Genomic DNA, 55,056 nt, shown 5'->3' on the forward strand with positions numbered 1-55,056 from the left:
CCGCTTCGACGCCCTCAAGGATTCCGGCCTCACCTTCATCGGCATGGGCGTTTCCGGCGGTGAGGAAGGCGCGCGCCACGGCCCGTCCATCATGGTCGGCGGCACGGAAGCCTCCTGGAAGCGCGTCGAAAAGGTGCTGACCTCGATCTCCGCCAAGTACAAGGACGAACCCTGCGTCGCCTGGCTCGGCGAGAACGGCGCCGGCCACTTCGTCAAGACCATCCACAACGGCATCGAATATGCCGACATGCAGATGATCGCCGAAATCTACGGCATCCTGCGCGATGGCCTGAAGATGAGCGCCGCCGAGATCGGCGAGGTCTTCGGCGCCTGGAACAAGGGCCGCCTGGAATCCTACCTCATCGAGATCACCGAGAAGGTGCTCGCCGCCAGAGACCCGATCGGCGGCGGTCCGATGGTCGACATGATCCTCGACAAGGCCGGCCAGAAGGGCACCGGCAAATGGTCGGCCATCGAGGCGCAGAACATGGGCGTGCCGGCAACCGGCATCGAGGCGGCCGTCGCCGCCCGCTCGATCTCCTCGTTCAAGAGCGAGCGCGAGGCGGCCGAAAAGATCCTCGGTCTGCCGGATGTTCCGGCCCTCGCGGTCGCCGACAAGGCCGCCTTCATCAAGGACCTCGAAAGCGCGCTGCTCGCCGGCAAGATCGGCGCCTATGCGCAGGGTTTCGCGGTGATGTCCGCGGCCTCGAAGGAATACAACTGGAACCTGCCGATGCCGACGATCGCCAAGATCTGGCGCGCCGGCTGCATCATCCGCTCGCAGTTCCTCGACGAGATCACCAGCGCCTTCACCAAGGCGCCGGATGCCGCCAACCTCATCGTCACCCCCGCCTTCGCCGCGATGGTGAAGGAAACCGACGGGGCGCTGCGCCGCGTCGTCTCGGCGGCGGCGCTGCACGGCTTGCCGGTTCCCGCGCTTGCCTCGGCGCTCGGCTATTTCGACAGCTATCGCCGCGGTCGCGGCACCGCGAATGTCATCCAGGCCCAGCGCGACTTCTTCGGCGCCCACGGCTTCGACCGCCTCGACGGCGCCGACAGCCATCATGGCCCGTGGGGCTCCGGCCTGAACGGCTGAAGCCTCTAGAAATGGAAATGAAGCGGCCCGGTTCATACCGGGCCGTTTGCTTTGGGGGCCTGGCCTATCCCGGCGGCGGAAAACGGCTGCTACGCATCCCCCGTCGGGATGGGATAGCTCAGCGTCTGCAGTTCCTCCGGCGGGCGGCCCTCGATGCGGGCGAGCACGGCCCTGGCCAGTTCCCGGCCGGCGAGGCGGATGTCCTCGCGCATGGTCACGACCTCCGGCCGCAGCCATTGCAGGAACATGTGCGGCTCCTTGGAGACCATGTCGACATCCCGCCCGAGCCTGCGGCCCTTCGCTTCTAGCGCCGCGATGAGCGCGACGGCGCCGGAGCCGCTGCCGGAGACGATGCCGTCGGGGGCGTCGGGGCCGCTGAACAGGGCCTCGGCCGCATTACGGATGTCGAGCAGACTGTTGTCGAGATTGACGGCGTTGAAGGGCAGGGCCGTTGCGCCGAAATCGCGGATGCCTTTCTCGAAACCGCCGCGCATGTGCAGGTAGAAGGTGAGATAGGGCGGCGGCTGGAGCAGTACCAGCCGCTTGCGGCCAAGCTCGACCAGCTTGCGCACGGCTTCATAGGCGAAGCGCTCGTTGTCGAAATCGTGATAGGGATGGGCAAGGCCCATTTCCGTGCGGCCATGCGTGACGAAGGGGAAGTTACGCTCGACCATCAACGCGACGCGCGGGTCCTTCGGCTCGGTGCGCGAGATGATCACGCCGTCCGCCGCGCCCGTCTCCAAGACGTAGCGCACCGGATCGAGCGCATTGCCCTGCGTGCGGTAGGGTGTCACGACGAGATGATATTGCGTGGCGGCGAGCACTTCGGAAATGCCGACGACCATCGGGCTCGTCAGGCCCATGATCTCCTCTTCCAGGCTGAGGATGAGGCTGATGACGTTGGTCTTGCCGGTTCGAAGGCGCACGCCCGCGCGGTTCGGCTGGTAGCCGATCTGGCGGGCGACGAGGCGCACGCGCTCCTTCGTTTCGCTGCTGATGTCGGGCGCATCCTTGAGCGCCCGTGAAACCGTCGTGATGCCGAGACCGGTCATGAAGGCGATCGTCTTCAGCGTCGGCCGCTCGCCGGAGGGCGGAAGCGCCCCCGCCTGGCCCTCGCTCATCTTCCTGTCCATGCCCTGCTTGCCCACCTCACCCTATTAGCAGCCGGTTATACATTTTTTGGACCCGGCTGCCACTCTCTCGCAAAATCGCTCCTAAATCTGTAACGATACAGATGTTTTGTCGAGGCGGAATTTGCGCGAATTTGCATGGCGCTGATCTCGGCAGCACCGTTGCGCCGCAAAACTGTAATTTATGCGCTTGCGAAGACTGGTAGGCGGAAGCGCTGTTTCTTTTTGGAAAAAGAATTGTAAATACAATTGTTTGTAAGGAGATGTCTGAGTGGGTGCAGCGACCTGTCGCCCCGGTTCCGACGAGGTGCTGCGGTCCGAAAGAAGCCCAAAATTCCCGTCGAAACAAAATCCAGTGGCGGGCGGTTGCGCGATTAAATCGATTGGGCTACGTTTTTACTGCAACGTTTCAGTGAGGGAGGAGACTCATGAAAACTCGTGTGATGGCTGCTGCATTGGCAGCGACCGTGGTCCTGCCGTTCGCCGTCGCTCATGCGACCGATCTGGAAGTGACCCATTGGTGGACGTCCGGCGGGGAGGCTGCGGCGGTCGCAGAACTGGCGAAGGCTTTCGACGCCACGGGCAACAAATGGATCGACGGCGCCATCGCCGGCGCGGGCGGCACGGCGCGCCCGATCATGGTCAGCCGCATCACCGGCGGCGACCCGATGGGCGCCACGCAGTTCAACCACGGCCGCCAGGCCGAGGAGCTGGTCGAGGCCGGGCTGATGCGCGACCTGACGGACGTCGCGACGCGGGAGAACTGGAAGGACGTCATTCGCCCGGCAAGCCTGCTCGATAGCTGCACCATCGACGGCAAGGTCTATTGCGCGCCGGTCAACATCCATTCCTGGCAGTGGCTCTGGCTTTCCAACGCCGCTTTCGAGAAGGCGGGTGTCGCCGTTCCGAAGACCTGGGACGAGTTCGTCGCCGCCGCGCCGGCGCTGGAAAAGGCCGGAATCGTGCCGCTCGCCGTCGGCGGGCAGGCCTGGCAGTCGGCCGGCGCCTTCGACGTGCTGCTGCTCGCCATCGGCGGCAAGGATACGTTCTACAAGGTGTTCAAGGACAAGGACGAGGCGGTTGCCGCCGGCCCCGACATCGCAAAGGTGTTCAAGGCGGCAGACGATGCGCGCCGCATGTCCAAGGGCACCAATGTGCAGGACTGGAACCAGGCCACCAACATGGTCATCACCGGCAAGGCCGGCGGGCAGATCATGGGCGACTGGGCGCAGGGCGAGTTCGCGCTGGCCGGGCAGGTCGCCGGCAAGGACTATACCTGCCTTCCGGGTCTCGGCGTGACCGACGTCATCGCGACCGGGGGCGATGCCTTCTATTTCCCGGTGCTCGAGGACGAGGCGAAGTCGAAGGCGCAGGAGGCGCTGGCCTCCACGCTCGTCAGCCCCGCCGCGCAGGTGGCCTTCAACCTCAAGAAGGGTTCCCTGCCGGTGCGCGGCGACGTCGATCTCGCCGCCGCCAACGACTGCATGAAGAAAGGCCTCGACATTCTTGCCAAGGGCAATGTGATCGACTGGACCGACCAGCTGCTGTCCGCCGACAGCCAGAAGCAGAAGGAAGACCTCTTCTCGGAATTCTTCGCCAATCCCTCGATGACGCCGGAAGACGCGCAGAAGCGTTTCGCCGAGATCATCGCTTCGGCGGAGTGACCGGCCGGCGGCCGGCGCGTGCTGCCGGCCGCTCCCCCTGATCGGGACCAAGGAGGAGTGACCCATGACGGGCCAGGTACAAACCGGTCGCCCCAGCAGGCTGTTGCGCAATATCAGCGCCAAGATCGCTTCCATTCCGATGGTGCTGACCGCCGTGGTCATCTTTCTCGGCGGCACGGTCTGGACGGTCGTCTATTCGTTCACCAATTCGAAGCTGCTGCCGCGGGCGAAATTCGTCGGCCTCGACCAGTACGAACGCCTGTGGGATGCGCCGCGCTGGATCGTCTCGATCCAGAATCTCGCCATCTACGGCGCCTTCACGCTCGTCTTCAGCCTCGTCATCGGTTTCCTGCTGGCAGCCCTGATGGACCAGAAGATCCGTTTCGAGAACACGTTCCGCACGATCTTCCTCTATCCCTTCGCGCTGTCCTTCATCGTCACCGGCCTCGTCTGGCAGTGGATCCTCAATCCGGAATTCGGCGTGCAGTCCGTCGTGCGTGCGCTGGGCTGGGAAAGCTTCACCTTCGATCCGCTCTACAATTCCGAGATCGTCATCTACGGCGTGCTGATCGCCGGGCTGTGGCAGGGCACGGGCCTCGTCATGTGCCTGCTGCTCGCCGGCCTTCGCGGCATCGACGAGGATATCTGGAAGGCGGCGCGCGTCGACGGCATTCCGATGTGGCGGACCTATCTCTTCATCGTCATCCCGATGATGCGGCCGGTCTTCATCACCACGCTCGTCATCATCGCCAGCGGCATCGTCAAGGTCTACGACCTCGTGGTGGCGCAGACGAGCGGCGGGCCGGGCATCTCGTCCGAAGTGCCGGCGAAATATGTCTACGACTACATGTTCCAGGCGCAGAATCTCGGCCAGGGCTTCGCCGCCTCCACCATGATGCTCGTCACCGTCGCCATCATCATCGTGCCCTGGGCCTATCTCGAGTTCGGAGGACGCAAGCGTGGCTGACACCCTCTCTTCCAGGACCGGCGCCGAGCCGTGGGGCGCAAAACCCCGCCGCACGCTCTCCGGCCGCAACATCATGCTCTACGGCACGCTGCTGGTGGCGGCGCTCTACTACCTGCTGCCGCTCTATGTGATGGTCGTCACCTCCATGAAGGGCATGCCGGAAATCCGCCTCGGCAACATCTTCTCCCCACCGCTCGAGATCACCTTCGCACCCTGGGCCAAGGCCTGGGCCAGCGCCTGCACGGGGCTCAACTGCGATGGCCTGTCGCGCGGCTTCTGGAATTCGGTGCGCATCACCATCCCCTCGACGCTGATCTCGATCCTCGTCGCCTCCGTCAACGGCTACGCTCTCGCCAACTGGAAGTTCAAGGGCGCGGACGTCTTCTTCACCATCCTCATCGTCGGCGCCTTCATCCCCTATCAGGTGATGATCTATCCGATCGTCATCGTGCTCAGGGAAATGGGCATCTACGGCACGCTGACCGGCCTCGTCATTGTGCACACCATCTTCGGCATGCCGATCCTGACGCTGCTGTTCCGCAACTATTTCTCCTCCCTGCCGGAGGAGCTGTTCAAGGCGGCGCGCATCGACGGGGCGGGGTTCTGGCAGATCTATCTCCGCATCATGCTGCCGATGTCGCTGCCGATCTTCGTCGTGGCGATGATCCTGCAGATCACCGGCATCTGGAACGACTTCCTCTTCGGCGTCGTCTTCACCCGGCCGGAATATTACCCGATGACCGTGCAGCTCAACAACATCGTCAACTCCGTCCAGGGGGTGAAGGAATACAACGTCAACATGGCCGCGACGCTGCTGACCGGCGCGGTTCCGCTCATCGTCTATTTCGTGTCGGGACGCCTCTTCGTCCGCGGCATCGCCGCCGGCGCAGTCAAGGGGTAAGCCATGCAGACATCCGTCTCCATCAAGGATCTTTCGCTCAGCTTCGGCGCGGTCAACGTGCTGGAAAACCTCAATCTCGATATCGGCGAGGGCGAGTTCCTCGTGCTGCTCGGCTCGTCTGGCTGCGGCAAGTCGACCCTGCTCAACTGCATCGCCGGCCTGCTGGAGCCGACCGGCGGGCAGATCTTCATCAAGAACAGGAACGTCACCTGGGAGGAGCCGAAGGACCGGGGCATCGGCATGGTCTTCCAGTCCTATGCGCTCTATCCGCAGATGACGGTGGAGAAGAACCTGTCCTTCGGCCTCACGGTGGCAGGCATGGCAAAGCCGGAGATCGACAAGCGCGTCGCCCGCGCCGCCGAGATCCTGCAGATCGGCCCGCTTCTCACCCGCAAGCCCTCGGCGCTCTCCGGTGGCCAGCGCCAGCGCGTGGCGATCGGCCGGGCGCTGGTGCGCGACGTCGATGTCTTCCTCTTCGACGAACCGCTCTCCAATCTCGATGCGAAGCTGCGCTCTGAGCTGCGTGTGGAAATCAAGCGGCTGCACCAGTCGCTGAAGAACACGATGATCTATGTCACCCACGACCAGATCGAGGCGCTGACGCTCGCCGACCGCATCGCCATCATGAAGAGCGGCGTCATCCAGCAGCTCGCCGATCCCAACACGATCTATAACGCGCCGAGGAACATGTTCGTCGCCGGTTTCATCGGCTCGCCCTCGATGAATTTCTTGCGCGGGGAGATCACCGAGCGCGGCGGCCGGCCGGTCTTCAGCACCAACGGCGTCGATTTTTCGCTCGACGGTTATGCCGCCGGCGAGGCGCTCCATCCCGGCCGCAAGGTCGTTCTCGGCGTGCGCCCGGAGCATGTGAAGGTCAACGAGGACATGCCCGGCATCGAAAGTCATCCGGCGACCGTCGATATCGAGGAGCCGATGGGCGCCGACAACCTGCTCTGGCTGAAGCATGCCGGCCATACGCTCTCCGTCCGCGTCGCCGGCGCGCGGCGCTTTGCGCCGGGCACGGCGGTGAAGCTCGCCTTCGACATGGGACTGGCCTCGCTGTTCGATGCGGAGACGGAGGAGCGGATCTGAGGTGATGCACAACCACGTTTCAGGGATCGACAGATGAACCGAGCAACCAGCACCGCCATCGACCTCTCCGGCACCTGGACCCTCGCCAGCACCGATGCCGCCCATAGCGCGCCGATGCGCGTGCCGGGCGACGTGCACAGCGCCCTGCTTGCCGCCGGTCTCATTCCCGACCCCTATGCCGGCCGCAACGAGCGTGACGTGCAATGGGTGGCCGAAAAGGACTGGGCGATCGAGCGCATGTTCGACCTCGCGCCGGAAATGCTGGAAGGCGACTGGTATCTCGATATCGACAGCATCGACACGGTCGCCTCCGTCTATGTGAACGGCGTGCTGGTTCAGGATACGGACAACTGCTTCCGCCGCTATCGGCCCGACGTCACCAACGCCCTGAAGGCCGGCGAGAATACGGTGCGCGTGCTGATCCATTCCAGTATCGCGGCCGGCGCCGTCAGGCAGGCGGAACAGCCCTTCTTCATCCCCTGGCATCCCGGCAACTCGCCGATCCCGAACGGCAACATGCTGCGCAAGCCCCAGTGCCATTTCGGCTGGGACTGGAACATCGCCCTTGCGCCGCTCGGCATCTATGGCGGCATCGCCCTGCGCAAGCTGGAGGTGGCGCGTGTCGAGCATGTCACGACCAGGCAATTCCATCATGCCGGCGGTGCCGTCGATCTCTATGTCACCGCCACCTTTTATGCGAAGGCGCCCGGCATCCTGCCGGTGCATTTCGCGCTCGGCGAGGAACGCGTGCGCTTCGACATCGGCATCGATGCCGGCGAGACGCAACTGACCCACATGTTCCGCATCGACAAGCCGGCGCTCTGGTGGCCGTCGGGCCATGGCGAGCAGGCAATCTATGCCGTGCGGGTGGAAACGCCCGCCGAGACCGCGGTGCGCCGCATCGGCCTTCGGCAGGTGGAGCTGTTGACCGACGTGGACGAGGCCGGCAGCCGCTTCGCGCTCAAGGTCAACGGCCGGGAAATCTTCTGCCGCGGCGCCAACTGGATTCCGGCCGACGCCTTGCCCGCGCGCATCACGCCGTCAGGCGTGCGCGACCTCCTGCAATCGGCCGTCGAGGCCAACATGAACATGCTGCGGGTCTGGGGCGGCGGCTTCTACGAGCCGGACTGGTTCTATGATCTCTGCGACGAACTCGGCCTGATGGTCTGGCAGGACTTCATGTTCGCCTGCAACCTCTATCCCTCGACCGTCGATTTCCTCGACAATGTCGCGGCCGAGGTGGAATACCAGGTCAAGCGTCTCGCCTCGCACCCCTCCATCGTCATGTGGTGCGGCGACAACGAGCTGGTCGGCGCGCTGACCTGGTTCGACGAAAGCCGCGCCAACCGCGATCGCTATCTCGTCTCCTACGACCGCCTCAACCGCACCGTCGAACTGGCGATGAAGAAGGCGGCGCCCGGCGCCATCTGGTGGCCCTCCAGCCCGGCCTCCGGCTATCTCGACTTCGGCGATGCCTGGCACGCGGACGGGTCCGGCGACATGCACTACTGGTCGGTCTGGCACGAGAACAAGTCCTTCGACAATTACCGCAGCGTGCGGCCGCGCTTCTGCTCGGAATTCGGCTTCCAGTCCTATACGTCCATGCCCGTAATGCAGACCTTCGCCGACCCGAAGGACATGAACATCGCCTCTCCGGTCATGGAGAGCCACCAGAAGAATGCCGGCGGCAACGAGCGCATCGCCGGCACCATGTTCCGCTACTTCCGCTTCCCGAAGGATTTTGCGAGTTTCGTCTATCTCAGCCAGATCCAGCAGGGCCTCGCCATCCGCACGGCCGTGGAATACTGGCGCTCGCTGAAGCCCCATTGCATGGGCACGCTCTACTGGCAGCTCAACGACACCTGGCCGGTCGCCTCCTGGTCGAGCCTCGACTATGGCGGAAGCTGGAAGGCCATGCACTATATGGTGCGCCGCTTCTTCCAGCCCGTGGCGGTCGCCGCCATTCCCTCAAAGGACGGCGAGACCATCGGCTTTTCCGTCGTCAACGACACGGCGGAAGCCGTTGCGGTGAAACTCGACACCTGGCTCGTTTCCCTCTCGGGCGAGCGGCGGGCCTACCGGAGTGCGGAGGGCGTCTGCGGGCCCGACAGGGCGGAGATGCTGTTCTCCGTCTTTTCCGCCGATCTTCCCGAGGACACGCTGCTCTTCTGGTCCTTCGAGGCCTCGAACGGCATGCGCGGCGAGGGGCACCACGTTGCGGTCAACTACAAGGCGCTCGATCTGGAAGCCTCCGGCCTGACGCTCGACGTTTCGCCGCGCGATGACGGCACCGTCGCCGTCACCGCCGCCGCCACCGGGCTGGCGCTGCATGTGATGCTCGAGGCGGAGTGCGCCGGCCGCTGGTCCGACAATGCCTTCGATCTTACCGCCGGCGCGCATCGCACGGTCATCTTCACGCCCGCGCAAGACGGTGCGGTTCCCAACATTCGCTGGCTCGATCTTCATTCCTGCCAGACGGCCATCTGAACGCACGAGGAGACATCCATGCAGACAGTCAGTTTCCAGCTCTACAGCGCCCGCAACTTCCAGCCCTTCGCCGAAGTCTTCCGCATCCTCGCCGATGCCGGCTACCGGCAGGTGGAAGGATACAGCGCCCTCTATGCCGCCCTCGACGACGCGGCGATCCAACAGGTGAAGGCCGATCTCGACCGGTACGGCCTGACCATGCCGTCGGCCCATTTCGGCCTCGACATGCTGGAAGACGAGCCGGAGCGGGTGCTCGCCATCTGCCGCACGCTCGGCATCGAGGCGGTCTATTGCCCCTATCTCCTGCCGGAGGACCGCCCGACGGACGCCGCCGGATGGCGGGCCTTCGGCGAGCGCCTGCAGAAGGCCGGCGCGCCGATCCGCGCGGCGGGCCTCGTCTTCGGCTGGCACAACCACGATTTCGAGTTCTTCACGCTGCCCGACGGCAGCGTGCCGCAGGACCATCTCTTCGCCGGCGGGCCGGATCTTTCCTGGGAAGCGGATATCGCCTGGATCGTGCGCGGCGGGGCCGATCCCTTCGCCTGGATCCAGACATACGGCGACCGCATCACCGCCGTGCATGTCAAGGACATCGCGCCGAAGGGCGAGAATACGGACGAGGACGGCTGGGCCGATGTCGGCCATGGCACGGTGCCGTGGGCCGATCTGGCCAAGGCGCTGGCCGGCACGCCGGCGCGATACTTCATCGTCGAGCATGACAATCCGAAGGACCTGACCCGGCTTGCCACCCGCTCGATCGCGACCGTCAAGGCTTTGTAAGGACTGACCATCATGAGCAAGGAATACGGAGTCGGCATCATCGGCTGCGGCAACATCTCGGGCGCCTATTTCAAGCTGATCCCGACCTTCCGGAACCTGAAGGTCGTGGCCTGCGCCGATATCAATCCCGCCGCGTCGCAGGCGCGCTCGGAGGAATTCGGCGTGCCGGCGCAGGAGATCGGCGAACTGCTCGCCAATCCCGAGGTCGATGTCGTCGTGAACCTGACGATCCCCGAGGCGCATTACCCGGTTTCGCGGCAGGCGCTGGAGGCCGGCAAGCACGTCTATTCGGAAAAACCCTTCGTGCTCTCGCTCGAACAGGGCGAGGACCTGCGGCGTATCGCCGATGCCAAGGGCCTGAAGGTCGGCTCGGCGCCGGATACCTATCTCGGCGGCGCGCACCAGTTCGTGCGCCATCTCATCGACAACGGCAGGCTGGGCAAGATCATGTCGGGCACGGCGCATGTGCTGGGGCCGGGCATGGAGAGCTGGCATCCGAACCCGGACTTTTTCTTCGCGCCGGGCGGCGGACCGATCCTCGACATGGGGCCCTATTACGTCAACAACCTCGTCAATCTCGTCGGTCCGGTGAAGCGCGTCGTGGCGCTCGCCAACCGGGCGCGGGAGGAGCGGGTGATCGGCAACGGCCCGCGCCTCGGCGAGACGGTGCCGGTGGTCGTCGCCACCAACATTCACGCGATCCTCGAATTCGTCAGCGGCGCGCAGGTGGCGCTGATGGCGAGCTGGGACGTCTGGGCGCATCGCCACCAGAACATGGAGCTCTACGGCACCGACGGCGCCGTCTTCGTGCCGGACCCGAACTTCTTCGGCGGCGTGGTGGAGCTTGCCGGAAACGATCGGGAGCCGAAGGCGGTGGAGGTCTGGGACCATCCGCTGACCGCAGAGAACTATGAATTCGACTGGGGCAGGCAAGCCAACTACCGGGGCATCGGCCTTGCCGACATGATGGAGGCGGTGACGACCGGCCGCGACTACCGGTGTTCGCTGGACCGCTCGCTGCATACGATCGACGTCTTGACGGCGATCCTGCGTTCCGCCGAGGAGGGCAGGGCGATCGACATCGTCACCACCTGCACCCAGCCGGCGGCGCTCGGCATCGAGGAGGCGCGGGCGCTCTTGCGATAAGCGTGTGCAACGACCGGCAAGGGGCTGAAATCCCTTGCCGGTCGCTATCCGGCGGGGCTACGACACAGCACCCGATTCAGCAAAGGAACGTGACCATGGCCTGGCAGCCGGCGGATACCCGTTACGACACGATGACCTACAACCGCGTGGGACGCTCCGGCCTGAAGCTGCCGGCGATCTCGCTCGGCCTCTGGCACAATTTCGGTGACGACACGCCGCATGACCGCAAGGTCGACATGTGCCGCACGGCCTTCGACCTCGGCATCACCCATTTCGACCTCGCCAACAACTACGGCCCGCCGGCCGGCACGGCGGAAACCGCCTTCGGCGAGATCCTGCGCACCGATTTCAAGCCGCTGCGCGACGAGCTGATCATTTCCTCCAAGGCCGGCTACGACATGTGGCCGGGTCCCTATGGCGAGTGGGGCAGCCGCAAGTATCTCATCGCTTCCTGCGACCAGAGCCTGAAGCGCATGGGTCTCGACTATGTCGACATCTTCTACTCCCACCGCTTCGATCCCGACACGCCGCTGGAGGAAACCTGCGGCGCGCTCGATCATATCGTGCGCTCCGGCCGCGCGCTCTATGTCGGCATCTCCTCCTACAATTCGCAGCGCACCCGCGAGGCCGCCGCGATCCTGAAGGACCTCGGCACGCCCTGCATCATCCACCAGCCGAGCTATTCCATGCTCAATCGCTGGATCGAGGATGACGGCCTCGTCGATACGCTTGACGACCTCGGCATCGGCTCCATCGTCTTCTCGCCGCTGGCGCAGGGCATGCTCACCACGAAATATCTCGGCGGCATTCCGGGCGACAGCCGCGCGGCGCTGAACCACTTCCTCAAGAAGGACTTCATCCGCCCCGAGATCATCGACAATATCCGCAAGCTCAACGCCATCGCCGAGCGGCGCGGCCAGACGCTGGCGCAGATGGCGCTCTCCTGGGTGCTGCGCGGCGGGCGCATCACCTCGGCGCTGATCGGCGCCAGCCGCTCCGCCCAGATCGTCGATTGCGTCAAGGCGCTGGAAAAGCCCGATTTCACGGCCGAGGAACTGGCCGAGATCGATGTCTATGCCCGGGAAGCCGACATCAACCTGTGGGCCAGCTCCGCCGAGCGCGACTGACGCCTCAGCTCGCCTGCCGGATCCACAGCGGAAAGGGGTCCGGCAGATTTGCCCAGCGGGCGGGCTCGAAACCGTCCGCCTCCACCAGGCAGGCGTCGAGCCGGCGACGGATATCGGCTTCATCCATCGGGTCCGCGCCGATGAAGACGAGTTCCTGCCGCCGGTCGCCCCAGACGGGGTCGGACATGCGGGCGATCGCCTCGCGCGCCGTCCGGTCCTCCGGCCAATGCTGTTGCGGTACGGAGGCCCACCAGAGGCCGAGCCGCCCGCTTCTGACCAGAGGGCCCGCCTGGCTCATCTCGCCGACATGGTGCGGGCGGGTGGCGAGCCAGAAGAAGCCCTTGGCGCGGATGACGCCCGGCCAGCTCTCGTCGAGAAATGCCTTGAAACGCGCCGGCTGGAACGGCTTTCGCGCCCGGTAGACGAAGGAGCGGATGCCGTATTCCTCGGTTTCCGGCACGTGATCCCGGAAGCCGTGCAGCTCCTTGAACCAGAGCGGATGTTCGCTTGCCCTGTCGAAATCGAACCGGTTCGTGCCGAGAATGTCGGCGAGATCGACGCGGCCGAAATCCGTCTCGATGACGTGGGCGCTGGCGTTGAGACCGCCGACGATCTGCCGGGCGGCAAGGAGATCGGCAGGGCTTGCGGCGCTGGCCTTGTTGAGCACCACCACATCGGCGAATTCGATCTGCTCGACCAGCAGTTCCACCAGCGTGCGCGTGTCGTTTTCCCCGGCCGTCTCGCCGCGCTGGGCGAGGAAATCCTGCGAGCCGTAGTCCTTCAGGAGGTTGGCGGCATCGACCACCGTCACCATCGTGTCGAGGCGCGCGACATCCGACAGGCTCCGTCCGTCCTCGTCGCGGAAGTCGAAGGTGGTGGCGACGGGCAGAGGCTCGGAAATGCCGCTCGATTCGATGAGCAGGTAATCGAAGCGGTTCATCTCGGCGAGGCGGCGCACCTCGGTGAGAAGGTCGTCGCGCAGGGTGCAGCAGATGCAGCCGTTCGTCATCTCGACCAGCTGTTCGCCGGTGCGCGAAAGGTCTGCCCCGCCGTCACGGACGAGCGCGGCGTCGATGTTCACCTCGCTCATGTCGTTGACGATGACGGCGACGCGCAGGCCGCTGCGATTGGTGAGAGCGTGGTTCAGAAGCGTCGTCTTGCCGGCACCGAGAAAGCCGGAAAGGACGGTGACGGGGAGGCGGTTGTCCATCGTATCATGCCTTTAATGTTATACCGTTACATTCGTGCGGCTGAAAAAGGCGGGATCGATCCCGCCTTTGTCCGTGTCTTGCGTGCGGCTGTGCGCGCACGCGTCCCATGGCTCGTGCCCTGGCGCGTTCAGCCCGTCTGCCCGAGGCAATCCTTCAGCGACGTCGCGAGGCCCTTCATCAGGGTGAAATAGAGCTCCGGTCCGGCGTCGAGCGTGGCGGCTTCCGGATCGAGCGTGCCGGATTTCGCCGGGGTGCCTTCGATGACGACATTGACCAGCTTCGGCTCAAACTGCGGTTCGGCGAAGACGCAGGTCGCGCCGAGTGTCTTCACCTTGTCGCGGATCTGCGTCAGGCGCTCGGCGCCCGGCAGGGTTTCCGGGCTGACGGTGATCGAGCCGGCGGCCTGCATGCCGTAGTGGTGTTCGAAATACTGATAGGCGTCGTGGAAGACGATAAAGGGTTTTTCCTTCACCGGCGCGACCGTCTCGGCGATCTCCTTGTCGAGCGCGGCGAGCCTGTCGGTGAGGTCGGCGAGGTTCTTGTTGTAGGTCACGGCATTGGCCGGGTCCTTCTCGGCGAGAACCTTCGCCGCCTCCGCGGCTATGGCGCGGGCATTGTCCGGGCTCAGCCACAGATGCATGTCGAATTCGCCGTGGTCGTGGCCCTCGTGGCCGGCCTCTTCGCCATGGGCGTGACCTTCGGCCTCCTTCGCATGATCATGGCCGGCCTCGTCATGACCCTGGCCTTCCTCGGCATGGTCTTCATGCGCGTGGTCGTGTCCCTCTTCCTCGCCGTCATGCTCGTGCGCCTCGAAGGGGCCGCCTTCGCGGAAGGGCAGCTTTTCGAGACCCGGCGCATCGTCGAGTTCCACCACGGTCGCCTTGCCGCCCAGCGCCTCCAGCGGCTTTTCCAGGAAGGCCTCCAGGCCATGGCCGACCCAGAAGACGACGTCCGCATCCTGCAAGGCGGCCGCATTGGACGGCTTCAGCGAATAGGTGTGCGGCGAGGCCGCGCCCTCCACGATGAGGGCCGGTTCGCCGACGCCCTGCATGATCGCGGATACCAGCGAATGGATCGGCTTGATCGAGACGACGACATTCGGCGTCTCGGCCCGCGCGGCTGCGGTGCCGGCGGCAAGAAGGGCGGTGGAGAGGAGGAGGGAACGAATGGCCTTTTTCATGGGATCTCCGTCTTGATAATGTATGTAATGTTATTACATCAATTGCGTTATGCTATAACGTGTGCCATATCCCGACGCAACAGGCCTTTTTGGAAAAATGATGCTGCAGAACCAGACAGAGACCCATCCGCCGCTCGTCTCGTTGACGGGCGTCGGCGTGCGCCGCCAGGGCCGCTGGCTGGTGCGCGGCGTGGAATTCTCCATTGCGCCGGGCGAGATCGTCACGCTGATCGGGCCCAACGGATCCGGCAAGTCGACGACCGCCAAGGCCGCCATCGGCGTGCTGAAGCCGGACGAAGGCAGGGTGGAGCGCAAGGCCGGCCTCAAGGTGGGCTATGTGCCGCAGAAGCTCGCCGTCGACTGGACCATGCCGCTCACCGTCGACCGGCTGATGACGCTGACCTCCCCGCTGAAGGGCGCGGAGATCGACGCGGCGCTGGAGGCGACGGGCATCCGCCATCTCGCCCGCGCCGAGGTGCAGCATCTGTCCGGCGGCGAGTTCCAGCGCGCGCTGCTCGCCCGCGCCATCGCCCGCAAGCCCGATCTGCTCGTGCTCGACGAACCGGTCCAGGGCGTCGACTTTTCCGGCGAGATCGCGCTCTACGATCTCATCAAGACGATCCGCAACACGACCGGCTGCGGCATCCTGCTCATTTCGCACGACCTGCATGTCGTGATGGCCGAGACGGACACCGTCATCTGCCTCAACGGCCATGTCTGCTGCCGCGGCACGCCGGAGACGGTGAGCCAGAGCCCGGAATATCTGCGCCTCTTCGGCGCGCGGGCAGGGCAGACGCTGGCCTTCTACAATCACAATCACGACCATACCCATCTGCCCGATGGCCGCGTGCTGCATGCCGACGGGTCGATCACCGACGACTGCCGTCCGAACGAGAGCCGCCCTGTCGATATCCTGCCGAGCGGCGGGCGCGCCGGGCCGATGCGCCTCGGCCATGTGCATGGGCCGAATTGCGGCTGTGGCCCAGAGCCGGCGCGCATGGCGGACGGAAAGGAGCGGCGCGATGCTTGACGATTTCTTCATGCGGGCGCTCGTTGCCGGGGTGGGACTAGCCGTCACCGCCGGTCCGCTCGGCTGCTTCGTCGTCTGGCGGCGCATGGCCTATTTCGGCGACACGATGGCCCATTCGGCGCTGCTCGGCGTCGCGCTGTCGCTGTTGATGGATTTCAACCTGCTGCTCAGCGTCTTCATCGTCGCGGCGACGGTCTCGCTGCTGCTGATGCTGCTGCAGAAGCGCGGCACGCTTTCCACCGATGCGCTGCTCGGCATCCTCTCGCATGCGACGCTCGCCATCGGCCTCGTCCTGGTCTCCTTCATGACCTGGGTGCGCATCGATCTCGTCGGCTTCCTCTTCGGCGACATCCTCGCCGTGACGCGCCCCGATGTCGATCTCGTCTGGGGCGGCGGCGTTCTCGTGCTCTTCGCCATCGTCTGGATGTGGCGGCCGCTCATCGCCTCCACGGTCAATCCTGAGCTTGCCGAGGCCGAGGGCCTGCAGCCGGAAAGGGCGCGGCTTGCCTTCATGCTGCTGATGGCGCTCGTCATCGCCATCGCCATGAAGATCGTCGGCATCCTGCTGATCACCTCGCTGCTGATCATCCCCGCCGCCACCGCCCGGCGCTTTTCCACCAGCCCGGAGATCATGGCCGTGCTGTCCTCCGTCATCGGCGCGCTCGCCGTCGTCGGCGGACTGTTCGGCTCGCTGAAATTCGATACGCCGTCCGGCCCGTCCATCGTGGTGGCAGCGCTTGGCCTGTTCATTCTGAGCCTGCTGACGAAGCCCCGGACGCATTCGGTCGCACATGAAGGAGGTCGGGCATGACCACGCAACCCTTGACGCGCAACCAGGGCCTCGTCTTCGACGTGCTGTCGCAGTCCGAAAGCCCGCTGAGCGCCTATTCGATCCTCGACAAGCTGCGGGACGATGGTTTCCGCGCGCCGCTGCAGGTCTACCGGGCGCTCGACAAGCTGCTGGAATTCGGTCTCGTGCACCGGCTCGAAAGCATCAACGCCTTCGTCGCCTGCGCCCATCCGGAAGAGGGCTGCCATGCTCATGGCATCACGGCCTTCACCATCTGCGAGACCTGCGGCAAGGTGACGGAGTTCCACGACCACGTGATCGAGGAACGGCTGAAGGGCTTTGCCAGGGACCGCAACTTCAAGACCGGCAAGACGACGATCGAGATCCGGGGAACCTGCGCCGGCTGCGCCTAGAGTTTGTCAGGGAAAAGTGAGAACCGGTTTTCCCGAAAGACAAACGAAAACAAAAGGATTTAGAGCATGCCTGGTTCAACCTGAACCTGACATGCTCTTGGGTGCGTCCGGTTCACCCGCCGAGGCGATGCCGCTTCGACCCAAGGCTCGCGCACGCACCGTCAGCCGATCGGCTTCAGCCCCCTCTTGAAGCGCTGCCAGTTGCGCACATAGCTGTCGGCCGAGCGCTTCAGGCCCTCGACGGCTTCGCCGTCCAGCTCGCGCATCACCCGTGCGGGCGAGCCGACGATGAGGGAATTGTCCGGAAAGACCTTGCCTTCCGTCACCAGCGCATTGGCGCCGACGATGCAGTTGTTGCCGATGACCGCGCCGTTCAGCACCGTCGCGCCCATGCCGACCAGCGAATTGTTGCCGATGGTGCAGCCATGGATGATCGCGCCATGGCCGATGGTGCAGCCCTCGCCGATGACGACGGGCCTGCCCGGATCGGTGTGCACGACGACGCCTTCCTGGATGTTGGAGCGCGCGCCGACGATGATCGGCTCGTTGTCGCCGCGCAGCGTCGCGCCGAACCAGATGCCGACATCCTCGCCGAGGATGACCTTGCCGATGACATTGGCGTCCGGCGCCACCCAGTAGCGGTCGTCCGCCGGCAGGGTCGGGGTGCGGTCGTCGAGGGCGTAAAGCGGCATTGTTTCCTCCGGCGGTCTTGATTCCCGCCGCCACTCTAGCACCGGCGGGATGGGACGGGGAAAGTGCCGAGGGTGGTTTTTCCGCCGCCGATGGAGTATGAGCCCGGCCATGACGAACAAAGGCACATTCTACCGGCAGGCCGTTGCGACGGGGACGAAGATCTTCGCCACGGCGCCGATGATCGACTGGTCCGACAGGGCGTACCGCGTCTTCGCGCGCCAGCTCACGAAGAACGCGCTGCTCTATACGGAAATGATCGTCGCCGACGCGATCCTGCGCGGCAACCGCGACCGGCTGCTCGGTTTCGACGCCGTGGAACAGCCCGTGGCGCTGCAGCTCGGTGGCAACAGCCCGGAAAAGCTGGCCGAGGCGGCGCGGATCGGCGAAGGTTTCGGCTATGCCGAAATCAACCTCAATGTCGGCTGCCCTTCGGACCGGGTGCAATCCGGCACCTTCGGCGCCTGCCTGATGCGCGAGCCGGACCTCGTGGCCGACTGCGTGGCGGCGATGAAAGCGGCGGTGTCCATTCCCGTCACCGTCAAATGCCGCATCGGGGTCGACGACCAGGATCCGGAAGTGGCGCTGCGCGATCTCGTCACACGGGTCAAGGCGGCCGGCACGGACGCCGTCTGGGTGCATGCGCGCAAGGCCTGGCTGCAGGGGCTTTCACCGAAGGAGAACCGTGACATCCCGCCGCTCGACTACGGTCTGGTGCGGCGGCTGAAGGCGGAACATCCCGATCTCTTCATCGGCCTCAACGGTGGGCTTCACAGCCTCGACCAGGCGGTGACCGAGATGGAAGGCCTCGATGGCGTCATGCTCGGCAGGGCCGCCTATCAGGACAGCGGCATCCTGACGGGGGTGGACGGCCTGTTTGCCCATCCGCTTCTGGGCGGCAACCCGCCCGGCGTCTTTTCCCGCCCGCAGGACCTTCCGGCCGCCCATTGGGAAGCGGTGCGGGACGCCGTGATGACCTATGCGGCCGAGGTGATGGCGCGGGGCGGGCGGGTGGCGCATGTCACGCGCCACATGGTCGGCCTCTTCCAGGGGTTTCCCGGCGCACGGCGCTACCGGCAGATCCTGTCGGCCGACGCGACGAAGCCGGGCGCGGGGCCTGAGGTGATCGCGGCCGCCTTCGCGGCGGTCCTTTCGGCGCGGGCCAATGCCGAGGTCGGTACCGAGGTCAGCCCCGAGCCCAATACCGAGGCTGCGGAATAGCGCTTTCTGTGCATCGCCGCCGCGTCACCACAATTTCGTCCCCTCCGGATCGGAAAACGGCGTAAGGAAAAGACGAAGCAGTGCAGACGCAGGTCCGGCAAACGCGTGATGCGGGTTTGCCCCGGCGTGCGAAAGACGGAAGAAACAGACAGGTGGCCGCGTGATCGATCCCTACGCCATGCTCGGACTGGAGCGCGACGCCGATGACGGTGCGATCAAGACCGCCTACCGCAAGGCCGCCAAGGGCATGCATCCCGATTCGGGCGGCGATGCCGACCAGTTCGCCCGCCTGCAGGCCTGCTACGACCTGCTGCGCGATCCCGTGCGCCGCAAGGTCTTCGACGATACCGGCTTCGACCCGCAGCTCGCCGACCCGCGTGACCTCAAGGGCCTGATGCTGCTCGAGCCGCTGGTCAACGACGTCATTCTCGACGAGCGCGAGCCCGGCAGCTTCGACCCGCTGGCGGCGATGCGCCGCAAGCTCTCCGACGACATCGTCAAGAGCCGCTTCCACATCCTCGAACTGGAACGCCACCGCAACCGCGTGCGCCAGCACATCGACCGCCTCGGCCGCAAGCCCGGCACGGATTTCCTCGGCTCCATGCTGCGCGCCCGCTCGCAGTCGATCACCGAGGCGATCCGCAATGCGGAAGGACAGATCCAGGCCATCGAACAGGCCTATGCCATGCTGGAAGGCTATTCCTACGAACTGGCCGCGGCGCTGGAGCCGATTAAGGGCGAGGCGGCGGAGTAGGCCGCTCCGGCACGCGCAAGCGGCATTTCACGGCCGCATGCATGTCTCGCGCAAACGCTTCGTCGCTGACCTAAGAAGTCGCTGTTTTATATCGAGATCGGCGAAGCGGCCGGGTGCCTACCGCCCCGGCCGCCCCGTTTTCCCCTTGGTTCGACCCTTGCGCTTCGCCTCGGCCGGGTCCTCATAGCTCCCGACGCCGATCTTGCCCCGCCGCACCGGCTTGGCGTCTTCGGCGCCGGTTGCGCGTTCGGGTTGACCTTCGAGAAGAGGGGCGTGGCGCTTCTTGCTGGAGATGGCCTCGTCCGGGCGCTCGGGCAGGTCGCCGGTGACGGGTTTTTCCGTGCGGCCGACGGTCATTTCGTCGAGGGTGTTCTTGCGGAAGAGGGACTTGCCGGCCGGGGTGGCGACGTCGCGGCCCATGTCGTCGATGTCCGGCTTGCGGAAGAGCGGGCGCTCGGTGTCGGTGCCCGGTCCCATGTCGTCCAGGGAAGGTTTCTGGAAGAGGGAGGTCGAGCCCTGGGATGAGGGGGAGGCGCCGGATTTTTCGCCCTTTGCCGTGGCCTTTCCACTACCTTTCCCGCCTTCGGCGCTCGAGGCTTCCTGCCGCGCCATCGGGTCGTCCATGACGGCGAGTTCGGCGGCCTTGAGGCGCTTGATCTCGTCGCGGATGCGGGCTGCGGCCTCGAAGTCGAGGTCGGCGGCGGCGTCGCGCATCTGCTTTTCCAGCGCTTCGAGATGGGCCTTGAGGTTGTTGCCGACGAGGTGGCCGCCATCGGCAAAGCCCTTGCCGGTGACGCCGGAGATGTCGGCGCGGACATGGTCGCGCTCGTAGACGCTGTCGAGGATGTCGGAGATCTTCGCCTTCACCGATTCCGGCGTGATGCCGTTCGCCTCGTTATAGGCGACCTGCTTTTCGCGGCGGCGGGTCGTCTCGTCCATGGCGCGCTGCATCGAGCCGGTGATCTGGTCGGCATAGAGGATGACCTTGCCGTCGACGTTGCGCGCCGCGCGGCCGATGGTCTGGATGAGCGAGGTTTCCGAACGCAGGAAGCCTTCCTTGTCGGCGTCGAGAATGGCGACGAAACCGCATTCGGGGATGTCGAGGCCTTCGCGCAGCAGGTTGATGCCGACGAGCACGTCGAAAGCGCCCAGGCGAAGATCGCGGATGATCTCGATGCGCTCCAGCGTGTCGATGTCGGAGTGCATGTAGCGCACGCGCACGCCCTGCTCGTGCAGGTATTCGGTGAGGTCTTCCGCCATGCGCTTGGTGAGCACGGTGACGAGCGTGCGGTAGCCGGCGGCGGCGGTCTCGCGGATCTCGCCGAGCACGTCATCCACCTGGCTCTTGGCCGGGCGGACCTCGACCGGCGGGTCGATGAGGCCGGTCGGGCGGATGACCTGTTCGGCGAAGACGCCGCCGGCCTGTTCCATCTCCCAGTTGCCGGGCGTCGCCGAGACGGCGACGGTGTCCGGGCGCATGGCGTCCCATTCCTCGAAGCGCAGCGGACGGTTGTCCATGCAGGAGGGCAGGCGGAAGCCGTATTCGGCCAGCGTCGCCTTTCGCCGGAAGTCGCCCCGGTACATGGCGCCGATCTGCGGGATCGTCACGTGGCTTTCGTCGATGAAGATCAGCGCATTGTCGGGCACGTATTCGAACAGGGTCGGCGGCGGTTCGCCGGGGCGGCGGCCGGTGAGGTAGCGCGAATAGTTCTCGATGCCGGCGCAGGAGCCCGTCGCCTCCAGCATTTCCAGATCGTAGCGCGTGCGCTGCTCCAGGCGCTGGGCCTCCAGCAGGCGGCCGGCCTTTTCCAGCTCGACGAGGCGGTGCTTCAGCTCCTCGCGGATGTTCTTGATGGCACCGTTCAGCGTCGGGCGCGGCGTGACGTAGTGGCTGTTGGCGTAGATCTTCACCGATTTCAGATCGCCGGTCTTCTGTCCCGTCAGCGGGTCGAACTCGGTGATGGCGTCGATCTCGTCGCCGAACATGGAGATGCGCCAGGCGGCATCCTCAAGGTGGGCGGGGAAGATCTCGATCGTGTCGCCGCGCACACGGAAGCTGCCGCGCTGGAAATCCATCTCGCGGCGCTTGTATTGCTGGGCGACGAGGTCTGCGAGGAGCTGGCGCTGGTCGAGCCGTTCGCCGACCTGCATCTGGAAGGTCATGGCGGTGTAGGTCTCGACCGAGCCGATACCGTAGATGCAGGAGACCGAGGCGACGATGATGCAGTCGTCGCGCTCCAGCAGGGAGCGCGTCGCGGAGTGGCGCATGCGGTCGATCTGCTCGTTGATCGAGGATTCCTTCTCGATATAGGTGTCCGAGCGCGGGACGTAGGCCTCCGGCTGGTAATAGTCGTAGTAGGAGACGAAATATTCGACCGCGTTTTCCGGGAAGAAGTTCTTGAACTCGGAATAGAGCTGCGCGGCCAGCGTCTTGTTCGGCGCGAGGATGACGGCGGGGCGCTGCGTCTCCTCGATCACCTTGGCCATGGTGAAGGTCTTGCCCGAGCCGGTGACGCCGAGCAGCACCTGGCTGCGCTCGCCGGTGTCCAGGCCGTCGACGAGGTCCTTGATGGCGGTCGGCTGGTCGCCGGAGGGCTTGTATTCCGTGACCATGCGGATCGGAATGCCGCCTTCCGACTTTTCCGGCCGTGCGGGGCGGTGCGGCGTCCAGAGCTTGCCGTCCTTGAACAGCGGATTGCCGCTCTCGATGAGCTTCGACAGCGCCTCCACGGTGGCAGTGACGCCGGAACCCTTGTCCAGGGCGGCGGCGTCTTCCAGCGACACGTCGAGGCCGGAGACCGGATTGAGGCCGGCGGCGGCGCGCGTCTTCGGGTCGGACGAGCCGCCGATGGAAACGCCGCGAGAGGTCTTCGAGACCGTTACCTGTTCGGTGTGGCGGCGGGCGGCATTCTCCACCGTCTTGCGGTGCTTGCCGGCCTTGGAGGCAACCTCGCGGCGGCTTTCGACGCTCGCGGCTTCCGCCTCGGCTTCGAGCTGCTTCACCCAGTCGGAGACGCTGCCGGAGATGGGGGCGCCTTCAAAGTCGGACTGCGGGGCTTCCTCGAAACCGGGGTTCGAGGCGGAGGGTTTTTTCGGAGATCTGGCCATGCGGGGAATATGGAGAGAGTCATTCCGAAAGGAAAGGGGTGAGGAGTACAAAAGGGAAACGAATTTGCCATGCTCCCCGGCCGTTATTCCAGAAGCGGAGGGGCTGTCATGGATGCGATTAACGAGACGGCATTGATGCCGAAGGAGACGGCGCTGGAGGATCTGCGCGCGGCCGTTACGACCTACAACACGGTGCGGCCGAAGGTGGCGCGGGACATGTATGTCCGCATCGTGCTGATCTTCGGTGGTTTTCTGGTTCTGTCCGCCGTTCTGCTCTACGGCATCTGGACGAGCATGAAGGGGGATTTCATCGGCATCGCCGCCGGCCTGCTGCTCTTTCTCGGCGGGGTCGTCTGGAAGCTCGTCACCGCGCCGGCCCGGCAGTTCCAGCAGACCCTGCGCGACCGCATGCTGCCGCTCGTCTTCGGCTTCGTCGAGGAGGTGCGCTATGTGCACGGCGCGACGCCGCGCTTCATGGATGCCATGCCGGGCAAGGAGTTCGTGCCGCGCGATCGCGGCGTGCATGGCGACATGATCGTCGGCACGCATGAGGGGCTGACCTTCACGCTTTCGGAAACGGAACTGAGCACCGGCAGCGGCAAGAGCAAGCAGACGACCTTCAAGGGCGTGATCTTCTACTTCCAGCGCGAGCAGGAATTTCCCGGTCTGCTTCTCGCGGCGCGCAAGCCGAACGCGGTGCATCGCTTCATGAGGGATCTCTTCGGCGGTTCCTCGATGGCGCTGGTGACGAGCGGCAATCCGGAGGTGGACGCCTCGCACGAGTTCCGAACCAGCCGTCCCGATGCGGCGACGCCCCTGGTGCAGGGCACGCTCGCCAAGGCGCTCGACTATCTCGCCACGGAATGGCGGGACGATGTGGTGCGCCTCGCGCTGAGCGGTCCGGACTGCTATCTGCTGGTGCCGACGAAGAAGGACTTCTTCGAGCTTCCGCCGGTGGATACGCCCATCGATTTCGACCGCAATATCCGGCCGATGATCCGCGATCTCGTGACGCTGCTGGCGACGGCGCAGTTGGTCAACAAGATCGGTTAACCGAAGCGACATCGCTCCGGTGTCGGCCTCTATGCTTCGAGGCCCGTCAAAATCTTCCGCAGTTCGTCCGCCACATGCTGCACGGCGCGGTCCTTGTCGCGCCGGCGGTGCCAGGCAAGGTGCAGGGGGAAGCCTCGCACGGGGATGGGCGGCGGGACGAGGTGGAAGCGTTTCGCGGCATCCGACGGCAGGGTGTGCGCCGGCATCATGGCGATCAGGTCGCTGCCCTCCAGCAGGGGCGGAACCATCAGGAAGCTCGGCACGACGATGCCGACGCGGCGGGCCTTACTGAGCGCGGCGAGCTGGTCGTCGAGGGGACTGCGCGTGTCGCCGCGGCCGGAGATAAGGATATGCGGGAAGGCGAGCCAGCGGTCGAGGGAGAACTCCTCGGCGGCGGGATGGTCCCTGCGCATGGCGACGACGTAGTGCTCGTCCAGCAGGGTCTCGCAGTGGAAGGCGGCTTCGTCGATGGAGGGGAAGACCGAGAGCGCGATGTCGCTGGCGCCACGGGCAAGAGAGTCCAGCGCCGCAGGCGCGCCGTGCCAGGGCTGGATGACGAGGTCGATGCCGGGGGCGGAGTAGGCGAGCGCGTGGTGCAGCGGGCCGGCGACGATGATGCCGGGGTGATCGGCGGTGGTGATGCGCACGGTCTGGCGGATCTCGGACAGCGGCTCCTCCGGCGCGTCGACCACGGCGGCGATGCCGACGAGGAGGGCCTTCAGCGGATCGCGCAGGGTCTCGGCCTTCGGCGTCAGGCGCATGCCGCCCTTGCCGCGCTCGAGCAGCGGATCGCCGAAGAGATGACGGCAGCGGTCGAGCGCGCTGGAGGTCGCCGGCTGGGAAAGGTTCAGCTTGGCGGCGGCGCGCGAGACATGGGCTTCGTCCAGCAGGGCGTCGAGCACGACGAGAAGGTTGAGGTCGATCGATCTTAAATTCATGAGATGGATAATATCATATATAAATCATCCATTGGAATGATTTTACTCGGTGAAGCATCCTCGGCGCGTCAACACAGGAGACGACGCCATGAGCAAGACCTTGATCCTTCTCTTCCATCCCGACCTCAACCGTTCGCGCGCCAATGCGGCGCTTGCCGGCGCGGCCCGCCGCCTGCCTGAGGTCGAGGTGGTGGACATGTATGCGCTTTATCCGGACGGCCAGATCGACGCCGACCGCGAAGTGGCCCGGCTGCTTTCGGCGGACCGCCTCGTCCTCCAGTTTCCGATCCAGTGGTATTCAACGCCGCCGCTGCTGAAGGCCTGGCAGGATGCGGTGCTGACGCGCATGTACTACATCGCCTACAAGACCGAGGGCTGCCGGCTGGAAGGCAAGCCGCTGCTGGTGGTGGCGACGGCCGGCAACGTGCCGGAGGCCTATGCGCCGGATGGCGCCAACAAGTTCACCATGGCCGAGCTTCTGCGCCCGCTGGAGGCGACGGCGCATCGCTGCGGCCTGCCGTGGCAGCCGCCGTTCCTCGTCTACCGTGCGGACAAGCGAGACGATCTCTCGCTTCACAGCGCTGCGAAGGACTATGCGGCGATCCTGGAAACCTGGCGCCGGCAGGACAGGCAGCGCTTTCTCGTGGAGGCCTGGGGCTAGAGTTTGTCAGGGAAAAGTGGGAACCGGTTTTCCTGAAAAGACGCCCGCTATTTACCGGAGACGCCGCGGCCGATGCGGGCGGCGTGCTGGGTGAGCCAGTGGGGGATATCGGCCGCCGGCATAGGGCGGGCGAAATGGTAGCCCTGGGCGTGGCGGCAGCCGAGCATGCGCAGCACCTCGGCCTCCTCCTCGTTTTCCACGCCTTCCACGACGATATCGATGGACAGGGCATGGCCGATGCCGATGAGGGCGGCAATGAGCGCCTGGTTCTCGCGGCTGGTGGCGATGCCGGTGACGAAGCTGCGGTCGATCTTGAGCCGGTCGATATGCAGGCTGACGAGATAGGCGAGGGAAGAATGGCCCATGCCGAAATCGTCCACGGCGAGACGGAAACCGGCCGCCTCCAGCCTGGCGAGTTCCGCACCGGCCGCCTGGGTGTCGAGCGTGGCCTCCTCGGTGATCTCGATCTCCATCAGCGCCGGAGGAACCGCGTGCTGGCGGACGATCTCGGTCAGGAGGCGCGACAGCGCATCGCCGGAGAATTCGCGCGGCGAGACGTTCACGGCTACGGCGGCCTGGGGCAGGCCGAGGCGGGGCAGGGTGCGAAGCAGCTCCGCGGCGCGGGTCGCGACATAGCCGGTCAGCACCGTCGAGATATGCAGCGCTTGCGCGGCGCGCACGATATCCGGTGGCGCGACGGCGCCAAGCTCGGGATGCGTCCAGCGCAGCAGCGCCTCGAAGCCGGTGACCGCGCCCGTGGCAAGCTCCACCTGCGGCTGGAAGAACACCTGCAACTGCCGGCGTTCGATCGCCTCGGTCAGTGTCGCCTCGATGAGACGCTGGCGCTCGATGCGGGCTTTCAGTTCCGGATTGAACAGGCCGAGCCGGCGGCGCCCGCCTTCCTTTGCGGCGTAGAGGGCGATGTCGGCGCTGGCGAAGAGCGCGTCGGCCGTGTCGCCGTGCTGCGGATGCAGGGCAAGGCCGGCGCTGGCGCCCACCGTGACGGGCCGGTCGCCGATGAGGATCGGGTCGCCGGCCAGCCGCACGATGCCTTCACCGATCTCGCGACCCCGTACTTCCGCCGTCTCGCCTTCGACGATGACGGCGAATTCGTCGCCGCCGAGGCGCACGACGGTGTCGGTCGGGCCGACGAGGCTGGCGAGGCGGCTGGCGATTTCCACCAGCACGGCATCGCCCGCGCCGTGGCCCATCGTGTCGTTGATCGCCTTGAAGCGGTCGAGGTCGATGGCGAGGAGGGCGAGCGTATCGGCGGTCGGGGTTTCGTCGAGCAACGCGCGCAGACGCTGGTTGAACAGGGCGCGATTGCCGAGGCCGGTCAGCGGGTCGCGGTTCGCGAGCGAGGCGAGCTGGTGATAGGACTGGCGGATTTCCGCATTGGCATCGGAAAGCGAGGCGGCGAGCGCCACCGCCTTCAGCCGGTCGATCTGGCTGCGGATGAAGCTGGCTTCGCTGAGCTGGCTGGCGCGCAGCATCATGACGGCGAGCAGCAGGGCGTCGGCGGCGATGACGAGGGCGTCCGTCGTGCCGGCGGCGAGCAGCGAGACGAGGGCCGAGAGCAGCGGCGGGCCGGCGAAGAGCAGGGCCGTGCGGGCATAGGCGGTGCTCTGCATCAGCGAGCCGGCGCAGATGCCGCCGATGATGAAGATGAGATAGGGATTGGGGCCGCTGGCGACCTGCGTGCCGATCAGCGGCGGCAGGCTCCAGGCAAGGCCGCCGCCGATGGCGCCGAGCGACAGAACGCCGAGCGCGCGCCTCGGCCGCTCCACCGCGCAATTCAGCCGCCGCACGATGCGCACGCCGATATAACGCGCGACGTTGATCGCCAGAACGGCAGATAGCCACAACAGGGTTTCGATATTCGGACCATCCATCCACAGCACGGCGGCAGTGGTAGCCGCAAGAAAGCTGTTGGCGATGAGCGACAGCACGATGCCGTCCAGCACGGACAAGGCCTGTGCGGACAGAATCTGGCGTCTTGTCGGTTCATCCACCGGCATCAGCCGGCTTGCATCGGTCATTCTCGCTCCCGACCCGAAAGTCTCGCCGCTTTGTGCGGTCCGGAATCAGAACGCGACCTTCTCGCGGCCTGATGGGGGCGGATGGTGTGGGGCTGGGCATAAGATTATCTTAACAGGGGATCGCGAGAATCCATGAGGCTGCGGACTTGACGGCGGCTGCGAGGCGGTTATGCCAGCCGTCGGTCTTCCGGCGATTTCGGTTTTCTCCGAATCGCGGAAGCATCAGCCTTCGTGTCTTCTCGCCGTTCCAGACGCTATCGCCTCACACCGTTGCCGGACCGGCTTCTATTTCAGGAATCACCGATGCCCTTCAGCCTCACTCCCGCGGCCGTCTGGCCGATCGTGCTGCTCTGCCTCTCCAACGTCTTCATGACCTTTGCCTGGTACGGGCACCTCAAGTTCAAGTCCGCGCCGCTCTTCGTCGCGGTGCTGGCAAGCTGGGGCATCGCGTTCTTCGAATATTGCCTGGCGGTGCCGGCAAACCGCATCGGCCACGAGGTCTATTCGGCCGCGCAGCTGAAGACGATCCAGGAGGTCATCACCCTTCTGGTCTTCGCCGGTTTCTCGGTGTTCTGGCTGAAGGAGAGCCTGACCTGGAACCACGCCATCGGCTTCCTGCTGATCGCGGCCGGCGCGGCCTTCGTCTTCAAGGGCTGATTGCGCCAGCCTTCCGGTCTTGTCGCATTGTCCAGTCGAAGCCCTGCGCTTCGACTGGCCATGCTCTATTCCAGCATGTCGAAGGCGCGGAAGATCCAGCTCAGCTGATAGACGATGCCGAGGGTAACGAAGACGGTGTGGAAGCGCCGGTTCGCCGTCCAGGCCGCGATGAGGCAAAGCACGATGAAGACCGCGTTGCGGACCGGATATTCATAGCCGAAGGAGCCGAAATAGGCCTCGCCCTTCAGCGCCGTGTCGAGCAGGTCGACGGCGAAGACGAGCGCGAAGGCGCCGAAAAACCACCGGCGACGGGAATAGAAATAGTCCTCGTAGCCGGCATAGTCGTCCAGGGTCGTCGGGAAGAGCAGGACGGCGAGCAGGAAGAACAGGCAGCAATAGCTGATGAGGAACAGGTAGACGCCGAAGCCTATGGCCGTCAGCGCCTGCAGGCGGAACTCCCACCACCAGAAGTGCAGCAGGAAGAGCAGCAGGAAGGCCGCCCAGGCGAGGTGGACCGGATAGGCCTTCAGCTTGCCGGGATGCTGGATGAAGAGGGCGATGCCGGTGAGGATGCGCGCCACGCTGAGGCTGACGACCATGCCGATGACGACGCGCACATGGCTGAAGATGGCGGGATCGGGCGCGGCGTGCTCCATGGCCCATGCGTCCTATTCGACCGGGACGGGCGTCGGCTGTCCCTTAGCGTCGAGGGCGACCATGACGAAGGTGGCGGCCGTCACCTTTTCCAGCGTCGTGGTGAGGTAGCGCTGGGCCCAGGCCTCGACGATCAGCGTGATCGACGTGCGGCCGACGCGGGCGATGTGCGTGTAGATGCTGAGCGTGTCGCCGATCTTCACCGGAAGCTCGAAGGCCATTTCCTTCACCGCCGCCGTGACGACGCGGCCGCGGGCGCGCTCGGCGGCGCGGATGCCGGAGGCCAAATCCATCTGCGCCATCACCCAGCCGCCGAAGATGTCGCCAGCGGCATTGGCATCGCCCGGCATGGCGAGCGTGCGAAGGGTGAGCTGGCCGTTCGGCGTCTTCGTCTCGGTCATGCGGGGTCCTCTCTCCTCTTTCCTCCGATCTAGCCGAATGCGGGCGAGGGCGGAAGAGGCGGGGGCATTTCCGAGTATTTTCAATCTCTAAAAATTGATGATTGCAATTTTAGATGATTTTAAAGGGTTTCCCGGATTTTCGATCCCCGGGAGCACTGTGTTCCTGACGGTGGAGGAGAGCCCGGTGAAGAATTTCAGAATATCCACGCGCCTGTCGTTGCTTGTCGGCCTTGCCTTGACCATCTTCGCAGCGGCGCTTGTCTACACCCTCTACCACTATCAGGACGCGATGGTTGCCGAGCGCAAGTCGAAGCTCGCCGCCATGGACGAGAATATGCTGACGCTTTTCAAGTATTATCATGAGCTTGAGACCGCCGGCACGTTGACGCGCGAGGAAGCGCAGACCCGGGCGAAGGATGCCGTGCGCGCGCTGCGCTACGAGACCAGCGGCTACTTCTGGATCAACGACATGAGCGCCGTGATCGTCATGCATCCGATCAAGCCGGCGCTCGACGGTACGGACCAGTCCGGCATGGCCGACCCGACCGGCAAGAAGATCTTCACCGAATTCGTCAAGGCCGTGAAGGCAAGCCCGACCGGACAGGACTTCGTCGACTACTACTGGCCGAAGCCGGGCTTCGAGGAGCCGGTGCTGAAATATTCGCATGTCGCGGGCTTTGCGCCCTGGGGCTGGATCGTCGGCACGGGCGTCTATGCGGACGACCTGGCCGCCATGTTCCGCAGCAACGCCATCGGCATGGCGATGATCCTCGCCGCCGGCGGCCTTCTCATCATCGCCGCCGCCTATGCCATCGTGAAGAGCGTCACCCGCCCGGTGCTCAGCCTCAAGGCGGCGATGCAGGCGATTGCCGACGAGGACGTTTCGAAGGACGTGCCGGAGACCGACCGCAAGGACGAGATCGGCGAGATGGCCAAGGTGGTGTCCGTGCTGCGCCAGTCCGTCGCCGAGCGCGCGGAACTGCGGATCCGCGAGGGCGAACAGCAGGCGCGGCTGGACGACGAGCGCAGCGAGGGCGAACGCCGCCAGCGCCGCGTGAGCCAGGGCCAGACGGATGCCATGCAGACCGTCGGCGAGGCGCTTGAGCGGTTGGCGAACGGCGATCTGACGGTCTCCATCGACAGCATCGCGCCGGAATATGCCAAGCTGCGCGAGGACTTCAACCGCGCCGTCGACGCGCTCTCCAGCGTCATCAATGCGATTGCCCACTCGACCGACATCGTGCATGGCAGCGCCAGCGGCATCGCCGAGGCGGCCAACAACCTCTCCTACCGCACCGAGCAGCAGGCGGCTTCGCTGGAGGAAACCGCGGCGGCGCTCGACGAGATCACCGCGACGGTGCGCAACGCGTCCGAGCGTGCCTCCGAGGCAAGCCGAATGGTGGCCGAGACGAAGCAGTCGACCGGCCGGTCCGGCACGATCGTGCGCGACGCCGTCGCCGCCATGAGCCGCATCGAGGACGCCTCCAGCCGCATCAGCCAGATCATCGGCGTGATCGACGAGATCGCCTTCCAGACGAACCTGCTGGCGCTCAACGCCGGCGTCGAGGCGGCCCGTGCCGGCGAGGCCGGACGCGGCTTTGCGGTCGTGGCGCAGGAGGTGCGCGAGCTTGCCCAGCGCTCGGCCAATGCGGCCAAGGAGATCAAGGGCCTCATCAGCAATTCGGCGGCGGAAGTCGGCACGGGCGTGGCGCTGGTGCGCTCCACGGGCGATGCGCTCACCGAGATCGAGACGCTGGTCAACCGCGTGAACGATCAGGTGACCTCGATCGCAACCTCCGCCCGCGAGCAGGCGACCGGCCTTGCCGAGGTGAACACGGCCGTCAACCAGATGGACCAGATGACCCAGCAGAATGCCGCGATGGTGGAGGAGACCAACGCCGCCGGCCAGACGCTGACCCAGGAGAGCGAGCATCTGAAGGTGCTGCTCGGCAATTTCCGGCTGAACGCAGCCGGAGCGGCCGCCCCCCGGCGCCGCGCCGCATAAGCAAAAGACAATCTCCGGATGGCTTTACCCCCGGCGCCCCAGGCGTCGGGGTTTTTCATGTCCGGTGGGGCGGACGGGAAGACTTCCTTTACCCTGTTGCGCGAAAATCTTCTGGAAAAGCAGGCGTGCATGCCTGCGCTCCGGGATTGCGGCCTCTCCCGTCCGAATGCGGACAAAAGCGGCCTGCACCATCGCCGGACAGAATTGGATGGGCCGCGGCTTCGCATCGGGCGGAGAAGGCACCAGGCGGAAGTGACCATGGGTATTGCGTTTGTATCACGTCTGCGCCGGCCGCTCGGGCTGCTCCTGATCCCGGCCATGCTGGCCGCCTGTTCGGGCGGCCTGACCCCGCCCGACGACATCGACGGTGCCGGCGTCAGCGCCATCGCTCCGGTGGCCGATATGGGGGACACCGGGGGCAACGCATCCACCTATGCAGTGGGCGAACCCATCGGCCGGGTCGGCGAGGTCGATGCCGCGCTGGTGGAACCTGTCGCGGAAAAGAAGCGCCTGCCGATGATCGACAGCGACGAGGCCATGGGAATTTCCGACCCCATGCAGGCCTCCTCCGGCGTGCTGCGCGTGCCCGAAGACGGCGTCAACATGGACGAGGGGCTCGGCGTCGGCCGCGTCGAGGGGCTGGCGGAAGCGCAGGCCAACGAGATCGCCGAAGGTAATGCCACGCAGGTCGTCGTCGACGGCATCGGCACCGATACGCCGCAGCAGATCGGTCAGCCGCAGACCATTCCGATGTCCGACGCAGGCACGGAACTCGGCACGGCCGAAAGCGACGGCTATCTGCGCGTGCCGGACAAGGCGACGACGCGCCGCCGGCAGGCAGCGGACGGGGAACAGCAGGTCGCCTTCCTGCCGCGTCTCGAAAACCCGATGCAGATTCCCGAGACGATGGGCGGCATGCCCGCGTCGGAAAAAGCCTGCCGCCAGCGCCTGCAACGGCTCGGCGTGAAGTTCCGCGACGTGCCGCGCATTGCCCGCGGCCGTTCCTGCGGCATCGACTGGCCGGTGGAACTGTCGGGCCTTTCCGGCGGCATCCAGATCAAGCCGGCTGCGCAGGTGAACTGCCAGATCACCGAGGCCTTCGCGCATTGGGTGAAGCAGGAACTCGTGCCCTCGGCCCGCATGCGCTACCTTTCCGGCGTCTCGGCCATCCACCAGATGTCCTCCTATTCCTGCCGCACCATGAATTCGCAGAAGGGCGCCGCCATGTCGGAGCATGCCAAGGGCAATGCCATCGATGTCGGCAAGATCGTGCTGAAGAACGGCAAGGCCATCACCATCGAGAAGAAGGGTTTCTTCGCCTTCCGCGAGAAGGGGCTGCTCAAGGCGGTGCGCGGCGATAGCTGCAAGTATTTCTCCACCGTGCTTGGCCCGGGCAGCGACCGCTTCCACAAGGATCACTTCCATTTCGACCTGCGCGCCCGCAAGTCCGGCTACCGGCACTGCAGCCTCTAGAGGGACATGTCGGAACTGCGGCCAGCCAATCGTCTTCCAGACGGACATGCGATGGAGGTCAGAATGACGATCACGATTACCGCCTTTGAGAATTCGCCCGACCGCGGTCAGGGCCTTGCCCGGGACATGCGGGTCCGCTGGGCGCTGGAGGAGGTCGGCCAGCGCTACGAGGTGCGCCTCGTCTCCTTCAAGGGGCTGAAGCAGCCCGCGCATCTTGCGCTTCACCCCTTTGGCCAGATCCCGACCTATGAAGAGGGAGACCTTGTGCTGTTCGAGTCCGGCGCGATCCTCCTGCACATCGCCGAGCATCATCCGGGCCTCCTGCCGCTCGATGCCGATGCCCGGATGCGCGCGATCATGTGGATGTTCGCCGCGCTGAACACGGTGGAGCCGCCGATCGTCGAGCGCTCGATGGCCGTCATCCTGGAGCGCGACAAGCCCTGGTATGCCGAGCGCCAGCCGATGCTCGACGCGCGCGTGCGCGCCCGGCTCGACGCGCTTTCCGGCCGTCTTGGCGATGGCGACTGGCTGGACGGGGCATTCAGCGTCGGCGATCTCATGATGGTGACGGTGCTGCGACGGCTGCAAAGCTCGGGCCTGCTGCAGGACTATCCGACCCTTCTCGCTTATATCGCCCGGGGAGAGGCGCGCCCGGCCTACCAGCGTGCCTTCGCCGACCAGCTTGCGGTGTTCACCGCGGCACCGGCCGGTTGACCCTGGCCTCCGCTCAACCTTCCTCGGCGAGCACGACGAGGTTTTCGTCGGGATCGCGGAGGCGGATCAGCCTGACATAACTGGCCTGCTCGATTTCGCCTGGCGAAAGACCGGCGGTCTCAAGCCTCGGTCGTTCGCTCTCAAGTCCGCGCAGGATGAGGGTGAGGGTGCCGTGGCCCGCATCGGCGGCGTTCTGGAAAAGCTGGAAGCCGGCATTGTCGGTGTGGTGCCATTCGGCAAGGCCCTCCATGGGGCGGGTATCCGGCCCGCGGTTGAAGACCGCGGTGAACCAGCGAATGCTCGCATCGAGATCGGTGCAACTGAGATGGGCGTAAATCCTGTGCAATGGCATGGCGCGTCTCCCGTCTTCTGCTGTCCTCAGGGAAATGGCAGCGGGGCGGGCATGTTCCGTCTTCGGGTTGGCCTTCCGATTTCCGGGCAAAAAAAGACCGGCGGGGCGCCGGTCGAAAAAGGGGCGGCAGGTGCGTGTGGCTCTGCCTGGAACGTCACATTCCATCACCCGCGCCGGGGCGACCGGCGAGGATGCATGCGGGCTTCCGCGGGGGAAGCGGGCGGATGGGGACCGCCGGAGCTCCCTCAGGGTTCGGGAGCAAGGCCGCTGCCGGAGCAGGGGGAACGATGGGTGCGCGGGGTGCAAGCCGTTCCTTCGACCTCGCGCAAACCATGGTCGATCTCGGTCACGGTTTGATGACAGGTGGCCGCGCGCCCGCGTGAAATTTTCGCGTGTCGCCGCCTGTCCTGATCCGCCCGCGAGCCTCTCGCGATGCACCTATGTCCGTTGGTGGTGAGGCTTCGGCACAGCCCTGTTGCCGGTCTCGCCGCGCGTTCCTGGCAGTGTGGATGTCGAAGCGAATTTTTTCCCTTTCCCGGGTGAAAATTGACAAGGAACACGCCATATAGGGTGTCCTTCCGCATGAATTTCCCTCTTTTCGGACCCTCCCATGGCGCCCATCGTTTCCATTCGCAATCTCACCAAGAGTTACGCATCGGGATTTACGGCGCTGAAGGGCGTCGATCTCGATATCGAGCAGGGCGAAATCCTCGCCTTGCTGGGGCCGAACGGCGCGGGCAAGACGACGATGATCTCGATCATCTGCGGCATCGTCACGCCGAGCGGCGGCACGGTGACGGTCGGCGGGCACGACATCCTGCGCGATTTCCGCCAGACCCGCTCGATCATCGGCCTCGTCCCGCAGGAACTGACGCTCGACGCCTTCGAGACCGTGTGGAACACCGTCGCCTTCTCGCGCGGCCTGCATGGCCGCAAGCCCGATCCGGCGCTGATCGAGCGCATCCTGAAGGACCTCTCGCTCTACGACAAGAAGGACACGATGCTGCGCCAGCTTTCGGGCGGCATGCGCCGGCGCGTGCTGATCGCCAAGGCGCTCTCCTACGAGCCGAAGGTGTTGTTCCTCGACGAGCCGACGGCGGGTGTCGACGTCTCGCTGCGCAAGGACATGTGGCAGCTCGTCGAGCGGCTGCGCGCTTCCGGCGTCACCATCATCCTGACGACGCACTACATCGAGGAGGCGGAAGAGATCGCCGACCGCATCGGCGTCATCAATCACGGCCAGATTCTGCTCGTGGAAGACAAGAAGGCGCTGATGGCCAAGCTCGGCCGCAAGCAGATGACCGTCGAACTGGCCGAGCCCATCGCCGCCATTCCGGACGCGCTGTCGCCCTACAGTCTGACCCTTGCCGATGAGGGCCAGCGGCTGGTCTATGAATTCGACTCGTCCGGCGAACGGACGGGAATCTCGTCGTTGCTGTCCGCGCTGTCGCAGTGCGGATTGCGGGTCAAGGACATCTCCACCGAGCAGAGTTCGCTGGAAGACATCTTCGTGGAACTGGTGGGAGAGGGCAAATGAACGTCGAGGCGATCAAGTCCATTTACGCATTCGAGATGGCGCGCACGCGCCGCACGCTGCTGCAGAGCATCGTCTCGCCCGTCATCACCACCTCGCTCTATTTCATCGTCTTCGGCGCGGCCATCGGCTCGCGCATGCAGGAGGTGCAGGGCGTGTCCTATGGCGCGTTCATCGCGCCCGGCCTCATCATGCTGACGCTGCTCAACCAGTGCATCGGCAACGGCTCCTTCGGCATCTACTTCCCGAAATTCACCGGCACGATCTACGAAATCCTCTCGTCGCCCATTTCGATGATCGAGATCGTCATCGGCTATGTCGGAGCGGCGGCGACCAAGGGGTTGATTGTCGGCACGATCATCCTCATCACCGCCTCGCTCTTCGTCGACATATCGATCAAGCATCCCTTCATGATGGTGCTGTTCTTCGTGCTGACGGCCGTCAGCTTCTCGCTGTTCGGCTTCATGATCGGCATATGGGCGAAGGATTTCGAGCAGCTCAACCTCTTCCCGATGCTGATCATCCCGCCGCTCGTCTTCCTCGGCGGCAGTTTCTATTCCATCGAGATGCTGCCGCCCTTCTGGCAGACCGTCAGCCATTTCAACCCCGTGCTCTATCTCGTCTCGGGCTTCCGCTGGAGCTTCTACGAGATCGCCGACGTGAACCCGCTCGTCAGCCTCGTGACGGTGCTCGGCTTCCTCGTCGTGTGCCTGTCGATCACGGCATGGATCTTCAGGACCGGCTACAAGCTGAAGAACTGAGGGCAGGGCGATGACGGGCGAAGATCGCCTGGCGGCGCTGCGGCAGGCCTTCATCGAGGGCCTTGCCCGCGCGCTCGACCGCTTGCCGCGGGACGGAACGGTCTATGCCATCGCGGTCGATCCCGGCGATCTCTACGACCGGGCGTTCCTCTATGCCAACACGCTGGAGGTCCTGCCGGACGCTTCGGCGGCAATGGATCACCTCGCCCTCAAATGGTCGATTGCCGACTGGCAGTATCAGGGGTTCGCGGCGGACGCTCTCGACGCGTTCAACGACAGGCTTGCGGCAATGACCGGCGATCCCGCTGCGCCTGGCCCCGCGGCGCTGGATGCACACTGCCTGAGGATGCAGGCCTTTTATGTCGAGGCGCTGTCCTCGCCCGTCGTCCAGGACATCCTTTCCACGCGGTTCGCCACCGATCGGCCGCTGCTCGGGCTGTTGTGGACCGACCAGTCCGACGAGGACATGGTGGCCTTCGTCGAGAAACTGAACCCGCCCGACAGGGCGGCGCGCTTTGCGGAGGACCTGCGGCGGCTCCGTCAGTTGCAGCAGGACGAGCTTTCGGCGCTGGACCCTTGACGACCCCCGGTGCGGTTGACCGTGCCGTGCGGCCCTTCTATGCCTCGGGCAAAATCCATTGCGGTACGAGGCAAACCATGGCGGCATCCGCTATTCCGAAGACGGTCTGGGTGCTCGGCGTCGTCAGTCTGCTGATGGATGTCTCCTCGGAAATGGTGCAGACGCTGCTGCCGTTCTATCTGGTCAGCGGCCTTGGCGCGTCCGCGCTGTTCGTCGGTTTCATCGAGGGCCTGTCGGTTGCCGTCGCGACCGTGACCAAGCTCTTTTCCGGTATCTTCGCCGACCGCATGGCGCAGCGCAAACCGCTCGCGGTGCTCGGCTATGGCCTCGGCGCGGTGTCCAAGCTGATCTTCCCGCTCGCCACATCCATTGGCTGGATCGTGGCGGCCAAGGCCGTCGACCGCGTCGGCAAGGGCATTCGCGGCACGCCGCGCGATGCGCTGATCGCCGACGTCACGCCGCCGCACCTGCGCGGGGCGAGCTTCGGGTTGCGCAAGTCGCTGGATACGGTGGGCGGTTTCCTCGGGCCGCTTGCCGCCATCGGGCTGATGATCGTGCTCGGCGGCGATGTGCTCGCCATCTACTGGATCGCCGTCGTGCCCGCCTTCCTTGCCGTGCTGCTGCTGATCGTCGGGGTCCGCGAGCCGAAGGCACCGTTCCGTGCCGGCGCCGGCGGTCCGCCGCGCCTTGCCGATATCCTCCGCCTCAACGGCGCCGTCTGGCTGGTGATCGCCGCCGCCTCGCTGCTGACGCTGGCGCGGTTCAGCGAGGCCTTCCTGCTGCTGAAATCGCAGGAAGCGGGTTTCGCGCCGGCCTGGATTCCCATCACCATGGTGATCATGCATGCGGTCTACGGCCTGACCGCCTATCCGGTCGGGCGGCTTTCCGATCGCATCGGGCGGTCGGGCCTGCTGCTCGGCAGCCTCGTCGTGCTGGTCGCCGCCTATCTCGTGCTGGCGGCTGCGCAATCCGTCGGCCTGTTCCTCGCCGGCATCGTGCTCTGGGGGCTGCATATGGGACTGTCGCAGGGGCTGCTGGCGACGCTGATCGCCGATACGGCCCCGAAGAGCCTCAAGGGCACGGCCTTCGGCGTCTTCAACCTGATGACCGGGCTGACGGTGCTCGTCGGCAATGTCGCGGCCGGCTGGCTCTGGGATGCCCATGGATCGGGCGCGACCTTCCTGGCCGGCGCCGGCCTCTCGGCCGTCACCATCCTTGTCGCCGCGCCGATGCTGCTGGCGGTACGGGCCAAGCCGGCGGCATAGGCGGCGTCAGTCCTTCAGGCGCAGTTCGTCACGGGTGATCTCGATGGAGCCGAGCGTTTCGAGGAAGCTCATGCCGAGCAGGCTCTGCTCGAGCCGCCCCTGTTCCGTGACCATGCCGCGAACGGTGCCGCGGACGATGGGGCCGATGGCGACCTCGCGCAGCGTCACGGGAGCGGCGAGCGCCCGGCCGTTGGCGGTGGAAACGTCGATGGAGAAGACGAGATTGCCGGGATCGACCCCGAGACGCGTGGCGTCCTCATAGGACAGCACCACCGAGCTTGCGCCCGTATCCACCAGCATGCGCAGCGGCGTGCCGTCGATGGTCACATCCGCCTCGAAATGGCCGGAGACGCCCTTGTGGATGACGAGGATCTGCTCGCCGCCGGCATTGGTCGTCACCACCGCGCGGCCGGGGATGAGGCCTGCGGTGAGCCGGTTGCCGATCTCCTGAAGGTCGAAGCGGTAGAGATAGCCGGTGACGAGGACGAGGATGATCAGCAGCCAGATGCCGGCCTGGCGCAGGCTTTCGCCGATCTGCCGCCGGCCGGCGAGCGCGCCCGCCGCCATCATCGTGGCGATGGCCGACAGCGTCACGAGACGGCCGAAATCGTTGTTGTCCATCCCCATCGTGCGGCCGCTGTCGTGGTTGAGGATCAGGGCAGCAAGGCCGACGGCGAGGATGCCGAGAAGGATGTAGAGCCTCATGCCTCGTCCCGCTCCCGCGCCATGCGGCTACGGCGCGTTTCGCGCCGCGGCTTTCGCTCGACGGTGGCAAGGCGGGCGGGCAGTTCGGCCATGATGGTGCGGCGCTCTTCGGACGTATAGAGCGTCCAGCCGCCGATTTCCTCGCGCGTGCGTCCGCAGCCGAAGCAATAGCCGGTCACCATGTCGATCGAACAGACGAGAATGCAGGGCGATTCCATCGCGGCTCCAGTCGGTTGTCCTTCCTATATCGGCGGCTCAGAGCGCCAAGGCAAGGGCGAACAGCACGGACATTTCTGCGAGCTGTTGCGTCGCGCCGATCGTGTCGCCGGTATGGCCGCCGATCTTGCGCATGGCGATGCGGTCGAAGGTAAGCACAGCGATGATCGCAGCGGCGAGGGCAAGCGCGAAGGCGAGCACCGTGCCGTGCGGCAGGAGAAGGAGCGCGGCGATGAGAGCGCCGCTGATGAGCGCGAAGGTAGTCGCGCCGCGTTCCGGCTCGCCGACCGAGGCGGCGACGCCGTCGCGGCGGGCCGGCGGCAGCAGCGACCAGTGCCAGACCATGGCGGTGCGGCTGGCCGCGGCGACGGCAAGCAGCGCCATGCCGAGCGCCGAGGGCGTGAGGACCGTGGCGAGCGCCGCGATGGCGGCGGCGCGCAGGCCGAAGGAAAGCACCAGCGCTACCACGCCGTAGGAGCCGACGCGGCTGTCCTTCATGATGACAAGCGCGCTCTCGCGGTCGCGCCCGCCGCCGATGCCGTCGGCGCTGTCGGACAGGCCATCCTCGTGCAGCGCGCCCGTGACGAGCACCTGCAGGGCGAGCGTCGCGAAGGCGAGGAGGGCGGGCGGGGCGTGAAAGGCCGAAAGCACGGCCGCGAGCGCCGCCGCCGGTAGCACGATCAGCACGCCGGCTAAAGGAAAGGCCCGGACCGCCCGCGACAGGCGTCCGTCATGGCCGATGAAATGGCGCTGCGGCACCGGCACGCGCGACAGGAACGCGACCGAACGGGCGGTGTCGTCGATGAAATCCTGAATGGCGGTCACTCTCGGCCCCTGCTGTTCGCTCGTTCCGGGGCAAGGGAGCACATCATGCGGTCCGTCCCACCCGTAAAGGCGACGTGGACCGCCGCAAATGCGGTTGTCGGATTCGCGCCCTCGCTCTATTAGAGCAGTTCCAGCAAAAGTGCGCAGCGGTTTTGCGCGCGGACCTGCGTAAAAACCGACTGACGACACCAAACACCCGCCTTTGAAAGCCCCAAGCAAGGAATTCCCAAGATGAGTGCCAGCGGCCTGCCGTTCGATGATTTTCGTGAATTGCTGCGCAACCTGCCGGGGCCCGATTCGGCCGCGCTGGTGGCCGCGCGCGAACGCGATTCGCAGTTGACGAAGCCGCCGGGCGCGCTCGGCCGGCTGGAGGAAATCGCCTTCTGGCTTGCCGCCTGGACCGGTCGTCCGCCGGCCGTCACGCGTCCGCTCGTCGCCATCTTCGCCGGCAATCACGGCGTCACCAAGCAGGGCATCACGCCCTATCCGTCCTCCGTCACGGCGCAGATGGTGGAGAACTTCGCGGCCGGCGGTGCGGCGATCAACCAGATCTGCGTGACGCACGACCTCGGCCTCAAGGTCTTCGACCTCGCGCTCGACTACCCGACCGCCGACATCACCGAGGAAGCAGCGCTTTCCGAGCGCGACTGCGCCGCCACCATGGCCTTCGGCATGGAGGCCGTCGCCGGCGGCACGGACCTCATCTGCATCGGCGAGATGGGCATCGGCAACACGACCATCGCCGCGGCGATCAACCTGGCGCTCTATGGCGGCACGGCGGAAGAATGGGTCGGCCCCGGCACGGGTTCGGAGGGGGACGTCCTGCAGCGCAAGATCGCGGCCGTGCAGAAGGCCGTCGATCTCCACCGCGATCACCTTTCCGATCCGCTGGAAGTGCTGCGCCGTCTCGGCGGCCGCGAGATCGCGGCCATGGCCGGTGCGATCCTCGCCGCCCGCATGCAGAAGATCCCCGTCATCATCGACGGCTATGTCGCGACGGCCGCAGGGGCGGTCCTGCGCGCCGCCAATCCGTCCGCGCTCGACCATTGCCTCATCGGCCACGTTTCGGCCGAGCCGGCCCACATGAAGGCCATCGAGAAGCTCGGCAAGACGCCGCTGCTCGCGCTGGGCATGCGGCTTGGCGAGGGCACCGGCGCGGCGCTTGCCGCCGGCATCGTCAAGGCAGCCGCGGCCTGCCATTCCGGCATGGCCACCTTCGTTCAGGCAGGCGTCAGCAACCGCACCTAACAGCGCGGTCGGCAAAAAGCCGCAATGGCATGACGGAAGAGCCCGGCATGCCCGTCATACGGGCATGCGCCATCGGGCAGCGAAAGCGGGATTGTAGGAATGGGTCAGGCACCAATCGAGAAAAAGACAGGCTTCAGCCATCTGGTTGCGGCCGCGACCTATTCGGCGGCCGGCGCGCGCCGGCTGCTCGGCGAATCGGCCTTCCGGCACGAGCTGATCGCCTTCGGCGTCGCCATGGTGCTGTTCACGGTCGTCGGCGCCTCGCTCTTCCAGTATGTGGCGATGGCGATCCTCTTCCTGCTGATGATCGCCTTCGAGGCGCTGAATACGGCCATCGAGGAGATCGTCGACCGCGTCTCGCCGGAAATCTCGGAAATGGGCAAACACTCGAAGGACCTCGGTTCCTTCGCCGTCTTCTGCCTGATCATCGCCAATGGCGTCTATGCCGGCTATGTGATGATCGCGGCGTTCCTTTAGGCTTCATCGCATTCGGCCCAGACAGGTCTGCCAAGGGTGTTATCCGTGCGCGTGCGTTCGGCCCGTCCTGCTCCGGGTGCGGAAAATCATGACGGATTGAACGCTGTGCCGCCGTGGCCCGCGCTTCAGGCGAAGCTCTTGCGGCGCGGCGCGACGGCCTGCGTTTCGGCGACGGCGGGCAGGCTCTGGAGCACGCGCTTGGCGGGCAGGATGGCGATGGCCTCGGTGCCCTCGCGCAGCTTGGATTTCAGGATGAATTCGCCGTTGTGCTTGGCGAGGATGGCCTGGACGATGGGCAGGCCGAGGCCGGTGCCCTGTTCGGCGCTCTTGATCGCGATGGAGCCCTGGCCGAAGGCGGAGAGCACGACCGGGATTTCCTCTTCCGGAATGCCGGGGCCGTTGTCCTTGATGGAGACATATTGCCCGCCGCCGGCGGTCCAGCCGGCCTTGACGATGACCTCGCCGCCCTGCGGCGTGAACTTCACGGCATTGGAAAGCAGGTTCAGGATGACCTGGCGCAGGGCCTTCTCATCCGCCCAGACCGCCGGCATGCCGCTTTCGACCTGCTCGGAAATCGTGATGTTCTTGGCCCGCGCGCGCAACTGCACCATGCCGATGCAGTCCTCTGCGATATCGACGAGATGGACCGAGTCTTCGGACAGATCGTATTTGCCGGCCTCGATGCGCGAGAGGTCGAGGATTTCGTTGATGAGGTTGAGGAGGTGCTGGCCGGAGCGGTGGATGTCCGACGTGTATTCCTTGTAGACCGGGTTGTTGAGCGGCCCCAGCACTTCCGTCGACATGACTTCGGAGAAACCGAGGATGGCGTTCAGCGGCGTGCGCAGCTCATGCGACATGGAGGCGAGGAAGCGGGATTTCGCAAGGTTCGCCTCTTCGGCCCGGCGGCGGGCCTCGTCGGACATGGATTTGGCCACTTCCAGCTCGGCGATCAGGTCGTCCTTCTCCGACTGGGAGGAGAGCAACTGCGCGCTGGTGTGGCGCAGGCGATGGGTCATGAAGGCGAGGAAGACGAGGGCGGCGGCGATGATCGCCGTCATGCCGATCATCGCCGGATCGGGGCGCAATGCCGTCGAGGCGGCGAGCGCGATGACGGTGGGCGTGAAGGCGCACAGGATCGCATGCCGCAGCATCAGCGTGCTCATGGCCGTCACGGCGAGCGCGACGAGCAGCGAGGATCCCTTGTAGAATTCGAAGGTGACGCCGGTGCAGCGGCCGCAGCTTTGCAGGGCGAAGGCGGCCCAGGCGATGCCCATCAGCACCTGCGCGACGAGGAAGCGGCGCTGCCAGCGGCGCACGTTCTCACCGGTAATATCCTGGCGGCGGGCGCGGCGCGCGACGATCATGCCGAGCGCATGCACGCTGAGCGCCAGCACGGCCCAGGCGACGAGGCCGATTTCCTGCGTGAGATAGATGCCGCCGACGGCGATCGCCAGCACGACGGTGGGAACGGCGAGCGCGGCCTGCACGGTCGAATCGACGTGAAGCTGCATCATCTCGCGTTCGAAGCCGGGCGAGACGCCCGTCGCCGTCTGCAGCCGTTCGCGGGTCGCGCGAATGGTCCGCGTGACAGCCTTGTTGCGAAGGCTGCGCGACTTGTCGACGATGATCTTGTCGGTCGAGGTACTGACGCCGGTACTCATCACGGTTGCAACTGTTGCAGATGACGTTGAACTCTAGGGGGGAATCCTTAAGAAGATGCTGCCGCGCATAAACCATTTGCGAACCATTCCGACATTTTCACGTAGCGTGAGGTCAGCGCGGTTCGGCATGGGACGTCGCATCGGGTTTTTCAGGACAGGACGGATTTCATGGGATTTTCCAGGCGGGCGCGGGATGTCGGCGTGGCGGCGGCAATCCTGGCGCTGACGGCCCTCATCGTGGCGCGCCTCGAGGGGGAAACCGGTCAGACCATCACCGGCATCGCGCGGGCGGCGGACGGCGACACCCTGACGCTGGAAGGGCACCGCATCCGCCTTCTCGGCATGGACACGCCGGAAATGATGCAGCTCTGCAAGCGCGACGGTGTCGACTGGCGCTGCGGCGTTGCCGCGCGCTCGCGGCTTGCCGAGTTTCTGCGGGCCGGTCCCGTGACGTGCCGCACCCGCGGCAAGGACAAGTACGACCGCTGGCTGGCGCGGTGCGAAACGGCGGCGAGCGGCGATCTCGGCGAGCGCATGGTGCGCGAAGGCCTTGCCGTCGCCTATGGCGACTACGAGGATGAGGAGCAATTCGCCAAGGCCGAGCGCAAGGGACTGTGGGGCAGCGAATTCGACCTGCCGCAGCAATGGCGGCGCATGAACGGCCGGCCGCAGGAAGTGGCGCATGAAGGGGAGCGGGGCGTGATCGACGGCATTCTGGCGCGGCTGGGACTGGACTGATGACAGGCGGCGGCACCCCGGACGAGATTGCCGCGCTGCAGGCCGGCATTGCCGTCTGCCGGCTCTGTCGGGATGCGCCGGCGCGGGCAGGGGATGTCCTGCCGCACGCGCCGCGCCCGGTCGCCGTGCTCTCCCGGACCGCCCGCATCCTCATCGCCGGGCAGGCGCCGGGGCTGAGGGTGCATGAGAGCGGCCTGCCGTTCAACGATGCGTCGGGCGACCGGCTGCGCCTCTGGCTCGACGTCTCGCGCGAGGAATTCTACGATCCGTCAAAGTTCGCCATCGTGCCGATGGGCTTCTGCTTTCCCGGTTATGACGCCCATGGCAGCGACCTGCCGCCCCGGCGGGAATGCGCCCCGCTCTGGCGCGCCCGGGTGATTGCCGCCATGCCGCAGGTCGAGCTTGTGCTGGCGATCGGGCAATACGCGCAGGCCTGGCATCTCGGCGCCGCGAAGTCGGCGAGCATGACGGAGACGGTGCGCGACTGGCGGCGGCACCTCGGGCGCAACGAGCGCCCGGCGGTGTTGCCGCTGCCGCATCCGAGCTGGCGCAATACCGGCTGGCTGAAACGCAATCCCTGGTTCGAGGTGGAGGTCTTGCCGGAATTGCGAAAGCGGGTGAAAACTCTTACGGATTGAAATACAATTCTTTCAATTTGCCGGTATCCCGGTATATGAGGGAAATAAATTTCTTAGGGGCATTTCATGGATCGTCTGGACCGCAAAATCCTGCGCCTTCTGCAGGAAGATTCCACGCTCGCAGTGGCGGACCTTGCCAAGAAAGTGGGGTTGTCGACCACGCCTTGCTGGCGGCGCATCCAGAAGATGGAAGAGGACGGTGTGATCCGCAAGCGCGTCGCGCTGCTCGATCCGGTCAAGATCAACACCAAGGTGACGGTGTTCGTCTCGATCCGCACCAATGCGCATTCCACCGAATGGCTGAAGCGCTTCTCCGAGGTGATCGTCGAATTCCCCGAGGTCGTCGAGTTCTACCGCATGAGCGGCGAGGTGGACTATCTGCTGCGCGTCGTCGTGCCCGACATCGCCGCCTATGACGCCTTCTACAAGCGCATGATCGCCCGCATCGAGATCCGCGACGTATCCTCGGCCTTCTCGATGGAGCAGATCAAGTACACGACCGAGCTTCCGCTCGACTACATGGTCGTGGACAACCAGAAGAGCGGCGACGAGTAGGCGCTATGCCTTGATACGGGCGAGCGTCTTCTCGTCCGTCAGTTCCCGCACGGCATCCTTGCCGACCCAGCGTTCCGTCTTGTCGGCGCTGCCAGCAAGCTTTTCCGCAAGGGCAAGGGCGGGCGCATGGCAGGCGCGGCTGCGTTTGCCGACATTGCGCAGCGCCCAGTTGACCGCCTTCCGGACGAAGTTGCGCGGATCGTCGGCATGGCGCTCGATGAGCGGAAGCCAGCCGATCAGGGTCGCATCCGGCTCCTTCTTCAGATGCATCGCGCCGCTGGCGATCATGGCGAAGGCCGTGCGGCGCACGAACTCCCGCTCGTCGGCGGCGAAGACGTCGATCAGGGGCGTCAGGCCGGCGGCGATGAAGATGTCCGCGGCGCCATCGACGATTTCCCAGGAATTGAAATCCTCCGCGAGGCGGCGGGCTTCCTCGCCCGTCAGCTTCTTCGGCTCCAGCGTATAGAGCGCGAACAGCCGGGCCTCGCGCACATTCGTCTGCCAGAGGGCCAAGGCGCGGGCATGGTCCTTGCCGGTCGTCCGGGCGATCTTCCGCAGCTCGGTATTGGAAATGCCGAGCGCCGTATCGGTGACGATGGCGTAGCGGGCCATGCCGGCAAGGGCCTCCTCCGACCGCAGCGAGCGAAGATGATCGAGGATCTCTGCTGCGGTGGAGGTCTTGCCGATCATTTGCGTTCGAGCCTTGCGAGCAGGGAGGACGTGTCCCAGCGGTTGCCGCCCATGTCCTGTACGTCGCCGTAGAACTGGTCGATGAGGGCGGTGGTGGGGAGTTTGGCGCCGTTGCGGCGGGCTTCGGAAAGAACGATGCCGAGGTCCTTGCGCATCCAGTCGATGGCGAAGCCGAAATCGTACTTGCCGGCAAGCATGGTCTTGTGGCGGTTGTCCATCTGCCAGGAGCCGGCGGCGCCTTTGGAGATGACCTCGATGACGGCCTCCATGTCGAGCCCGGCCTGCTTGCCGAAATGGATGCCTTCGGCAAGGCCCTGCACGACGCCGGCAACGCAGATCTGGTTGACCATCTTGGCGAGCTGGCCGGCGCCGGCCGCGCCCATCAGGCCGACCATGCGGGCATAGGCGTCGATGACGGGACGGGCCTTCTCGAAGTCCGCTTCCGCGCCGCCGCACATGACGGTCAGCACGCCGTTTTCCGCGCCGGCCTGGCCGCCGGAGACGGGGGCGTCGATGAAGTGGCAGCCTTTGGCGCGGGCAGCGGCGTCGAGTTCGCGGGCGACTTCGGCCGATGCGGTGGTGTTGTCGATGAGGATCGCGCCGGGCTTCATGCCGTCAAGCACGCCGTCCCTGGCCGTCGTGACCGAGCGCAGGTCGTCGTCGTTGCCGACGCAGGTGAAGACGAAGTCGGCATCCGCTGCGGCTTCGGCCGGCGTGGGATGCGCCGTGCCGCCGAATTCGGCGACCCACTTTTCCGCCTTGGCGAAGGTGCGGTTGTAGACCGCCACCTCATGTCCACCCTTCACCTTCAGGTGGCCCGCCATGGGATAGCCCATGACGCCGAGACCGATGAACGCAACCTTTGCCATGCTGAATCTCCTGCAAATTTGGCAGGAGGTGTAGCGGATGATCCATTCCGGCGAAAGTGTTTCTCGCAAACGGCGAGGGTGCATCCGCCTGGCGCGGATGCCCGTCCGTCAGCCGCGATATTTCGCCAGAACGAGATGGCCGGGGATCGGCTCACCCTCTTCCATACGCACGGTGATATCCGTGATCTCGACGATGTCGAAACCGGTTTCCGCGAGGCGCTGGCGGACATAGCCGGTGGAATGGGCGAAGCGCTGGTGCGGCCCGACCATGAAGGGGCGGCCGGCGAAGGTCTCGTCCGGCAGCGTTTCCGAGGAGAAGATGAAGTGGCCGCCGGCGACGAGATTGTCGGCGGCGCCGAAGAACAGCGGTTCGAGCGCGCCGAGATAGGGCAGCACGTCCGTCGCGGTGATCAGGTCGAAGGGCCCGTCGTCATTGTCGTCGAGGAAATCGACGGCTTCGGCGACGTAGAGCGTTTCGTAGAGTTCCTTGTCATGGGCGATCTCGACCATGTTTTCCGACAGATCGACGCCGGTGATGTCGTCGGCCATGTCGCGCAGCGCACCGCCGGTAAGGCCCGTGCCGCAGCCGAGGTCGAGCACCCGCTTGAACGGACCCATGGCGAGCGCCTGGAAGCGCTGGCGCACCAGGAGCGGCACGCAATAGCCGAGCTGGTCGACGAGCACATTGTCGAAGACTTCGGCATGCTGGTCGAAGAGCGTGGTGACATAGGCGTCGGATGCCTTTTCCGGCGTCTCGCCGCGGCCCATCGAGGCAAGGCGCACTGCAGCGCCGCCGTGGTCTTCGGGGTCGAGCGCCAGCACTTCCGCATAGGCCTTGGCGGCGGCATCGAAATCGCCGGACTTTTCCAGCGAAAGGGCGCGGTTATAGGCTTCCGCAAGCGCTTCTTCGTCGATCTTCGTCATGGGCGTCTCTTAGGCCGCAAATAGGCGTTTATCAATCGTCCAAAGAGGCGCATGATCGCTCCCAAGACCAAAAAGACCATTGGGAGGAATGCCATGCCCGGCGATATGTCCCCGTCGTCGCTCTCCATCGACGCCAAGCGTCCCCTGAGCCCCGCCTTGCCGGCGACGCCCATGGAGACGATCAACACCATGGTGCATTACTACCGCGGCGAACTCGGCCGCATGGCGGGCTGGCGCGACCGCATCGACCGCACGACGAACTGGGCGATAACCGTGGTGGCGGCGCTGCTCTCCGTTTCGCTGTCGACGCCGACCTCGCACCATGGCGTGCTGCTCTTCGCCATGCTGCTGGTGACGCTGCTCCTGATGATCGAGGCGCGGCGCTACCGCTTCTTCGACGTCTACCGGGCGCGCGTGCGCCAGCTCGAGCGGTTCTATTTCGCCGAAATCCTTAGTCCGCGCGGCCAGCTTTCGCTCGACTGGGCCGCGCCCATCGCAAAGAGCCTGCGCTCGCCGGAATTCCTGATCAGCTACAGGGACGCGGCCTGCCGGCGGCTGCGGCGCAATTACTGCTGGATGTATCTCATCCTGCTTCTGGCCTGGGCGCTGAAGATCTCGTCCTCGACGCTGCAAAGGCCGGCGACGGCGGGCCGGGACATCACGCTCGCCTTCGAGCATGTGGTGGCCAATGCGGCGCTGGGCCCGGTGCCCGGCGGCGTGGTGATCGGCCTCGTGGCCGTCTTCTATGCCGTCATCATCTATTTCTCGCTGAAGGTCGACATGTCCGACAGCGAGCTTGCGCATGGCTCCGTCCACGTCTGACCGTCATGGTCAGTTGATGACGAACTCGCCCTTCAGGGCGCGCCATTCCGTCGCCGAGATCAGGCGGCGGTGGACGTAGCGCACGGAATGGATCGGGCCGTCCAGCTTTTCCTGCCAGAACCTGAGGAAGCTCTTCATCTCCGGGAAATCGGGGGCGAGATCGTAATGCTGCCAGATATAGGTCTGCAGGAACTGCTGGTGATCCGGCATGCGGTAGAGGATCTGGGCCGTGGTCATGCCGTAGCCCTTGAGCTGCAGTGCCATGTCGTTCGTCATGGTGACCTCATTGCGTGGTGAATGATGGTCCCAATGATTGAGCGCCCGCAAGGTTAATGCAGGCTTAATCTTTTGTCCGTATCGGGAATATTTCTTCGAAATCAGGGTATTGGCAGCACTCGTCAGCGAGTGCTGCCAGATTTTTAGCGTTTCAGGTGGCGCGTCAGGCGTGCTTCCAGCCAGGCCCAGAGGTTGCGCAGCAGCTCCACGATGAGGAGATAGATCAGCGCGGCCCAGAGATAGGCCTGATAGTCGAAGGTGCGCGAGAAGGCGCGGCGGGTTTCGCCCATCAGGTCGAGCACCGTGACGATGGCGACAATGGCCGAACCCTTGATCATCAGGATGATCTCATTGCCGTAGGGACGCAGCGCCACGATGAGGGCCTGCGGCAGGATGATCTTGAAGAAGGCGACCTTCTTCGGCAGGCCGAGCGCGGCGGCGCCCTCATGCTGGCCGCGCGGCACGCTCTCGATGGCGCCGCGCAGGATTTCGGCCTGGTAGGCGGCGGTGTTGAGCGTGAAGGTCAGGAGGGCGCAGTTCCAGGCGTCGCGGAAGAACCACCACAGGCCCCAGGCCTTGAGTTCGGGCGAGAAGCTGCCGAGACCGTAATAGACGAGGAAGAGCTGCATCAGCAGCGGCGTGCCGCGGAAGAAATAGACGTAGCCATAGGCGATCCACGACAGGACCGGGTTCTTCGACATGCGCGCGAAGGCGAGCGGCAGAGAGATGAGGCCGCCGAGCACGACGGAGAGCACGACCAGCAGCAGCGTCACGCCGAGGCCGGACATGTAGCTCGGGCCGTACTTGGTGAATTTCTCCGGATCCCAGCCACCGACGATCATCAGGAAGATGCCGACGGTGAGGGCGAGCCATACGCCAAGGAAGATGTTGCCGAAGAAGCGGCCGGCGGTGAAGGGTTTCGGCGGCGCCGGGGGCGGGGCCTGCGGCGGAATGAGGCTGGTGACGGCGCTCATCGTGCGACCTCCGAACGCTTGGCCCAGCTCTCGATGCTGGAGAAGACCAGCGAGGAGAGGAAGGCGAGGATGAGGAAGAGCAGGCAGGCGACGGCGTAGAACTCGAAGGCTTCCTTGGTGACGCGGGCCGCGACGCTCGTCTGGCGCAGGATATCCGGCAGGCCGACGACCGAGACGAGGGCGGTGTCCTTCAGGAGCGCCATCCACAGATTGCCAAGGCCGGGCAGGGCGACGCGGATGAGCTGCGGCAGGACGATGAGCTGCATGGTGCGGCCGCGGTGAAGGCCGAGCGCATAGCCCGCCTCATACTGGCCGCGTGGAATGGCCTTGAAGGCCGAGAGCAGCACTTCCGAACAATAGGCGGAGAAGACGACGCCGAGCGCGATCATGCCGGCGAAGAAGGCGTTGATCTCCACGGTGCCTTCGTAGCCGATGGCATTCATGAAGTTCTGCACCAGGATCTGCAGGCCGTAATAGACGATGAAGAGCGTCAGCAGTTCCGGCAGGCCGCGGAAGAGCGTGGTGTAGATATTGGCGGACAGCCGGAGCGACTTTTCCTCCGACTGCTTGGCCAGCGCGATGAAGAAGCCCATCAGCAGGCCGACGGGCAGCGTTGCGATGGCAAGGCTTCCCGTGACGATGAAGCCGAAGGCGATCTCGTCGCCCCAGCCAGCGTCGCCGCAAGCCAGAAGCGTATTGCTCGCGAACAGATTGAAGATGCCGACCGGCCCGCAGAAGGGATCGATGATCCCCAGAAATGCAGATACCGCTTCGACGATGGCGGTGAAGAACCCGCTCATGCCAGAAGAACCCCCGATGCGCGTTTCACGCTTCTTGTCAGGACGCCTTGAAGCGTCACCTTTTCTTTATGTGCAAGTTCTCAAACAAAAGGAGCGGGAGAGCAAGCCCTCCCGCCCGTGCATTCTGGTGATGGGGTCAGAAAAAACCCGCATGACACCAAAGCGCGATCGATCAGTCGCCGTAGACGTCGAACGGGAAGTACTTGGCGTTGATTTCCTGGTACTTGCCGTTGGCGCGGATCGCCGCGATCGCCGCGGTGAACTTGTCGGCCAGCGCGGTTTCGCCCTTGCGCACGGCAATGCCGGCGCCTTCGCCGTTTATGACCGGGTCGATCGGCAGTGTGCCGAGCAGCTTGCAGCAGGCGCCGGCTTCGGTCTTCAGCCATTCGGACAGCACCACCACGTCGTCGATGGCGGCGTCGATGCGGCCGTTGGCGATGTCGAGCTTGTACTCGTCAGCCGTCGGATACATCTTGATGTCGGAATCCTTCATATGCGCTTCGGCATAGTTGGAGTGGGTCGTCGAACCCTGCGCGCCGAGCGACTTGCCGGCGAGCGCTTCCGGGGTGGCTTCCTTGATGTCGGAATCCTTCGGCACGATGATCGCCGGCGGCGTGTTGTAGTACTTCTTGGAGAAGTCGACCTTCTCCTTGCGCTCGGCGGTGATCGACATGGAGGCGACGATGGCGTCGAACTTCTTGGCGATCAGGCCGGGAATGATGCCGTCCCAGTCCTGCGTGACGAAGGTGCACTCGGCCTTCATCTCCTCGCAGAGCGCCTTGGCGATGTCGACGTCGAAGCCGGTCAGGGTGCCGTCCGATTCGAGATTGTTGAAGGGCGGGTAGGCGCCTTCCGTGCCGATCACGATCTTCTCGCCGTCCGCCATCGCCGCGGAAGACGCGAAGAGGGCGATCACCGCGGCCGAAGCTGCGAGCGTGAAACGTTTGGAAATACGCATTTTGGTCCTCTCAGTTGAAGGCTCACCGGTTTTTATTCTTGTCCGGGCCTTGATGGGAAGCGGGCAGGCCTGCCCGCTTGGGCTGGATAATCGACCCGTTTCCGCCAAAAAATCAACTGCTTTTCCGCCGTCATTCCGCCCCGTTTCCCCGACAATTTCTGCCTTGCCCCTAGCCAAGGCGGGGGCGCGACCTATCTCGTCGGTCGACAGGAGGCCGTTCAGCCGGCATTCAGCCGAATGTGGCTAGGCCTTATAAGGAAGACGAAGGATTCGCCGGCGGGCGTCAGAACCGGCCGGCAACTCTCGATGCAACAGACGGGACACCGTGAGGACAAAACGATGACTTTCCGCTCCAAACTTTTTGCAACCGTGGCGCTCCCGGTGCTGTCGGCCTCGCTGGTCGCGACGCCCTCGCTCGCCGATGCGCTGATGCAGCCGTTCGAGGTTGCGCAGGAAAGCTCCGACCAGGGCCAGCCGAGCGAAGAGGAACTCCTTCTCCTGCAACAGCAGCAGGAAGAGCAGCGCCGCGCGGCCGAGGAAGAAGCCCAGCGCGCCGCCGAAGAGCAGCAGCGTCAGGCAGAAGAGCAGCAGCGCGCCGCCGAGGAACAGCGCCAGGCTGAAGAGCAGCAGCGCCAGGCGGAAGAACAGCAGCGCGCCGCCGAGGAACAGCAGCGCCAGGCCGAAGAACAGAAGGCCGCCGAAGAGCAGCAGCGCCAGGCAGAAGAGCAGCAGCGCGCCGCCGAGGAACAGCGCCAGGCCGAAGAGCAGAAGGCCGCGGAAGAGCAGCAGCGCCAGGCGGAAGAACAGCAGAAGGCAGCCGACGAGGCAGCCCAGCAGCAGAAGGCTGCGGAAGAAGAGGCCCAGCGCGCTGCGGAAGAGCAGCAGAAGGCCGCCGACGAACAGCAGGCTGCAGAAGAACAGAAGGCAGCCGACGAGCAGAGGGCTGCCGAGGAACAGAAGGCTGCTGAAGAACAGAAGGCGGCTGACGAGCAGAAGGCTGCCGAAGAGCAGCTGCTCCTGCAACAGCAGCAGCAGACTGAGGAACAGCAGGCCGAGCAGCCCGCCAAGGGTGGCCAGTTGCCGGCCGAGGGCGAGATGCCGTCGACGGAAACCGGCGAGCAGCAGCCCGCGACGGAAACCGGCACGGAGCAGCAGCCCGCCACGGCCGAAACCGGCGAGACGCCCCTCGTCGAGCCGGTGCCGGAAGTCGTCGAGACGCTGACCGAGGAACAGAAACAGGAAATCGCCGCCGATCCGGGCCAGACCGACGAAACGGTCGTGCTGCCGGTCGAAAACGGTGCGGCCGTGCTCGACAGCGACAAGGACGCCGACAATCTCGGCGGCCAGACGAGCCGTGAGCAGCGTCGCAAGAAGCGCGAGGAACTGCGCGCCGAGGAAGAGGCCGCTCCGCTGCCGGAATCGGACGTTTCTGCCCAGGCCGCGATTTCCGAAGAGGTGCGCGAAGCCGTGCCGCAGAAGATCGAGGCGGCGATCAAGGAAGAGGGCGAGCGTCTCGACGCCGCGCCGGTCTTCGAGGTGCCGCAGACGACCAACATCGTCAACAACACCGTGATCAACAACACGGTCATCAACAACAACACGGTCAACAACACCGTGAACAACAACGTGAACAACAACGTCACCGAAGTGAACGTCATCGAGAAGATCGACAACCGCACGGTCATCGAGGTGGGCAACCAGCTCGTCGTGCGTGGCGACGACCGGCCGCGCCTGCGCCGCGATTCGGAAGAGGTCTACTACGACAACCTCGCCCGCGGCCGCGTGCGCGAAACGATCGTGCGTCCCGGCGGCGTGCAGATCGTGACGATCTACGACCGCTACGGCGACATTATCCAGCGTTCGCGCGTCGGCCGCGACGGGCGGGAATACATCCTCGCCTATGCGCCGGAACGGGAAGACGACTCCCCGCGCCCCGACTTCGTTGACGTCGGCTACGAACTGCCGCCGATGCGCCTGCGCATCCCGGTCAGCGACTATATCGTCGACACGTCGAGCGATCCGGACCGCGACTATTACGAGTTCCTCTCCGAGCCGCCGGTCGAACGCGTGGAACGCGTCTATACGATGGACGAGGTGAAGCACTCCGCGCGTCTGCGTGACAAGGTGCGCCGCATCGACCTCGACACCGTGACCTTTGCCACCGGCAGCGCCGAAGTGCCGATGTCGCAGGCCCGCACGCTGCGCAAGGTCGCTGACGCCATGGAGAAGGTGCTGGACAAGGATCCGGGCGAGACCTTCCTGATCGAAGGCCATACGGATGCCGTCGGTTCGGACAAGTCCAACCTCGTTCTGTCCGACCAGCGCGCCGAGTCGGTCGCCAACCTGCTGACCGAGGTCTACGGCATTCCGCCGGAAAACCTGCAGACGCAGGGCTATGGCGAGCGCTTCCTCAAGGTTCGCACCCAGTCCGCCGAACAGCAGAACCGCCGCGTCACCATTCGCCGCGTGACGACGCTGGTTCGCCCGGTCGCCAGCGCGAACTGATCGGACCGACATGAAAGCGAAAGGCCGCGGGAGCGATCCCGCGGCCTTTCTGCATTCCGGTGGCGCTTTGTCGCGGCGTCGTCAGGCCGGCTTTGCAAGGTCCGTCACGGCAACAACGAAATCGGCGATGGCGGCGGTGTCGTCGAGGTCGAAGACAGGCAGCGTCGTGTCCGTCACCGCATGGTCGGCCGCGATGGCGGCGATATGCGGATCTTCCGGGGCGAGCGGCGTGCGGTTGGCGGCGTCCCGCCGGCGAGCTTCGATCTTCGGGATCGGTTCGCGCTTGTAACCCTCGATCAGGACGAGGTCGCAGGGGGCGAGGCGGGCTAGGATTTCCTCGAAGGAGGGTTCGGGCGCACCGCGCAGTTCGTGCATGATGGCGTAGCGCGTGCCGGAGACGATGGTGACTTCATGCGCGCCGGCCTGCCGATGGCGATAGCTGTCGGCGCCGACCTTGTCGATGTCGAAGTCGTGGTGCGCGTGCTTGATGGTCGAGACGCGGTAGCCGCGCGCCACCAGTTCGGCAACGAGGCGGACGGCAAGGCCCGTCTTGCCGGAATTCTTCCAGCCGGCAATGCCGAAAATCTTCGGTCGCGTCATCGTTCCAGTATCCAGAGCCAGTTTTCCGCCGCGGCGAGATCGTCGGGCGTGTTGATGTTGAAGAAGGGATCGAAGGCGCCGCGCGGCGTCTCGATTGTCGGGAAGGAGACCTCCCGGGCCCGGTGGCGCTCAAGATAACTGCGCACGCGCAGCGCGCCCCCGCCGGCAAGCCAGGCCGAAAGGTCCTCGAAAAGCGCGACGGGCCAGAGGGCGAAGACGGGATGTGGACCGCCGGCCGACCGGGCCGTCGCGATGCGCTCCGGTCCATCGGCGGCATGGGCGAGGCGGGCGACGAGGTCGGCCGGGAAGAAGGGGCTGTCCGTCGGCACGGTCGCGACATGGTGCGCCCCGGGATGGTGGCGCCGTGCATGATCGAGCGCCGCGAGCACGCCGCCGAGCGGGCCGGAGCGGCTGGCGTCGAGATCGGCGAAGACGGGCAATTCCGCGCCCGGCTCGAAGAGAACCGGGCCATTGGCATTGACGGCGAGGGTCGAGACCTGCGGCTGCAGGCGCTTGATGGCGCGATCGAGGAGCGAGAGGCCGCCAAGCCGCAGGCGCGCCTTGTCCTGCCCCATGCGGGACGACAGGCCGCCGGCAAGAATTACGCCCGGTATCGCCTCCATCTGTGCCATCGCTCCTTCGCCCCTCAACCTCACCCGATCTAGTCGGTGCTGCCGGCGGCTGCAAGTGTCGAGGGTGTC

At 65.4% G+C, this 55,056-nt stretch carries 55 protein-coding genes (2 of these 55 only partly in view); 31 read left to right on the forward strand and 24 right to left on the reverse strand.

Annotated elements, in window-relative coordinates:
* Window positions 1-1,096 carry the 3' portion of an NADP-dependent phosphogluconate dehydrogenase gene (gndA, locus tag V8U06_RS02820; protein ID WP_427139404.1) on the forward strand. The gene continues 335 nt to the left of window position 1, outside the view, so 1,096 of the gene's 1,431 nt are visible here — the last part of the coding sequence; its start codon lies off the left edge, out of view; it ends in the stop codon at window positions 1,094-1,096.
* Window positions 1,097-1,185: 89 nt separating this feature from the next.
* Here gndA and V8U06_RS02825 read toward each other — a convergent pair whose 3' ends face one another.
* Complete coding sequence (locus V8U06_RS02825; RefSeq protein ID WP_427139405.1) at window positions 1,186-2,229, reverse strand: LacI family transcriptional regulator; 1,044 nt, start codon at window positions 2,227-2,229, stop codon at window positions 1,186-1,188.
* 425 nt (window positions 2,230-2,654) lie between these two features.
* Between V8U06_RS02825 and V8U06_RS02830 the strand changes: the two genes are divergently transcribed.
* From V8U06_RS02830 to mgrA, 8 genes are all read left to right on the forward strand, one after another.
* Window positions 2,655-3,890, forward strand: a complete 1,236-nt coding sequence (locus tag V8U06_RS02830; protein ID WP_226918742.1) for an ABC transporter substrate-binding protein — start codon at window positions 2,655-2,657, stop codon at window positions 3,888-3,890.
* Window positions 3,891-3,954: 64 nt separating this feature from the next.
* Window positions 3,955-4,857 (forward strand): carbohydrate ABC transporter permease, encoded by a 903-nt coding sequence (locus V8U06_RS02835; protein WP_427139406.1) that lies wholly within the window; start codon window positions 3,955-3,957, stop codon window positions 4,855-4,857.
* Window positions 4,858-4,930: 73 nt separating this feature from the next.
* Window positions 4,931-5,758, forward strand: a complete 828-nt coding sequence (locus tag V8U06_RS02840) for a carbohydrate ABC transporter permease (RefSeq protein WP_427139580.1) — start codon at window positions 4,931-4,933, stop codon at window positions 5,756-5,758.
* 3 nt (window positions 5,759-5,761) lie between these two features.
* Window positions 5,762-6,850 carry an ABC transporter ATP-binding protein gene (locus V8U06_RS02845; RefSeq protein WP_427139407.1) on the forward strand — a complete coding sequence of 363 codons (1,089 nt, stop codon included), beginning with the start codon at window positions 5,762-5,764 and terminating at the stop codon, window positions 6,848-6,850.
* A 33-nt stretch (window positions 6,851-6,883) separates the two neighbouring features.
* Window positions 6,884-9,337, forward strand: a complete 2,454-nt coding sequence (locus tag V8U06_RS02850; protein ID WP_427139408.1) for a beta-mannosidase — start codon at window positions 6,884-6,886, stop codon at window positions 9,335-9,337.
* Window positions 9,338-9,355: 18 nt separating this feature from the next.
* Window positions 9,356-10,117, forward strand: a complete 762-nt coding sequence (locus V8U06_RS02855) for a sugar phosphate isomerase/epimerase family protein (protein ID WP_427139409.1) — start codon at window positions 9,356-9,358, stop codon at window positions 10,115-10,117.
* Window positions 10,118-10,129: 12 nt separating this feature from the next.
* On the forward strand, window positions 10,130-11,263 hold the full coding sequence (locus tag V8U06_RS02860) for a Gfo/Idh/MocA family protein (RefSeq protein WP_427139410.1): 1,134 nt from the start codon (window positions 10,130-10,132) through the stop codon (window positions 11,261-11,263).
* A gap of 95 nt (window positions 11,264-11,358) precedes the next feature.
* Window positions 11,359-12,390 (forward strand): L-glyceraldehyde 3-phosphate reductase, encoded by a 1,032-nt coding sequence (gene mgrA, locus V8U06_RS02865; RefSeq protein WP_427139411.1) that lies wholly within the window; start codon window positions 11,359-11,361, stop codon window positions 12,388-12,390.
* Window positions 12,391-12,394: 4 nt separating this feature from the next.
* Here mgrA and V8U06_RS02870 read toward each other — a convergent pair whose 3' ends face one another.
* A complete protein-coding gene (locus V8U06_RS02870; protein WP_427139412.1) occupies window positions 12,395-13,600 on the reverse strand; it encodes a GTP-binding protein in 1,206 nt (401 codons plus the stop codon).
* Between the two features lie 128 nt (window positions 13,601-13,728).
* The gene (gene znuA / locus V8U06_RS02875) at window positions 13,729-14,781 is read right to left on the reverse strand and encodes a zinc ABC transporter substrate-binding protein ZnuA (RefSeq protein WP_427139413.1); all 1,053 of its coding nucleotides are present in this window, start codon (window positions 14,779-14,781) and stop codon (window positions 13,729-13,731) included.
* A 100-nt stretch (window positions 14,782-14,881) separates the two neighbouring features.
* Here znuA and V8U06_RS02880 point away from each other — a divergent pair, with 100 nt between their 5' ends.
* Genes V8U06_RS02880 through V8U06_RS02890 form a run of 3 tightly spaced genes read left to right on the forward strand, consistent with a single transcriptional unit; the run spans window position 14,882 to window position 17,014 of the window.
* Window positions 14,882-15,811 (forward strand): ATP-binding cassette domain-containing protein, encoded by a 930-nt coding sequence (locus V8U06_RS02880; protein ID WP_427139414.1) that lies wholly within the window; start codon window positions 14,882-14,884, stop codon window positions 15,809-15,811.
* On the forward strand, window positions 15,804-16,622 hold the full coding sequence (gene znuB, locus V8U06_RS02885; protein WP_427139415.1) for a zinc ABC transporter permease subunit ZnuB: 819 nt from the start codon (window positions 15,804-15,806) through the stop codon (window positions 16,620-16,622). The genes V8U06_RS02880 and znuB overlap by 8 nt, the downstream gene beginning before the upstream one ends.
* A complete protein-coding gene (locus V8U06_RS02890; protein ID WP_427139416.1) occupies window positions 16,619-17,014 on the forward strand; it encodes a Fur family transcriptional regulator in 396 nt (131 codons plus the stop codon). The genes znuB and V8U06_RS02890 overlap by 4 nt, the downstream gene beginning before the upstream one ends.
* 161 nt (window positions 17,015-17,175) lie before the next feature.
* Here V8U06_RS02890 and V8U06_RS02895 read toward each other — a convergent pair whose 3' ends face one another.
* Complete coding sequence (locus tag V8U06_RS02895; protein ID WP_427139417.1) at window positions 17,176-17,706, reverse strand: gamma carbonic anhydrase family protein; 531 nt, start codon at window positions 17,704-17,706, stop codon at window positions 17,176-17,178.
* A gap of 109 nt (window positions 17,707-17,815) precedes the next feature.
* On the opposite strand from V8U06_RS02895, the gene dusA reads away from it, so the two are divergent.
* Together dusA and V8U06_RS02905 are read left to right on the forward strand one after the other, a co-directional pair.
* Complete coding sequence (gene dusA, locus V8U06_RS02900; protein ID WP_427139418.1) at window positions 17,816-18,925, forward strand: tRNA dihydrouridine(20/20a) synthase DusA; 1,110 nt, start codon at window positions 17,816-17,818, stop codon at window positions 18,923-18,925.
* Between the two features lie 178 nt (window positions 18,926-19,103).
* Window positions 19,104-19,679 (forward strand): DnaJ domain-containing protein, encoded by a 576-nt coding sequence (locus tag V8U06_RS02905; RefSeq protein ID WP_427139581.1) that lies wholly within the window; start codon window positions 19,104-19,106, stop codon window positions 19,677-19,679.
* Between the two features lie 117 nt (window positions 19,680-19,796).
* On the opposite strand, the gene uvrB is transcribed toward V8U06_RS02905, so the two are convergent.
* Window positions 19,797-22,787 carry an excinuclease ABC subunit UvrB gene (gene uvrB / locus V8U06_RS02910; RefSeq protein ID WP_427139419.1) on the reverse strand — a complete coding sequence of 997 codons (2,991 nt, stop codon included), beginning with the start codon at window positions 22,785-22,787 and terminating at the stop codon, window positions 19,797-19,799.
* Window positions 22,788-22,895: 108 nt separating this feature from the next.
* Here uvrB and V8U06_RS02915 point away from each other — a divergent pair, with 108 nt between their 5' ends.
* Window positions 22,896-23,840: a DUF3137 domain-containing protein gene (locus V8U06_RS02915; protein WP_427139420.1), complete on the forward strand. Its 945-nt coding sequence runs from the start codon at window positions 22,896-22,898 to the stop codon at window positions 23,838-23,840.
* Between the two features lie 29 nt (window positions 23,841-23,869).
* On the opposite strand, the gene V8U06_RS02920 is transcribed toward V8U06_RS02915, so the two are convergent.
* A complete protein-coding gene (locus V8U06_RS02920) occupies window positions 23,870-24,778 on the reverse strand; it encodes a LysR family transcriptional regulator (RefSeq protein ID WP_427139421.1) in 909 nt (302 codons plus the stop codon).
* A gap of 88 nt (window positions 24,779-24,866) precedes the next feature.
* Here V8U06_RS02920 and V8U06_RS02925 point away from each other — a divergent pair, with 88 nt between their 5' ends.
* Window positions 24,867-25,439, forward strand: a complete 573-nt coding sequence (locus V8U06_RS02925; protein WP_427139422.1) for an NAD(P)H-dependent oxidoreductase — start codon at window positions 24,867-24,869, stop codon at window positions 25,437-25,439.
* 47 nt (window positions 25,440-25,486) lie between these two features.
* Here V8U06_RS02925 and V8U06_RS02930 read toward each other — a convergent pair whose 3' ends face one another.
* Window positions 25,487-27,478: a putative bifunctional diguanylate cyclase/phosphodiesterase gene (locus tag V8U06_RS02930; RefSeq protein WP_427139423.1), complete on the reverse strand. Its 1,992-nt coding sequence runs from the start codon at window positions 27,476-27,478 to the stop codon at window positions 25,487-25,489.
* Between the two features lie 303 nt (window positions 27,479-27,781).
* Between V8U06_RS02930 and V8U06_RS02935 the strand changes: the two genes are divergently transcribed.
* On the forward strand, window positions 27,782-28,135 hold the full coding sequence (locus V8U06_RS02935; RefSeq protein WP_226918762.1) for a DMT family protein: 354 nt from the start codon (window positions 27,782-27,784) through the stop codon (window positions 28,133-28,135).
* 65 nt (window positions 28,136-28,200) lie between these two features.
* Here the strand turns inward: V8U06_RS02935 and V8U06_RS02940 are convergent, their stop codons facing one another.
* The gene (locus V8U06_RS02940; RefSeq protein WP_427139424.1) at window positions 28,201-28,791 is read right to left on the reverse strand and encodes a hypothetical protein; all 591 of its coding nucleotides are present in this window, start codon (window positions 28,789-28,791) and stop codon (window positions 28,201-28,203) included.
* 12 nt (window positions 28,792-28,803) lie between these two features.
* Window positions 28,804-29,190, reverse strand: a complete 387-nt coding sequence (locus tag V8U06_RS02945) for an acyl-CoA thioesterase (RefSeq protein WP_427139425.1) — start codon at window positions 29,188-29,190, stop codon at window positions 28,804-28,806.
* A gap of 184 nt (window positions 29,191-29,374) precedes the next feature.
* Here V8U06_RS02945 and V8U06_RS02950 point away from each other — a divergent pair, with 184 nt between their 5' ends.
* The 3 genes from V8U06_RS02950 (at window position 29,375) to V8U06_RS02960 (ending at window position 33,382) form a co-directional block, all read left to right on the forward strand.
* Complete coding sequence (locus tag V8U06_RS02950) at window positions 29,375-31,195, forward strand: methyl-accepting chemotaxis protein (protein WP_427139426.1); 1,821 nt, start codon at window positions 29,375-29,377, stop codon at window positions 31,193-31,195.
* 258 nt (window positions 31,196-31,453) lie between these two features.
* The gene (locus V8U06_RS02955; RefSeq protein WP_427139427.1) at window positions 31,454-32,668 is read left to right on the forward strand and encodes an extensin family protein; all 1,215 of its coding nucleotides are present in this window, start codon (window positions 31,454-31,456) and stop codon (window positions 32,666-32,668) included.
* Between the two features lie 63 nt (window positions 32,669-32,731).
* On the forward strand, window positions 32,732-33,382 hold the full coding sequence (locus V8U06_RS02960; protein WP_427139428.1) for a glutathione S-transferase family protein: 651 nt from the start codon (window positions 32,732-32,734) through the stop codon (window positions 33,380-33,382).
* A 13-nt stretch (window positions 33,383-33,395) separates the two neighbouring features.
* Here V8U06_RS02960 and V8U06_RS02965 read toward each other — a convergent pair whose 3' ends face one another.
* The gene (locus V8U06_RS02965; RefSeq protein ID WP_427139429.1) at window positions 33,396-33,734 is read right to left on the reverse strand and encodes a VOC family protein; all 339 of its coding nucleotides are present in this window, start codon (window positions 33,732-33,734) and stop codon (window positions 33,396-33,398) included.
* Window positions 33,735-34,344: 610 nt separating this feature from the next.
* Here V8U06_RS02965 and V8U06_RS02970 point away from each other — a divergent pair.
* The 4 genes from V8U06_RS02970 (at window position 34,345) to V8U06_RS02985 (ending at window position 37,874) form a co-directional block, all read left to right on the forward strand.
* Window positions 34,345-35,271, forward strand: coding sequence for an ABC transporter ATP-binding protein (locus V8U06_RS02970; RefSeq protein ID WP_226918769.1), 927 nt, complete (start codon window positions 34,345-34,347; stop codon window positions 35,269-35,271).
* Window positions 35,268-36,029 carry an ABC transporter permease gene (locus V8U06_RS02975; RefSeq protein ID WP_427139430.1) on the forward strand — a complete coding sequence of 254 codons (762 nt, stop codon included), beginning with the start codon at window positions 35,268-35,270 and terminating at the stop codon, window positions 36,027-36,029. Before V8U06_RS02970 ends, V8U06_RS02975 begins: the two co-directional genes overlap by 4 nt.
* Before the next feature lie 10 nt (window positions 36,030-36,039).
* Complete coding sequence (locus tag V8U06_RS02980; RefSeq protein WP_427139431.1) at window positions 36,040-36,609, forward strand: DUF4303 domain-containing protein; 570 nt, start codon at window positions 36,040-36,042, stop codon at window positions 36,607-36,609.
* A 77-nt stretch (window positions 36,610-36,686) separates the two neighbouring features.
* The gene (locus V8U06_RS02985; RefSeq protein ID WP_427139432.1) at window positions 36,687-37,874 is read left to right on the forward strand and encodes an MFS transporter; all 1,188 of its coding nucleotides are present in this window, start codon (window positions 36,687-36,689) and stop codon (window positions 37,872-37,874) included.
* A 6-nt stretch (window positions 37,875-37,880) separates the two neighbouring features.
* On the opposite strand, the gene V8U06_RS02990 is transcribed toward V8U06_RS02985, so the two are convergent.
* The 3 genes from V8U06_RS02990 to V8U06_RS03000 are packed head-to-tail and all read right to left on the reverse strand — an operon-like array spanning window position 37,881 to window position 39,620.
* Window positions 37,881-38,579 (reverse strand): retropepsin-like aspartic protease family protein, encoded by a 699-nt coding sequence (locus tag V8U06_RS02990; protein ID WP_427139433.1) that lies wholly within the window; start codon window positions 38,577-38,579, stop codon window positions 37,881-37,883.
* Window positions 38,576-38,797: a DUF1289 domain-containing protein gene (locus V8U06_RS02995; RefSeq protein WP_226918774.1), complete on the reverse strand. Its 222-nt coding sequence runs from the start codon at window positions 38,795-38,797 to the stop codon at window positions 38,576-38,578. Before V8U06_RS02995 ends, V8U06_RS02990 begins: the two co-directional genes overlap by 4 nt.
* Window positions 38,798-38,834: 37 nt before the next feature.
* Window positions 38,835-39,620: an adenosylcobinamide-GDP ribazoletransferase gene (locus V8U06_RS03000; protein ID WP_427139434.1), complete on the reverse strand. Its 786-nt coding sequence runs from the start codon at window positions 39,618-39,620 to the stop codon at window positions 38,835-38,837.
* Between the two features lie 231 nt (window positions 39,621-39,851).
* Here V8U06_RS03000 and cobT point away from each other — a divergent pair, with 231 nt between their 5' ends.
* A complete protein-coding gene (gene cobT, locus V8U06_RS03005) occupies window positions 39,852-40,868 on the forward strand; it encodes a nicotinate-nucleotide--dimethylbenzimidazole phosphoribosyltransferase (protein WP_226918776.1) in 1,017 nt (338 codons plus the stop codon).
* A 99-nt stretch (window positions 40,869-40,967) separates the two neighbouring features.
* The gene (locus V8U06_RS03010) at window positions 40,968-41,345 is read left to right on the forward strand and encodes a diacylglycerol kinase (RefSeq protein ID WP_226918777.1); all 378 of its coding nucleotides are present in this window, start codon (window positions 40,968-40,970) and stop codon (window positions 41,343-41,345) included.
* 125 nt (window positions 41,346-41,470) lie between these two features.
* On the opposite strand, the gene V8U06_RS03015 is transcribed toward V8U06_RS03010, so the two are convergent.
* Window positions 41,471-43,006, reverse strand: coding sequence for a sensor histidine kinase (locus tag V8U06_RS03015; protein ID WP_427139435.1), 1,536 nt, complete (start codon window positions 43,004-43,006; stop codon window positions 41,471-41,473).
* A gap of 168 nt (window positions 43,007-43,174) precedes the next feature.
* Here V8U06_RS03015 and V8U06_RS03020 point away from each other — a divergent pair, with 168 nt between their 5' ends.
* The 3 genes from V8U06_RS03020 (at window position 43,175) to V8U06_RS03030 (ending at window position 44,937) form a co-directional block, all read left to right on the forward strand.
* Complete coding sequence (locus tag V8U06_RS03020) at window positions 43,175-43,744, forward strand: thermonuclease family protein (RefSeq protein ID WP_427139436.1); 570 nt, start codon at window positions 43,175-43,177, stop codon at window positions 43,742-43,744.
* A complete protein-coding gene (locus V8U06_RS03025) occupies window positions 43,744-44,382 on the forward strand; it encodes a uracil-DNA glycosylase family protein (protein ID WP_427139437.1) in 639 nt (212 codons plus the stop codon). The genes V8U06_RS03020 and V8U06_RS03025 overlap by 1 nt, the downstream gene beginning before the upstream one ends.
* A gap of 66 nt (window positions 44,383-44,448) precedes the next feature.
* Entirely contained in the window at window positions 44,449-44,937 is a 489-nt protein-coding gene (locus tag V8U06_RS03030) for an Lrp/AsnC family transcriptional regulator (protein ID WP_427139438.1), read from the forward strand.
* Between the two features lie 3 nt (window positions 44,938-44,940).
* Here V8U06_RS03030 and V8U06_RS03035 read toward each other — a convergent pair whose 3' ends face one another.
* Genes V8U06_RS03035 through V8U06_RS03045 form a run of 3 tightly spaced genes read right to left on the reverse strand, consistent with a single transcriptional unit; the run spans window position 44,941 to window position 47,420 of the window.
* Entirely contained in the window at window positions 44,941-45,627 is a 687-nt protein-coding gene (locus tag V8U06_RS03035) for a DNA alkylation repair protein (RefSeq protein ID WP_427139439.1), read from the reverse strand.
* Window positions 45,624-46,580 carry an NAD(P)-dependent oxidoreductase gene (locus V8U06_RS03040; RefSeq protein ID WP_427139440.1) on the reverse strand — a complete coding sequence of 319 codons (957 nt, stop codon included), beginning with the start codon at window positions 46,578-46,580 and terminating at the stop codon, window positions 45,624-45,626. Before V8U06_RS03040 ends, V8U06_RS03035 begins: the two co-directional genes overlap by 4 nt.
* A gap of 24 nt (window positions 46,581-46,604) precedes the next feature.
* On the reverse strand, window positions 46,605-47,420 hold the full coding sequence (locus V8U06_RS03045; RefSeq protein WP_427139441.1) for a methyltransferase: 816 nt from the start codon (window positions 47,418-47,420) through the stop codon (window positions 46,605-46,607).
* 93 nt (window positions 47,421-47,513) lie between these two features.
* Here V8U06_RS03045 and V8U06_RS03050 point away from each other — a divergent pair, with 93 nt between their 5' ends.
* The gene (locus tag V8U06_RS03050; RefSeq protein WP_427139442.1) at window positions 47,514-48,242 is read left to right on the forward strand and encodes a DUF2270 domain-containing protein; all 729 of its coding nucleotides are present in this window, start codon (window positions 47,514-47,516) and stop codon (window positions 48,240-48,242) included.
* Between the two features lie 9 nt (window positions 48,243-48,251).
* Here the strand turns inward: V8U06_RS03050 and V8U06_RS03055 are convergent, their stop codons facing one another.
* The 4 genes from V8U06_RS03055 to V8U06_RS03070 form a co-directional block, all read right to left on the reverse strand.
* Window positions 48,252-48,518, reverse strand: a complete 267-nt coding sequence (locus V8U06_RS03055) for an usg protein (RefSeq protein ID WP_226918786.1) — start codon at window positions 48,516-48,518, stop codon at window positions 48,252-48,254.
* Window positions 48,519-48,661: 143 nt separating this feature from the next.
* The gene (locus V8U06_RS03060) at window positions 48,662-49,492 is read right to left on the reverse strand and encodes an ABC transporter permease (protein ID WP_427139443.1); all 831 of its coding nucleotides are present in this window, start codon (window positions 49,490-49,492) and stop codon (window positions 48,662-48,664) included.
* The gene (locus tag V8U06_RS03065) at window positions 49,489-50,292 is read right to left on the reverse strand and encodes an ABC transporter permease (RefSeq protein WP_427139444.1); all 804 of its coding nucleotides are present in this window, start codon (window positions 50,290-50,292) and stop codon (window positions 49,489-49,491) included. Before V8U06_RS03065 ends, V8U06_RS03060 begins: the two co-directional genes overlap by 4 nt.
* Window positions 50,293-50,464: 172 nt before the next feature.
* Window positions 50,465-51,250, reverse strand: a complete 786-nt coding sequence (locus V8U06_RS03070; RefSeq protein ID WP_226918789.1) for an ABC transporter substrate-binding protein — start codon at window positions 51,248-51,250, stop codon at window positions 50,465-50,467.
* Between the two features lie 339 nt (window positions 51,251-51,589).
* On the opposite strand from V8U06_RS03070, the gene V8U06_RS03075 reads away from it, so the two are divergent.
* Window positions 51,590-53,755, forward strand: coding sequence for an OmpA family protein (locus V8U06_RS03075; protein WP_427139445.1), 2,166 nt, complete (start codon window positions 51,590-51,592; stop codon window positions 53,753-53,755).
* A gap of 81 nt (window positions 53,756-53,836) precedes the next feature.
* On the opposite strand, the gene mobB is transcribed toward V8U06_RS03075, so the two are convergent.
* From mobB to V8U06_RS03090, 3 genes are all read right to left on the reverse strand, one after another.
* The gene (mobB, locus tag V8U06_RS03080) at window positions 53,837-54,355 is read right to left on the reverse strand and encodes a molybdopterin-guanine dinucleotide biosynthesis protein B (protein WP_226918791.1); all 519 of its coding nucleotides are present in this window, start codon (window positions 54,353-54,355) and stop codon (window positions 53,837-53,839) included.
* Complete coding sequence (mobA, locus tag V8U06_RS03085; protein ID WP_427139446.1) at window positions 54,352-54,987, reverse strand: molybdenum cofactor guanylyltransferase MobA; 636 nt, start codon at window positions 54,985-54,987, stop codon at window positions 54,352-54,354. The genes mobB and mobA overlap by 4 nt, the downstream gene beginning before the upstream one ends.
* 67 nt (window positions 54,988-55,054) lie before the next feature.
* On the reverse strand, window positions 55,055-55,056 hold a 2-nt sliver of the coding sequence (locus tag V8U06_RS03090) for a DMT family transporter (protein ID WP_427139447.1). It continues 904 nt past the right edge of the window; a 2-nt sliver of its 906-nt coding sequence is all that appears in the window; its start codon lies beyond the right edge, outside the window; only part of the stop codon is in view: it crosses the right edge, with 2 bases visible at window positions 55,055-55,056.

Origin of the sequence: Shinella sp. G-2, assembly GCF_050172695.1 — a bacterium.
Classification (GTDB): domain Bacteria; phylum Pseudomonadota; class Alphaproteobacteria; order Rhizobiales; family Rhizobiaceae; genus Shinella.

Coding starts and splice junctions, on each gene's coding strand:
- V8U06_RS02825 (WP_427139405.1), bottom strand. CDS start 2,229: ATGGACAGGAAGATGAGCGAGGGCCAGGCGGGGGCGCTTCCGCCCTCC.
- V8U06_RS02830 (WP_226918742.1), top strand. CDS start 2,655: ATGAAAACTCGTGTGATGGCTGCTGCATTGGCAGCGACCGTGGTCCTG.
- V8U06_RS02835 (WP_427139406.1), top strand. CDS start 3,955: ATGACGGGCCAGGTACAAACCGGTCGCCCCAGCAGGCTGTTGCGCAAT.
- V8U06_RS02840 (WP_427139580.1), top strand. CDS start 4,931: ATGCTCTACGGCACGCTGCTGGTGGCGGCGCTCTACTACCTGCTGCCG.
- V8U06_RS02845 (WP_427139407.1), top strand. CDS start 5,762: ATGCAGACATCCGTCTCCATCAAGGATCTTTCGCTCAGCTTCGGCGCG.
- V8U06_RS02850 (WP_427139408.1), top strand. CDS start 6,884: ATGAACCGAGCAACCAGCACCGCCATCGACCTCTCCGGCACCTGGACC.
- V8U06_RS02855 (WP_427139409.1), top strand. CDS start 9,356: ATGCAGACAGTCAGTTTCCAGCTCTACAGCGCCCGCAACTTCCAGCCC.
- V8U06_RS02860 (WP_427139410.1), top strand. CDS start 10,130: ATGAGCAAGGAATACGGAGTCGGCATCATCGGCTGCGGCAACATCTCG.
- mgrA (WP_427139411.1), top strand. CDS start 11,359: ATGGCCTGGCAGCCGGCGGATACCCGTTACGACACGATGACCTACAAC.
- V8U06_RS02870 (WP_427139412.1), bottom strand. CDS start 13,600: ATGGACAACCGCCTCCCCGTCACCGTCCTTTCCGGCTTTCTCGGTGCC.
- znuA (WP_427139413.1), bottom strand. CDS start 14,781: ATGAAAAAGGCCATTCGTTCCCTCCTCCTCTCCACCGCCCTTCTTGCC.
- V8U06_RS02880 (WP_427139414.1), top strand. CDS start 14,882: ATGCTGCAGAACCAGACAGAGACCCATCCGCCGCTCGTCTCGTTGACG.
- znuB (WP_427139415.1), top strand. CDS start 15,804: ATGCTTGACGATTTCTTCATGCGGGCGCTCGTTGCCGGGGTGGGACTA.
- V8U06_RS02890 (WP_427139416.1), top strand. CDS start 16,619: ATGACCACGCAACCCTTGACGCGCAACCAGGGCCTCGTCTTCGACGTG.
- V8U06_RS02895 (WP_427139417.1), bottom strand. CDS start 17,706: ATGCCGCTTTACGCCCTCGACGACCGCACCCCGACCCTGCCGGCGGAC.
- dusA (WP_427139418.1), top strand. CDS start 17,816: ATGACGAACAAAGGCACATTCTACCGGCAGGCCGTTGCGACGGGGACG.
- V8U06_RS02905 (WP_427139581.1), top strand. CDS start 19,104: ATGCTCGGACTGGAGCGCGACGCCGATGACGGTGCGATCAAGACCGCC.
- uvrB (WP_427139419.1), bottom strand. CDS start 22,787: ATGGCCAGATCTCCGAAAAAACCCTCCGCCTCGAACCCCGGTTTCGAG.
- V8U06_RS02915 (WP_427139420.1), top strand. CDS start 22,896: ATGGATGCGATTAACGAGACGGCATTGATGCCGAAGGAGACGGCGCTG.
- V8U06_RS02920 (WP_427139421.1), bottom strand. CDS start 24,778: ATGAATTTAAGATCGATCGACCTCAACCTTCTCGTCGTGCTCGACGCC.
- V8U06_RS02925 (WP_427139422.1), top strand. CDS start 24,867: ATGAGCAAGACCTTGATCCTTCTCTTCCATCCCGACCTCAACCGTTCG.
- V8U06_RS02930 (WP_427139423.1), bottom strand. CDS start 27,478: ATGACCGATGCAAGCCGGCTGATGCCGGTGGATGAACCGACAAGACGC.
- V8U06_RS02935 (WP_226918762.1), top strand. CDS start 27,782: ATGCCCTTCAGCCTCACTCCCGCGGCCGTCTGGCCGATCGTGCTGCTC.
- V8U06_RS02940 (WP_427139424.1), bottom strand. CDS start 28,791: ATGGAGCACGCCGCGCCCGATCCCGCCATCTTCAGCCATGTGCGCGTC.
- V8U06_RS02945 (WP_427139425.1), bottom strand. CDS start 29,190: ATGACCGAGACGAAGACGCCGAACGGCCAGCTCACCCTTCGCACGCTC.
- V8U06_RS02955 (WP_427139427.1), top strand. CDS start 31,454: ATGGGTATTGCGTTTGTATCACGTCTGCGCCGGCCGCTCGGGCTGCTC.
- V8U06_RS02960 (WP_427139428.1), top strand. CDS start 32,732: ATGACGATCACGATTACCGCCTTTGAGAATTCGCCCGACCGCGGTCAG.
- V8U06_RS02965 (WP_427139429.1), bottom strand. CDS start 33,734: ATGCCATTGCACAGGATTTACGCCCATCTCAGTTGCACCGATCTCGAT.
- V8U06_RS02970 (WP_226918769.1), top strand. CDS start 34,345: ATGGCGCCCATCGTTTCCATTCGCAATCTCACCAAGAGTTACGCATCG.
- V8U06_RS02975 (WP_427139430.1), top strand. CDS start 35,268: ATGAACGTCGAGGCGATCAAGTCCATTTACGCATTCGAGATGGCGCGC.
- V8U06_RS02980 (WP_427139431.1), top strand. CDS start 36,040: ATGACGGGCGAAGATCGCCTGGCGGCGCTGCGGCAGGCCTTCATCGAG.
- V8U06_RS02985 (WP_427139432.1), top strand. CDS start 36,687: ATGGCGGCATCCGCTATTCCGAAGACGGTCTGGGTGCTCGGCGTCGTC.
- V8U06_RS02990 (WP_427139433.1), bottom strand. CDS start 38,579: ATGAGGCTCTACATCCTTCTCGGCATCCTCGCCGTCGGCCTTGCTGCC.
- V8U06_RS02995 (WP_226918774.1), bottom strand. CDS start 38,797: ATGGAATCGCCCTGCATTCTCGTCTGTTCGATCGACATGGTGACCGGC.
- cobT (WP_226918776.1), top strand. CDS start 39,852: ATGAGTGCCAGCGGCCTGCCGTTCGATGATTTTCGTGAATTGCTGCGC.
- V8U06_RS03010 (WP_226918777.1), top strand. CDS start 40,968: ATGGGTCAGGCACCAATCGAGAAAAAGACAGGCTTCAGCCATCTGGTT.
- V8U06_RS03015 (WP_427139435.1), bottom strand. CDS start 43,006: ATGAGTACCGGCGTCAGTACCTCGACCGACAAGATCATCGTCGACAAG.
- V8U06_RS03020 (WP_427139436.1), top strand. CDS start 43,175: ATGGGATTTTCCAGGCGGGCGCGGGATGTCGGCGTGGCGGCGGCAATC.
- V8U06_RS03025 (WP_427139437.1), top strand. CDS start 43,744: ATGACAGGCGGCGGCACCCCGGACGAGATTGCCGCGCTGCAGGCCGGC.
- V8U06_RS03030 (WP_427139438.1), top strand. CDS start 44,449: ATGGATCGTCTGGACCGCAAAATCCTGCGCCTTCTGCAGGAAGATTCC.
- V8U06_RS03035 (WP_427139439.1), bottom strand. CDS start 45,627: ATGATCGGCAAGACCTCCACCGCAGCAGAGATCCTCGATCATCTTCGC.
- V8U06_RS03040 (WP_427139440.1), bottom strand. CDS start 46,580: ATGCACCCTCGCCGTTTGCGAGAAACACTTTCGCCGGAATGGATCATC.
- V8U06_RS03045 (WP_427139441.1), bottom strand. CDS start 47,420: ATGACGAAGATCGACGAAGAAGCGCTTGCGGAAGCCTATAACCGCGCC.
- V8U06_RS03050 (WP_427139442.1), top strand. CDS start 47,514: ATGCCCGGCGATATGTCCCCGTCGTCGCTCTCCATCGACGCCAAGCGT.
- V8U06_RS03055 (WP_226918786.1), bottom strand. CDS start 48,518: ATGACGAACGACATGGCACTGCAGCTCAAGGGCTACGGCATGACCACG.
- V8U06_RS03060 (WP_427139443.1), bottom strand. CDS start 49,492: ATGAGCGCCGTCACCAGCCTCATTCCGCCGCAGGCCCCGCCCCCGGCG.
- V8U06_RS03065 (WP_427139444.1), bottom strand. CDS start 50,292: ATGAGCGGGTTCTTCACCGCCATCGTCGAAGCGGTATCTGCATTTCTG.
- V8U06_RS03070 (WP_226918789.1), bottom strand. CDS start 51,250: ATGCGTATTTCCAAACGTTTCACGCTCGCAGCTTCGGCCGCGGTGATC.
- V8U06_RS03075 (WP_427139445.1), top strand. CDS start 51,590: ATGACTTTCCGCTCCAAACTTTTTGCAACCGTGGCGCTCCCGGTGCTG.
- mobB (WP_226918791.1), bottom strand. CDS start 54,355: ATGACGCGACCGAAGATTTTCGGCATTGCCGGCTGGAAGAATTCCGGC.
- mobA (WP_427139446.1), bottom strand. CDS start 54,987: ATGGCACAGATGGAGGCGATACCGGGCGTAATTCTTGCCGGCGGCCTG.